Source organism: Cognatishimia sp. 1_MG-2023, from assembly GCF_030548175.1.
GTDB lineage: Bacteria > Pseudomonadota > Alphaproteobacteria > Rhodobacterales > Rhodobacteraceae > Cognatishimia.
On sequence record NZ_JAUORX010000003.1, the window covers coordinates 1 to 56,158 of the forward strand.

A 56,158-nucleotide genomic window follows, 5' to 3' on the forward strand; every position below is an offset into this window, starting at 1 on the left:
GCATCTTAAGGTGTGGGAGAGTAGGGCATCGCCAAACCTAATAAACGACTAAAGATCATATTCTCTCTACGATGATCTTTAAATTAATTCAAAAAAACCTATTAGAAGCCATTTCAAACAGCATGCTGTTTGCCCGGCGGGTTTAATAAGTGCATTTATGCACTCCATTCAAAATCCTTAACACACTGCACTAAACGATCTGGCTTTTATTGCCCAGTCAGCTAGATGTTACGTTGAGACTAGAAAGGGATTCCCCATGGCGGACGGTACATTTGCAGCACTGCTTTTGATTGGCGGGCTATTGGATATGAACGCAAACCACTGCGGAACAGCAGAGGGATGCTTGGGGCGGTCTGAAGTTGCGCCACGTATCGCCATTTCGGGTGGGGAAGTTCTTGAACGCCAAGCGTCAGTGGCTGGTGAACTTTATGTTCGCTACGACTTTGGTCACCACAACGGCCCATTTGGCCATGCGATCGGGTTTTCAGTTGGTGAGAACGGGGAGCTTTGGCTTGGGGCAGGGCAGACATGGAAAGTCGATTTCGGTCGCAGCCCGTTCTACACAGAGCTTCACGCTATGACGGGTCTGTATGAACCCAATGGCGGCTTTGATCTTGGCGGCCCCATCGAATTTCGCTCTGGTATCGAAGTTGGCTACGAGAACAAGGCAGGCTGGCGTTATTCGCTTAGCTATGATCATCGCTCGAACCTAGAAATCTACAGCCAGAACCCTGGTATTGAAACGGTTCAGGCGCGGGTCAGTATCCCGCTACGCTAAAGCTTTGCTTCCGCGTTTCAGTAGGTAAATATCCATCACCCAGCCATTTTGATCACGCGCCTTGGCGCGTGTTTCAATGATGTCGTCACAAACATCGGCCAAAGCACCTGCGCGCAAAATCTGCTGTGGCATGCCCACATAGGCGCCCCACCAAATCTGTGTGTCTTGATCCATCACATGTTGGAAGGAACATAAGCCATCCAACATGACGGCCACCGTATCAACGCCCACAGGCCAACCGTGGTCTCGTAATTGCCGCCCGGTTGTGATCATCACAGGCGCCCCCAGCGCATTCAATGGAATGGCATGGGCCGCAGTTAACATCTGTAGCGACGTGATCCCCGGAACCACCTCTACAGCGGCCTCTAGTCCATTCGCCAACAGACGATCCGCAATCCGCAACGTGCTGTCATATAGCGATGGATCGCCCCAGACCATTAGCGCCACATGCGCGTCAGGCCCTGCATGGTCTGCAATCAAGCGGCTCCAGATTTGGGCCAAAGCATCGTGCCAAACATTAACACCATCCAGATACTTCGGCGAATCTGCGTCTCGAATGGGGTAGTCAAACTCAACAACCTTGGGCGTGGTCTGTAAAACCTCGGCAACAATGCCGCGTCGCAAATCGGCCAATTCTGTTTTCTCATCGCCTTTACGCGGCAACAGGATCACATCAGCGGCTTCAAGTGTTTTGATCGCCTGCAATGTCAGATGATCTGGATTGCCAGAGCCAATACCCACGAGGGAAAGTTTGATCATGTCTAGCGCCTCCAGCGCAGGCAAAAGAAAAGGCGGCCCCCGTATGCACAGGGACCGCCTTTAATTCAAGGGACTGACAGCGATTAAGCCGCAGTTTTGTAAAGACGTTCAGTCACCAAACCAGAACCTTCGAGCTTACCCAATGTCTTGGCAATCGCCAACACGCCGAGATCAGCGATAGGTTCGATGATGATAACCAGCATGTAGGAGGCGCCGAAAGCAGCAACCGCTGCCAGTGTTTCAACACCAAAGCCTTGGCCGTAGAAAGCCCAGAAAGCCACCCATGCCACAACACCACCTTGATAGGCTGTCGAAAGCGCCAGCGCTTGACTGTACTTTAGGTCAACATACGCAGTGTTTGGCGCGATGATGCGCTTTGCCAACATGGAAACAGCATACAATGGAACCAGCAGTGTGGTTGTATTCATAAAGTATTGCGGCAGATCGGCTGGAGCAAAGAGCATACCTTGCAGTAGCAAACCAGCAGCCAAGCCCACAGCCGCAGGACCTGCGCCTAGGATCAAGAAAAGCGTTGAACCGAGGATGAAATGAACCTCAGACACGCCAACTGGGAATTTAGGAAAGACTTGAAAGAAAATGAAAGTAGCGATGGTTGCGACCAACGCGCGCGCGGCAAAGGCCATTACGCCGTTTTCACGAAAGCCGTCTGCAATAAGCTTGGTTGCATAAGTCGCTGCGCCTGCAGCAGTTACATAAGACAGCGCCAATTTTGCGCCAACAACGACACCAGGTTCGATGTGCATGGAATATCTCCTTGGTTGCTGCGCACTCCCGCACAGCATTATAAAAATACAGACCAAAATGGGTCCGCGCTCAACCTTTTGGCCGGTCTCCGGGCTTGCGCTTTCCCTGACATCACCTTCCCACATTTTCATGCAGTGGCTTGTCGATGTCAGGCATCGTCGCTTACCGTTGCGGGGGCAGCGTCGGACTTGCCTTAAAGATTAAGGCGTCACCGTCTTCCCGTTTCATTTTGACCCGACATAGGATCAAAACACCAAAAGCACCTGTATTTAGGGATACACATCGCGTGGGCGCAACGACAAAATCGCCGTTAGCCCTACCAATTGCGAACTCTTAGTCAGTCTCTGCCAACTCCCCGAACAAGATCAAACCAGGGGCCGATGAAATTTCGGTCTTTAGTTGATCTGCAAGGGCTTCCATGGTGGTCCGAGTCAGGGATTGATCCGGGTGGCTGACGTTCTCCGCCAGCAGAGCCGGGCAATCACGGCGCAGTCCGCTGGCAAACAATTTCTCGGCCAACTCGGGAAATGTCCGCTTTGGCATAAACAATACGGTCGTTGCGCCGGTGTCCGCTAAAGCCTTTAGGTTCAAATCACCGGGCAGGGCGCCCGCCACATCATGGCCGGTCACAAACTGCACACGGCGCGCCACCAAGCGCCGCGTCAACGGAATGCCCGCCGCAGCCGCGGCCGCACAGGCCGAAGTTACTCCAGGGATAATCTCGTATCCAATACCTGCGTCACGCAATGCGGTCAGTTCTTCTTCGAGCCGCCCGAAAATCCCGCTATCGCCGGATTTCAAGCGCACCACATGCGCGCCGCTTTTGGCATAATCGACCAACAGTTGGCTCACGTGATCCTGCTTGGGTGAGGGGCGGCCCGCGCGTTTTCCAACGCCCACTAAATCCGCATCTGCTTTCGCGTGCTCTAGGATCGGCCCCGCGCTCAGATCATCAAACAAAATCGCATCCGCTTTGCTCAAACGGTCAACGGCCTTAACGGTCAATAGCTCCGGATCACCCGGACCAGAGCTTACGAAACTGACGAACCCACTCATTTGGATGCCTCTGCGATCAGGTGAAAGAACGTCCCGGTGACGTTGCCGCGCACGGACCCAGTTTCAGGCACCGGATTACCGTCGGCATCGCCCACCTGCGCCAAAGGCGCATCAGGTTCTTCCAGAATTGTAGAATAGTGAAACTCATGGCCACGCAGGCGCTGGCCCGCGTCAAAGCCCAACATCGGCGCATTCAATGTCGCCTGACGATAGCCAAGGTGGAACTTGCGCTTTTCGTAGGATGTCACAAGCCCAAGCAACCCAAGCATTTCGTGTCGGTTACCCTCTTTGTCGATCAGCGCCTCGCCAAGAGCCATATAACCCCCGCATTCGCCATGCACCGGCTTAGTCTCTGCGTGTTTGCACACCGCCTCGCGGAACTTGCGCGCCGACGAAATAGCACCTGCGTGCAGCTCAGGGTATCCACCCGGCAACCAAACTAAATCTGCATCCGCTGCCGGAGCCTCATCCGCCAAGGGCGAAAACGGTGCAATCTCGGCACCAGCCGCGCGCCAGCCTTCAACCAAATGCGGATAGGTAAAGCTAAACGCTGCATCCTGCGCCATCGCGATCTTTTGTGCGGGTGGTTTTGGCAAATGACCCACATGCGCAGGCCCAGAACGCGCCGCAGCTTTGATGGCCTCTAAATCTACATTCTCGCGCAAAAACGCAGCATAACCGGTAATCGCAGCTTCCAGATCAGGATGCTCGCTGGCTTGGATCAAACCCAAATGCCGTTCAGGCAGAGCCAAATCACCACGACGTGGCAAGACACCCAGAACCTTAACACCGGCATGATCCATACCAAGCCTCGCCAAACGTTCATGGCGCGGGCTCGCGCAGCGATTCAAAATAACGCCCGCAAACGGCAGGTCCGGGTTATAGGCGCGAAAGCCCAACGCCGTCGCAGCCGCCGATTGCGCCTGACCACCCACATCGATCACCAAAACAACCGGCCAGCCCATTTTCAAAGCGGTCTCTGCCGATGATCCAAAACCGCTTTCGCCACGTGTCGCCACGCCGTCAAACAGGCCCATAGACCCTTCGGCCACAACAATATCGGCACCTTTGGCTTGTTCGGACACACCGCCAATCAAATTGCTTGGCATCGCCCAAGTATCTACGTTGAACGAGGGCCGCCCCGCAGCCGCACGGTGAAACGCTGGATCAATATAATCCGGCCCGGATTTAAACGGCTGAACCTTCAACCCATCTTCGGCCAGTGCACGCAGCAATCCCAACATTACGGTTGTCTTGCCAGTGCCCGAAGAGGGCGCGGAAATCAAAAGCCCCGGAGGCATCATATCAGTCATCTTTAGTCGTCTCCGTGCTGCCAGCTTGACCATTCGCTATCAGCAGATTGCGGACGGTAGCGGCGATCGTAATCGGTTGCATATAAACAGCTTTCCTCAAACCCTTCACCTGCCAAGGCTGGCCCAACAAGGATCAAAGCGGTGCGTGTCACGTGCTCTGGCACATCTGTTTTCAGTGTTGCCAATGTGGTGCGAATAATCTGCTGATCTGGCCAGCTCGCGCGATATACCACCGCGACTGGGCAATCCGCCCCATAATGCGGAGTCAGATCGGCTATCACCGCATCCACATTCCCAATCGACAAATGAATCGCCAAGGTCGCACCAGTTGCTGCGAAATTCGCGAGCGTTTCCCCCTCTGGCATCGTCGATGCGCGCCCAGGTGTTCGCGTCAAAACCACAGACTGCGCCAAACCGGGCAGGGTTAATTCCGTCCCCAAAGCTGCGGCTGCTGCCGCAAAGCTTGGAACACCCGGTGTCACAGACACGGGGATACCTTCGGCCTTTAACCGGCGAATTTGCTCGCCCATCGCGGACCAAACCGACAAGTCGCCGGAATGCAGCCGTGCCACGTCCTGTCCCGCTTCATGGGCGGTCATGCATTCGGTAATAATTGCGTCCAAATCCAACGCCGCCGTGTTCACCACTCGCGCACCTTCAGGGCAGTGCCCTAAAATCGCCTCTGGCACCAAAGACCCCGCGTATAAACACACAGGGCAGGCCGCGATCAGATCGCGTCCCCTTAGGGTAATCAAATCAGCCGCGCCCGGGCCTGCACCGATAAAGTGAACTGTCATCCGTCATTCCTTGCAAGCGCGCAGGTGGCCATCCGATCCTCAGAAATATGCCGCTTGGCCATCAAGCGCCCACTGGCACCCGCCGCCGCCAAAGCACAGGCCTCGGCCACGCTACCTGTGCCGCGTTTTTCCTGAACCTTCTCAGATTGCGTTGCCGTTTCAACGGCTTGCATGTCTTCTAAAGACACCACATGCACCGGCAATCCCAGCTTTCCGGCCAGTTGTTTAAAGCAAAGCGCACCGGCTTTGTCGTCTAGTACGGCAATCGCATCCGCATCGCCGCCCAAGCGAATGTAGGCATCCATTAGGCTTGCAACGGTGGCTTCTTCGCGAAATCCAAATCCGGCGATAATCATAGTGTGACGCTCCATTGCACAATTGGGTAGCTGGCTTTCCAGCCCCGTTTTCGCCCTAAGGGCTTGCTTTCGCTTAGTTCAACTCGCAGCAAATCTCCGCCCTTTTGGGCATGCCACTGCGCAAGCAATATCTCGGCTTCCAGCGTAACGCCATTGGCAATCAGTCGCGTGCCAATAGGTAATTTACGCCAGATCCAATCCAACATCTCTTGGCTGATCCCACCACCGATGAAAACCGCATCGGGCAGGGGCAATCCATCAAGTGCATCAGGCGCTGCACCGGTCACAACCTGTAAATCCACACCCAAAGACGCCGCATTCTGTGCAATTCGCGCGGCGCGTTCTGCGTTGATTTCAATCGCCGCGGCCTGCATCGTTGGATGCGCCAGTAGCCATTCCAAGCCAATCGACCCAGACCCGCCGCCAATATCCCACAGCAATTCACCCGCCTTTGGGGCCAAAGCCGAAAGCGTCAGCGCGCGCACAGGCCGCTTGGTGATCTGCCCATCATTGTCAAAAAACGCATCAGGCCGCCCGCTGGCCAAAGGCAACACAGCCCCATCGCCCGCAATTTCAAGGCCAACGCAAACCGGGTGCTGAATGTCACTCGGCACATCGCCCAAACCACAGGACCGAACCCGCTCACGCGGCCCACCCAGTGCCTCAAGCACATGCAAGTTTGATCCACCAAAGCCAGCGCCATCCAGCCACGCCGCCAATTCTCCAACCGCCGCACCATCGCGCACCGTTGCCAAAATCCGCGCACCTGGCGCCAAAACAGACCGCAATCGCGCAAAGGGTGCTGCGTGCAACCCAAAGCATGGCGTCTTTTCCAAGGCCCAGCCCAGCTTTGCCGCAGCCAGTGACATCGTGCCAACCGCAGGAAAGGCTCGCCATTCGCCAACATCCAAATCACGCACCAGAACCGACCCAGCCCCATGCCAAAACGGATCCCCAGAAGCCAACGCCACAACGCGCCGCCCACGGTAAGACATCAAAACCGGCAACCCATCAGCAAAAGGCACGGGCCATGTCACCAGCTCCGCATCCATATCGGGCAACAATTCCAAATGCCGCGCTGCGCCCATGATGATTTCTGCACCTTGCAATGCTTCTAGGCTTGCAGGCGATAGCCCATCCGGGCCATCTTCGCCCAATCCAACAATGGTTAACCACGGTAGCTCAGACATGGCGCAGCATCTCCTTATTCTTGGCGGCACAACCGAGGCCAGCGCCCTTGCGCAGACCGTGGCTGATCAAGGCATCCGTGCCACGTTTAGCTACGCAGGTCGCGTCGCCAATCCGCGCCAACAACCGGTGCCCACGCGAAATGGGGGCTTTGGCGGGGCAGAGGGCCTTGCGCGTTACATCCGCGACCATAACATCAGCCATGTCATTGATGCCACACACCCTTTTGCCGCACAGATGAGCTGGAACGCCTTTCATGCCTGCACCGAAACCGGCACGCCACTGACCGCCTTGACGCGTCCCGCGTGGCAAGCTGAACCGGGGGATAACTGGCAACACGTGCCCGACATAGACGCCGCTGTTGCTGCGTTGAACACACCGGCCGAACGTATCATGCTGGCCCTTGGCCGCATGCACCTCGAGGCTTTTGCTGCCCAACCACAACATCATTACGTTTTGCGTTTGGTCGATGCGCCCATCGAAACGCCGGGCTTGCCGCATCACACCGTGACCGTTGCGCGTGGCCCGTTCAAAACCGCCGACGACATCGCGCTGTTTAAAACCCATGCCATTGATCGGATCGTATGCAAAAACGCGGGTGGGCGAGGGGCCGAGGCCAAAATCCACGCCGCCCGCGCGCTTGGCCTGCCGATCTTGATGATCGACCGCCCAAACCTGCCGCAACGCACCGAATGCGCCACGCCGGATGCGGTTATGACGTGGCTCAACGCTCACCCAGCCACCGATCGTGGCGTATAAATCAACGGCGCACCGTCGCGTTCGATGATGCGTGTGGTCGAAGACCCCAGCAAAACAACCGTCCGCATATCAGCCATATCTTCCGTAACTTCGGTTAACGGCACGATCTTGATCGTCTGATCCGGGCGCGACACATTCCGCGCGAAAATCATCGGGCGATCATCGCCACAGGCCTCTTGCAAGGCCTTTACCGCTTTGCCAAATCCCTCGGGCCGCGATTTCGACCGCGGGTTATAAAACGCCATCGCGAAATCCGCCTCAGCCGCCAGTCGCAACCGCTTTTCGATCAAGTCCCAAGGTTTCATATTATCCGACAGGTTGATCGCACAGAAATCATGCCCCAGTGGCGCACCACAAGCCGCAGAGGCCGCAAGCATCGCTGTAATCCCCGGTAAAACCCGAATATCCAGATCGCGCCATGCCGCCTCGCCATGTTCAACCGCTTCTAAAACAGCCGCAGCCATCGCAAACACACCCGGATCGCCAGAGGATACAACGATCACCCGCTTGCCCTCGCTTGCCATCTGCAAGGCATGCTGGGAACGGTCAATCTCAACCCGGTTGTCTGATGGGTGCAGGGTCAAACCCTCACGCGCACCAACCCGTTCCACATAGGGGATATAGCCAACAATATCAGTTGCTTCTCCAATCGCGGCGGTCACCTCGGGCGTGATCAACGCCTCATCACCGGGACCAATGCCAACAATCGTCACCCATCCTGATCCAGCGGCCGTCATGGACGCCGCCCCTGACCATGCACCACGATGATAGAGAAATACGGCGTGACCTTTTCCGTCATCTCAGACAGCTTGCAGACCGTTTGCTTTTCCATCGTCGCAAATTGCACCAAATGCGCGGCATCATATTTGCCGCCAGCTTTCAGCGCCCGTACGACCTTATCGAAATTGGTTCCGATCTTCATGATCACCAAGGCGTCCGTGTCGCGGATATGTTTGGTCAACATCTCTTCGGAATGCGTGCCCATGACAACCGTCAGCACGTCATCACCCCAAGTGATCGGCGCGCCAGTCGCGGTCCAAGCCCCAGACATCCCAGTGATCGCAGGCACAACAACCGTCGGCACGTGGTCTTTCACACGGGTGTAGATATGCATGAATGAGCCGTAGAAAAACGGATCACCCTCACACAGCACAACCACATCTTCGCCCGATTGCGCGAGCGAGATCAGATGATCCGTCACCTCTGCATAAAAGGCCGATAGAATTTCATTGTAACGCGGGTCATCCAGCGGAATTTCCGTGGTCACCGGATATTCCATCGGGAATTCAATAACGCCCTCGGGCAACATCCCATTCACGATCTGCCGCGCTTGGCCCTTGCGACCTGCCTTGCGGAAAAACGCGACGTGTTTGGCGTTACGGATCAAACGATCCGATTTCACGCTCATCAAATCCTGATCGCCCGGGCCAAGGCCCACGCCATAAATCGTACCAGTCATGGTTATTCCTTCCGGCTGGCGATGGCGTTGATCGCCGCCACAGTCATAGCAGAGCCACCAAGGCGCCCCTCAACAATCATACAAGGCACCGGCTGATCCGCCCAAAGCGCATCTTTGCTTTCGCGCGCACCGATAAACCCAACAGGGCAGCCAATGATGGCTGCTGGGCGCGGGCAATCTGGGTCTTCAAGCATATTCAGCAGATGAAACAAGGCCGTTGGCGCATTGCCAATCGCAACAATCGCGCCACCCAAACGGTCGCGCCAATGTTCGAGCGCCGCAGCAGAACGGGTGTTGCCCATCTCTTTGGCCAGCTCGTAAATACCATCCGCGTGCAGGGTGCAGATCACCTCGTTATCCGCAGGCAGACGCGGGCGCGTCACACCTTCGGACACCATGCGTGCATCACAGAAAATCGGCGCACCGTTTTCCATCGCCGTCCGCGCAGCAGCCACCATGCCGGGCGAGAACTTAACGTGCTTCTCAAGCCCAATCATGCCTGCCGCATGGATCATGCGCACGGCGACTTGTTCTTCGTCTTTGTCAAACCGCGCCAGATCAGCTTCGCGCCGAATGGTGGCAAAGCTCTCATCATAGATGGCTTGGCCATTCTTTTCGTAGGTATATGGCATCAAAACTCTCCGATACGGTCGGTAATTTCTTTTGGGGTTAACCCCATTTCAACGGGCTCTTCCCACGGGGTGCCGTTACGAACAAGGTCAAATACCCCGTCACGGCCCACAAGGGTAATCTCTGCAGCGCGCGGTCTGGCGCATCCTTTGGAACAACCACTCAGATGAATGGACAATGGCGTTCTTCCGGCAAGCGATGCCGCAAGCGCGCGTGTTTCAACCGACGCGCTGCCACACAAAGGCGCACCCGGACAGGCATCAATGTTCAACAACGGATCATCAGCCCGCGTGACGAATGCGGTTTTGTTCACAGGCGCTGCGTCTTCGGTCAGGAATAGTCGCCAAGGCGTCACCCGCAGCGCATCGCACCCGCTGTTTTTGATCAGATCAGCCAGCTGTGCTGCCTCGATCTGCCCAAAGGCGGCACCGTAAACAGCGCCCAACGTATGAGCTCCGGCAGTCAATGGCTCACGTGCGGGCAGGGCGGCGTGTTGCCCCCATTCTGCTGGCAAAGGCGTTTCGGCAATATGCCGTTTCATCCGCTTCGTCGCTGCATCTTTGCTATCAGCAAACCACCGCGCCAAAGCAATCGCCTGATCCACAGCTGTATCAACAGATACCGCACGACCCAAAGCCGCTCCATCGGCGCGCACAATTAACCCATCCGCAGCGCGTTCGATCCGTATATCAGCAGAGCAGCCGCCCAATACTGGAGCCGCCCCGCAATCCACTGCAAAACCAAACTTTGCAGGCAAATCAGGCAATTCACCCAACTGCGCCAAAAGCTGTCGGGCCAACACATCCGTGTCATCCCCCGCAACCCAATCCGACGCGACCAAAACGTTCCGACGTGCTTCCAAATCAGGATCATCGGGCAGCAAACCCAACCCATTCAACGCCTCTAACAGCGCCTCGTGATCGCCCTCGGATACCCTGCGAATTTGCACATTCGCGCGGCTCGTTAGGTCCATCAACCCTGATCCAAACCGCATCGCCAAATCACACAGCCCAAGCGCCTGATCCCGCGAAAACCGTGCCATCACTGGCCGCACCCGCACAACCAGCCCATCGCCCGACATCATCGGTTGATAGGCCCCGGGGCACCATCCTTTGGCAGCAGGGCGCGTCACGTCAGCGTCTCCAGCTCTGCCATGATTGAATTGCGTCGCGTTTGCCACAGGCCAGCCGCATGCAATTCCGCAAACCGATCTCGCATCGCGGCCAAAGCCTGCGGGTTCGCTTCCTGCAAGAACGCAACCACAGCATCATCGCCCAAAGTCGCCTCGTGATAGGCATCAAACAACGCCGGATGCACCGCATCCGCCAAATGCGCAAAGGCAGCCATATGTTCCAAAGTGGCCGCAATCTCGGCCCCGCCACGGAACCCATGCCGCATCATGCCAGCCAGCCAATCTGCATTGGTCGCCCGCGCATGCACCACTCGCGCAACTTCTTCGTCCAATGCCCGCGCCCGTGGGCGCTCTGGGTTCGTGCTATCCAGATGATACAGCGCCGCCTGACCACCGGTCACGCCCTGCGCCGCCGCAAACCCAGCCTCATGCGCGGCGTAATCCTGCGCCAACAAAATGTCCGTCTCTGGCATGTCCTGCAAATGCACAAAGCTATCGGCTGCTTTCACCCGATCACGAATACCATCGCCATCCTGCCAAGGCTGATCCTTGTCCAATGCCCAAGATGATGCCGACAACCACGCCTCACCAGCCCGCGCACGACCTTCATCGCCGTAATCGGTCAAATGCCCCATACCCACGCCATAACTGCCCGGCGCTGGGCCATAGACGCGCGGTGCCGCAACAGCACCAACAAACGGGTTCCAATCAATCGCCTCATCGCGATCTGCTAAAGCCCGCACAGCCTGTGAAAACAGGGCCGACAGCGACGGGAATACATCGCGGAACAGACCAGACACCCGCAATGTCACATCAATCCGAGGCCGATCCAGCATCGCAATCGGTAGGATTTCCACCCCCGATACGCGCTCTGACCCTTCGTCCCACACCGGTTTCGCACCCAACAAATGCAGCGCCATGGCGAATTCCTCGCCAGCCGTCCGCATCGTGGCTGATCCCCATAGATCAACGATCAAGCCCTTGGGGTAATCGCCTTCGTCCTGCAAATGCCGCCGCACCAATTCCTCGGCCAGTTTCACACCCTGCGCATAGGCCGATCGTGTGGGAACAGACCGTGGGTCCGTGGTGAACAGGTTCCGCCCCGTCGGCAAAACATCCGTCCGCCCGCGATAGGGCGAGCCGGATGGCCCAGCCTCAATCCGTTGCCCAGCCAAGGCCCGCAGCAATCCTTTGCGTTCAGACACAGCCGAAGGTGCCGCGTCAAAGGCCTCTTGCCCAACAGGCGCACGCCCATAGACATGCAGCCCGTCGCCAAACTGGCTTTCTTTGATGTCACAGACAAAAGTATCAATCCGCGTGATCGCCTCGGCCAAAGACGTCGCAGCATCCATGCCCAATTGTTCTGACAATCCCAGCGCCTCGGCCTCGGATCGAATACCATCCTGCAGGCGATCCCGACGTTTCGGATCAAGCCCATCCGCATTAGAAAACTCATCCAGCAGGTTTTCCAAATACGCAAACTTCTGTGGCGCTTCGCTTTCCTTCAGCGGCGGCGGCACATGCCCCAAAGTCACCGCGCCAACACGGCGCTTTGCCTGTGCGGCCTCGCCGGGATCATTCACGATAAACGGATAGATCACCGGCAAATGCCCGGTCAAAACCTCGGGCCAACATTCGCCAGACAAAGCGACTGATTTCCCGGGCAACCATTCCAGCGTGCCATGTGCACCCACATGCACCAAAGCATGTGCGCCAAACTGCTGTCGTATCCATAGATAAAATGCCACATAAGAATGGCGCGGCGTGCGGGCGAGGTCGTGGTATTCGTCCTCGCGCACGTCTTCTGACCCACGTTCAGGCTGCAAGGCAACCACAACATTGCCACGTTCAATCGCAGAAAACTCAAACGCCCCATCAACGACCAAGCCATCCTGCAAAGGATCACCCCATACCGTCGCCAAATCATCGCGCAACGCTTGGGGCAGGGATGCCAATGCCGTCTGATAGTCCGCAACAGACCAACGCACACGCGCATTGCCCAAAACCTCGGCCAAAGGCGCGCCACCATCTACGGCAAACCCATCGCTGCGCAGGTCATCCAATATTGCCTCGGCACTCGCCAAAGCATCCAGCCCAACCGCATGGGCCATATTCCAATCGGCCCCCGGATAAGTCGACAGCACACAGGCCACGCGCTTTTCAGCCGCAGGCACCGCAGCCAGATCAACCCATTTGGAAACCTTATCGACCACTGCCGCAACACGGTCCGCAACCGCACGATGCCCAAACCGAGAATATTCAAGCTGGGCGTCTTTCTTGCCGGGTTCCTTAAAACTGGTCACACCCGCGAACAGTCGACCATCCACCTCTGGCAACACAACATGCATCGCCAAATCAGCAGGGGCCAAGCCACGCTCTGCCTCTTCCCACGCCTTCCGGCGCGAGGTCGCCAAAGCCACCTGAAACACAGGCGCATCCGTCGCATCCAATGGCGAAACACCATCCGCACCTTTGCCAGAAAACGCCGTAGCATTCACAACCGCGCTGGGCTGCAACTCGCGTAATGTCTGTGCAATCCACGCTGCCGCCTCGGGCTGTTTTAAGGTCGGGGCAAACATGCCCAACACTTGATAGCCTCGGCTTTCAAACTGCGCGGCCATCGCCTCTATCGGTGCTAAATCCGCAGAGCTTAGATAGGATCGGTAAAACGTCAGCACGACCAATGGCTTATCGCCTTGCCGCTCTGCTGCGCAAATTCCATCGGCTAACGACCACGCACCAAACATCGGCAACGCTTTATTGCCCACAACAGGCTTCGCATACAGCCCAGCCGCCAAAGCCAACTGCGCCAATGCCGCCTGCGCTGCTACAGCGCCGCCCGTGTCACACAAATGGGCCAACCGAGCCAAGGTTGATTTCGGCAGAGTCGAAACCTCATCCAACCGCGTGTCTGGTCGCCCATCCGCAGGCAGCACAGCCAAAGCCACGCCCTTGCGGCGCGCCAAATCCTGCAACTGTTGAATGCCATAAGACCAATAGGGAATACCGCCGATCAACCGCACAAGGATCGCCTTTGCGCCCTCTAGCGTTTGCTCCACATAGGTATCCACCGAAAGCGGGTGTTTCAAAGCGGCCAGGTTCGCCAGCCGCAAAGAGGGCAGATCCCCATCCGCCCGATGCCATCCCGCCGCAAAAGCCCCAAGGTCACTGTCGGAAAACGACAATACCACCAAATCCGCCGGGCTTTGACCCAGGTCCATTGGGGTATCAGATTCCTCTAACCCGTGGCTTTCACGAAAGACGACATGCATGGCTTAATCTACCAAGACCTTACGGATCGCATCTGCGTTAATATCGTCGTGTTCTGCAATCACAACGACACGCCCCTTGCGGCCTTCTTCGGCTGTCCAAGGACGATCAAACTGATGCCGCACCCGCGCGCCAACCGCCTGAACCAGCAAACGCATTGGTTTGCCTTCAACGGCCGCATAACCTTTGACCCGTAGAATGTTCTGCTCTTTCGCCAAACGCTCAATCCGTTCAGCGAAAGAGACCGCATCCACCTGTTCCGGCAGATCAATCACAACGCTTTCAAAATCGTCATGCTCGTGATCGTGGTGCCCATCGTGATGGCTAGGACGCGCATCCATGTCATCCTCAGCCGCAGCATTCAGACCCAGAATAACGCGCGGGTCCACAACACCTTCAGCCACTTCGACCACAGGGATCGGACGTGGAGATTCCGCCGCAATCACCTCTTTCGCCTTTGTAACACCTTCTGGCCCAGCCAAATCGGGTTTGGTCAGCAAAATAATGTCGGCACAAGAAATCTGATCCTCAAACACCTCAGACAAAGGCGTTTCGTGGTCAATGCTGTCATCCGCCTCGCGCTGGGCATCCACCCGCGCCACATCCGTCGCAAACCGTCCAGCCGCCACAGCCTCGGCATCCGCCAAAGCAATCACGCCATCCACAGTGATCTTGCTGCGAATATCCGGCCAATCAAACGCCTTCAGCAAGGGTTTCGGCAACGCCAAACCAGAGGTCTCAATGATGATATGCTCCGGGCGCGGCTCCAAAGCCATCAACGCCTCGATTGTCGGAATGAAATCATCCGCAACCGTGCAGCAAATGCAGCCGTTTGACAGCTCCATAATATTCTCAGCTGGGCAATCCGGGATCGCGCAAGATTTCAAAATCTCGCCATCCACACCCACATCACCAAATTCATTCACCACAACGGCCAAACGCTTGCCTTGCGGGTTCTGCATCAGATTGCGCACCAATGTCGTTTTCCCAGCCCCCAGAAAGCCGGTAATCACAGTGACGGGAAGTTTTTCAAGAGTACTCATTCGGGGATCTCCAGCGGCGGAATGCGCGCGATACAGTTTTTACGGAAATGGGTGGAGCGCTCACGCCAAGGCACAAGCCCATCTGACGTGGTCGCATATTTGACGATACCGTCATGCACAAGTTCGGCGTCATCCGCGCCGGTGAAATTGCCATAGACATAGGTCCAACGTGCGCCACCACCACGCACCGCCACAGAACAACCACTGTCGCAATTGCTCAGGCACTCAACCGATTTCACGGTCACATGCGCGGGCCAATCGCGCTCTAACAACGCGGCGGCCAATTGCGCACCTGGGCGCGGCCCCTCAACATCGGTGGGCTGTCCCGCGCGGCAGGTCGCACAAACCAACAGCTCAACAGGGGCCAAGTCTGGCGAAAAATCTTCAGGCAAATTGTCTCTCCAAATCGTAGGAGGACAAGGGCGATAGGGCGGGGACGTTCAATACGTTTTCCCGACACCGGAACACCCCGTCCGGTTTCATGTCATCTACGCTGGCAGGTCTCCCGGCTTGCGGATGTCAGAACGGCGTTCTGTCGGTCACCCTACCTTCCCGGCACATGGGCCAGTGGCGTATCGGATGACCTCTCCGGTCACGGTCGCGGGGGCGGCTGCGCTTAGGATTTTCATCAAATCCTGTCGCATTCCCTTTTCACCTGTATTACCAACAGGAACCAACTCGTTGGGAATGCGCGATAGGGCGTAGTGAGTCAAGAACAGAGGAACACACTGTGAGCGATAACACCGATCAAAACGCCCGCCACGCTGAGAAAATGAAGAAAATCAAAGCTGCGCGTGATCGCCTGATGGCCACCAAGACCGAAGAAAAAGGTCTGATCATGGTCCACACCGGTCCGGGCAAAGGCAAAAGCTCTTCTGGATTCGGCATGATCATGCGCTCTATCTCACACGGCATGCCCTGCGCTGTGGTCCAATTCATCAAAGGGGCGATGGCCACTGGCGAACGTGATTTTCTAGAAACGCACTTCCCAGAGGAATGCAAATTCTTCGTCTCTGGCGAAGGCTTCACCTGGGAAACCCAAGACCGCGAACGCGACATCGCCAAAGCCGAAGCAGGCTGGGAAAAAGCCAAAGAACTGATCCGCGACGAGGCAAACCGCTTTGTGCTGCTCGACGAAATCAACATCGCCCTGCGCAATGATTACCTAAATATCGACGATGTGGTGGAGTTCCTATTGGAAGAAAAACCCGCCATGACCCACGTGTGTCTGACTGGCCGAAATGCCAAACCCGAGCTGATCGAAGCCGCCGATTTGGTCACAGAAATGACGCTGGTGAAACATCCGTTCCGCGATGGTATTAAGGCTCAAAAGGGTGTGGAGTATTAGCGTGATAGAACTTCAAGCATAGGTAAACTTCGAACGAATTTATTCAATGCAGGGCCGTTAACATAGTCGCCCTCGTCGTCAGCATTTAATAGACCATCCATATGCATAGCATACAGAACTGCGGCCAAATCAGTGTCCCTGAAGTTGGTCTTATCGGCCAATTCAGTGATCATTGAAGTATTTAAATAGTCGTAGTCGACGAAGAAAATAGAGAGCTCGTTTGTAAGTTTGACCAAGTCTAAGTCGGTATCTGTTGCTTCTAACTTGTCAAAAACCTTTGATGTCATTGTAAGGCCAGCTTGAAGTAATGTCCTTGATGTCGAGCTGTCGTTCTGAGCGCCGTTGGTAGATGAAAGTAATTCTTTTAACTTGTAATTTTCGAGTTCGATTTCACTGTCCGCTCGATTGGCTTGCACCCATCCTACAGTTGGTCTGGTTTTTATCAAATTCCGAAGCCCATGATCGACGGCATTACCGAGTTCCAGCTCGTTCTGCCAGAACTTAACCATTCTTCGGTCGCTGAGCTTTGCTCTGAATTTATCTAAAGCAGTTCTCCCTGCATCTGTCTTCTCAATAAACTCCCCTTTCAGCTCATTGAACGGATCCTTATGCAGCAACCGAATGATCGGCTTCCCAATTTCCACCGCATAATCATATTCCATCTCGGTATAGCTTAACCCGGTTTCAGGATGGATCGACCCATAGCGCCCCGCCGAAATAAGGATGTAATAATCTGACTGATCAATGATCGTCTTGATGAATTCAAACTGCTCCTCATCTGCTGCCGGAAACAATTCCATCCCTGCCGGAAAACAATCTGCTCGCAGTAGCGCCTGTGAAACTTCTTGCCGTGCATTTTGCAAATCCTGAAACGTGGACGAAATGAAAACCTGATATCGCTTTTCCATGAACAGCCTAAAATTGAATTCCTAAAATCAGGTTAAGGGTGCGGGGAATGTTGGGGAACGTCAACCAACCACATCCCAAAATCTTGCCAAGTTTCCTTTTGGAAAATTTAAGTATCTAAAATTTTTCAATTGTACGTTTCGGCCCGTGAACCTTACAAAACGTACGACTCATAGGAACGCAACACATGACCAAAGCCATCATGATCCAGGGCACCGGCAGTAACGTCGGGAAATCCATGTTGGTGGCTGGTCTGTGCCGCGCAGCACTGCGTCGGGGCCTGTCCGTTGCCCCCTTCAAACCGCAAAATATGTCGAATAATGCGGCGGTTACGGCGGATGGCGGCGAAATCGGACGGGCGCAGGCCTTGCAAGCAATGGCCTGCAAAGTGCCGCTTACGGTCCATATGAATCCCGTGTTGCTAAAGCCCGAATCCGATGTCGGATCGCAGGTCGTGGTACAGGGTAAACGTTTCGCAACCGTAAAGGCCCGCGAATACGCAACGCTCAAACCGCAGCTGATGGAGCGTGTCCTCGAAAGCTTCAACCTTCTGAAATCAAACCATGATTTGGTGATTGTTGAAGGCGCGGGCAGCCCAGCAGAGGTCAACCTCCGCCCCGGCGACATCGCCAACATGGGCTTTGCACAGGCGGCGGATGTTCCCGTTATCCTCGCCGGCGACATCGACCGCGGCGGCGTCATTGCGCAAATCGTCGGCACCCAAAACGTAATAGATCAAGCTGACGCAGATCAAATCAAAGGCTTTCTAATCAATAAATTCCGTGGCGATCCATCGCTCTTTGACGACGGTTACGCCTTCATCGAACAACGAACAAATTGGCAAGGTTTCGGCGTTTTACCTTATTTCCCAGAGGCTTGGCGCTTGCCCGCCGAAGACGCACTAGACCTTGGCGGCTCAATTTCCAAGGGCGACATCCACATCGTATGTCTCGGCCTGTCCCGCATCGCCAACTTCGACGACCTCGATCCGCTCACCCAAGAACCCAACGTCCGCGTCACCATGCTCCGCGCCGGTCAACCCATCCCCGGCGACGCAACTCTTGTCATCATCCCCGGCAGCAAATCCACACGCGGAGACCTCGCATTTTTGCGCGACCAAGGTTGGGAAATTGACCTTGCAGCGCACGTACGTAGGGGAGGGCATGTTCTTGGAATTTGTGGGGGTTATCAAATGCTTGGGGGAAGTATCATTGACCCTGAAGGCATAGAAGGTCCTGCCGGAAATACCGTAGGATTGGCACTGTTAAACGTCACGACAGAAATGACACCCGTCAAGAAATTGACTGAAACACAAGCCGTTCACACCGCCTCTGACCTGCCATTCAATGGTTACGAAATTCACATCGGCCGCACCCAAGGCCCCGATTGCGATCGCCCCTTTGCCCAGATCGAAACTCGCCCCGAAGGCGCAACCAGCGCCGATGGACGCATCCAAGGCAGCTACCTGCACGGCATGTTCCAAGACGACACATTCCGCACGGCTTTCCTTGCCTCCCTTGGCGGAAATGGACAATCGACAAACTACAACGAGTCCGTCGAAGCCACGCTTGATGCCTTGGCTGACCATATGGAAATCCATCTAGACATCGACGCGATATTAGCAGCGGCAAACTAACCAACGGATTTCACAAGTACGTCAATGGCTTGCCTTACATGTGCCCTTAGACAATAGTGCAAACGCACCAATCGGAGCCACGTCGGAATGCGCGCCATCTATCGTATTTGGGTTTCAGTCTGCCTTATCTGTGCTGCGGTTTCTGCCCAAGCCGAGCTAACGGTCTTTGCCGCCGCAAGCCTACGTGGCGCGTTGGATGAGGTGCATCAATCCTATGAAGGCCGGGTTGTGACCTCCTACGCCAGCAGCGCTGCATTGGCCCGTCAGATCGCCCAAGGCGCGCCCGCGGATGTGTTTATTTCGGCCAATGCGCAATGGATGGGCTACTTAGAAGACTTGGGCGAAGTTCAACCATCTACCAAGGTCACAGTACTTGGAAATCGCCTTGCGCTTGTTGGTCATCAAGCGAATTCTGCCTTTGAAGTAAAAGACTTACCGAAAGTGTTGTCTGACACCCATCTCGCCATGGGCTTTGTAAACGCTGTGCCGGCAGGGATTTATGGCAAGCAATCACTAACGTCTTTGGGCCTTTGGTCAGCGGTGCAGCCACATGTCGTGCAAACAGATCATGTCCGCGCGGCCCTAAACCTTGTTGTGCTTAAGGAGGTTGATTTCGCCTTGGTCTATGCCACTGATGCACTGGCTGAGCCTGCCGTATCCACCCTCGCGCAGCTTCCCGAAGAAACCCACGATCCCATTCGCTATCCGGCCGCCCAAGTCACAGAAAAACCAGAAGCCGCCGCCTATCTCGCCTATCTACAAGGCCCGGATGCACAGGCCATATTCGCGCGGCATGGGTTCTTAACCGAGGGTCTGGAATGAACGCCTTTGTTGATTTCCTCGGCCCAGACGGCTGGCAAGCTGTTGGCCTGTCCTTACGGGTTTCAATTTGGGCAACGGTGCTGAGCCTTCCACTGGCCCTTTACGTAGCCTATGTCCTTGCCCGCAAAGAGTTTTGGGGCAAACAGTTGCTTAATGGGATTGTGCACCTGCCGCTCATCCTCCCCCCAGTTGTCACCGGATACCTATTGCTCATGACGTTTGGCCGCCGTGCCCCAATAGGGGCGTGGCTCGAGCAGACCTTTGGCATCGTCTTAGCCTTTCGTTGGACGGGGGCCGCTTTGGCCGCAGCCATCATGGCCTTTCCCCTGATGGTTCGCGCAATGCGCCTCGCGATAGAGGCGGTGGACCCAAAACTCGAACAGGCCGCACGCACATTGGGTGCAAGTTCTGCGCAGGTATTCTTGTCGGTGACATTCCCCTTAATATTACCTGGTATGATCGCTGGGGCGGTTCTAGGCTTTGCTAAAGCCATGGGCGAATTCGGAGCAACGATCACCTTTGTTTCGAACATCCCCGGCCAAACACAAACGGTGCCGTCTGCCATCTACGGCTTCCTGCAAATCCCGGGTGGGGAGAGCGATGCGCTGAAACTTGTTGGCTTGTCTGTGGTCCTTTCCCTTGGTGCGGTGTTGATCGCTGAGGTTTTGGCACGCCGCGTTGCAAATCGGATCAGCGGGCAATGAGTTTATCCATCGACATACGCCACCAACTGGCTGACTTCGAGCTTGATGTTGCCTTTGACGCGCCTGCGGGAGTTACCGCGCTGTTTGGTGCCTCTGGGGCTGGAAAAACGACTGTGATCAACGCTTTGTCTGGATTGCTGCGCCCGGATCATGGGCGTATTTCCTTGGATGATCAGGTATTTCTAGACACAGCAAAGGGCATCGACCTACGCGTGCAGCAGCGGCGTTTGGGCTATGTCTTTCAGGATCATCGCCTGTTCCCGCATATGCGTGTCGCGCGCAACCTAAGCTATGGTCAACGCATGCAAGGCCTGCCCAAAGACGCGGCCCACGAACAGCGCGTGATCGAAATGCTGGGCCTGTCCGCACTATTGCAACGCTTTCCAGCGGCTTTGTCAGGTGGTGAAAAACAACGTGTCGCAATCGGCAGGGCGCTTTTGTCAAAGCCGCGTATCTTATTGCTGGATGAGCCGCTGGCGTCCTTGGATCAAGCGCGACGGCAAGAGATATTGCCCTATCTTGAACGCCTGCGGGACGAAGCGGATCTGCCAATTCTCTATGTCAGTCATTCTGTTTCCGAAGTAGCGCGGTTAGCGACCACCGTCGTGATACTAGAGCGGGGCAAGATGCGCCGCATGGGGCCGGTCAGCGAAATCTTTGCTGATCCCGAGGCCGTAGGTGCAATAGGCGTTTCAGCCCTTGGCGCAATCCTGAAAGCGCGCGTCGCGCATCACCATGATGATGGTCTAAGTGAACTTTCCACATCCTGTAGCAAGCTTTTCCTACCGATGGTCCAAACGGATGTTGGTTCCAACGTGCGCATACGTATTCGGGCGCAGGATGTGATGCTTAGCCTCACTGAACCCAAAGACATTTCAGCGCTCAATATCCTCAAGGGAACAATTACCGCACTGCAACAGGGCGAAGGGCCGGGCGTTTTGGTTCAAGTCAAATGTGGCGACGACTTGCTATTAGCGCGCGTCACACAGCGGTCAGCCAAGGCAATGGCATTGTCATTAGGGCAAGAGCTATTTGCCGTAATCAAATCCGTCTCTGTGGCCCAAGACGACATCAGCGCGGCCACTCTGTAACGCATTGATGGCCTTCTGATTTGCATTCTGCCAGGCAATATATGTGCATGATCATGCTCTACCTTCTGGCTATCCCTTAGATTGGCAGACATAAGGTCAATATGGATTTATGGATTCTCCTCGCCTTAGCGGCCGCTTTCTTTCAGACATTACGCTTTATGCTGCAAAAGCAATTGAGCGCTGTGAAACTTACGGCCTCTGGCGCGACATTCGCGCGGTTTGTCTATTCCGCGCCCATCGCCGCAACGATTGCTTTGACCTACTTTTGGCAGGCTGGTGTGCCCGTTCCTGACATGGGGCAGGGGTTTTGGCCCTTCGCCATCGCGGGTGGTTTTTCGCAAATTACAGCCACGGTCTGTACCGTTCTCTTGTTCGGGCGCCGCAACTTTGCCGTTGGTCTGACATTTACCAAGATTGCGGTGTTGTTCTCTGTCTTATTTGGCTGGGTTCTGATCGGAGATGCCATTTCGCCATGGAGCTTTATGGCAATCTGCATTGGTTTTGCTGGTGTACTGGTCCTGTCCGGCCCGATGGAGGGTGTAGGCGTGTGGTGGAAACGATTGATTAGCCCCTCAGCGGCGCTAGGCCTATTAGGCGGCGCGTTGTTTGGAGTTTCGGGTGTCGCGTATCGCGGCGCGACACTGGCCATCGAAAGCAGCGATCCGTTTGAACGGGCCATTGTGACCTTGGCCATTGTCACATCGTTGCAATTGGCCAGCATGACCGTGTGGCTATATCTGCGAGACCGTGCAGAGATTGGCAAAGTTTTAGGCGCATGGCGCACAGCCGGTTTTGTGGGGCTAACCAGCCTTGCGGGATCGTTTTGCTGGTTCACGGCCTATACGCTGCAAAACGCAGCCTATGTGAACGCAGTCGGGCAGATCGAGCTGATCTTTGGCATCATCGCAACCGTTTTGTTTTTCAACGAAACGATTTCAAAGCGCGAGTATCTCGGAATTGTACTGATCGCCAGCAGCGTCCTTGGCCTTGTAATCTGGTCCTAAGCTTAACCGCCTAAATCATCTGCCAAAGCGTCGCGCCCATGCAGGCGCTTGAAATAGCCTGCTTCATCATCGTTTTTGAAGAACGGAACAGACTCTGGCGCACCTATGGTCCCAAGGTTGCCCTCAATCTCAGCCAAAACAACTTCGGTGATGAACGGCAAATCAAAGCTGCGCGCTTTGGATAAAGGCACCCATTGAAGATGCGATAGCTCATCACAAGCGGCTGAAAAATCATCAATGTCGCCCGAAAGCTGATCTGCCTCTAGCATAAAGAACCGCGCGTCAAACCGGCGTGGCCTGCCGGGAGGGGTAATAGCACGGAACACAAAATGCATGTCTTTTGGATCGGGGATATGACCTGTTGCAGCATAAGTCAGCCAATCCTCTGGCGGTGTTCCCGGCCAAGCCCCGGCACGCCCAAGGATCAACCCAGTTTCCTCCCAAAGCTCGCGGATGGCGGCAACGGCTGCGGCGTGGGTGATCTGCTCTGGGGTTTCAGGACGCAAATCATCCAAAACACGCTGTGCACTGGGCGGGGTTAATGGCTGTGCAAGCGGAGCATCATAGTCGGCCGCATCAACCGCACCACCGGGGAACACAAATTTGTTCGGCATAAAGGCGGCTTTAGACCCGCGTTGGCCCATCAAGATTTTAGGATCATTCGCTCGATCACGAAGAACAATAACTGTCGCTGCATCACGAATGGCGGTTTTGTCGATGGTCATCTGATCTTGCTACCCCTTTGAACCAAGTCAAAGCGTAGAACGATGCGGCCATGTCGCCAACCAACAATACGACGAAATGCCCGGAGTTGAACAAGCCGTACCCAACGTCATTTGAGGACGATAACATATTGATCAAATGTTTTGCATTTTCTAGTTCAGCTTAATGCTTGATTTAATTCCATAAAATTACATTTTATCTACCCTGCAGTAAATAAATTTCAAAAAAATCGCACTGCAGGCGACGGAAATTATCAGGCCGCGCGTTTTACCTTCTGAAAACGGGCAGCAAGCCGGTTTTGAAGAAACGCAAAAAAGGAACCTGACTATGAAACGTGCAGTATTGATCTCTGGTGTAACCGCTCTGGCATTGGCTCTTGGCGCGGGTGTTGCCTCCGCAAAGGGCTTTGGCGGCAAAGGCGGCCACCACGGCCCACGCATGAACTTTGAACAAGTGGATGCAAATGGCGACGGCATGATCACCAAAGAAGAACTCGCAGCCCACGCACAAGCGCGCTTTAACGAAACAGATACCAATGGCGACGGTAACCTATCCGCCGAAGAACTGGCCGCTGCATCTGAACGTGCCAAGGAAGAGCGTGTGCAAAAGATGATCGAGCGTCGCGATACAAACAATGATGGCGTTCTCAGCTTTGACGAGATGAAACCATCTGAGGATCGCACCGCCAAAATGTTCGAACGTCTGGATACAGACGGCGACGGCTCTATCAGCCAAGCTGAGCTTGACGAAATGAAAGACAAGCGCAAAGGCAAACGCGGTAACAAAGACAAAGACACCGAAGCCAACTAATCGCTGACAGACTTGTGGTCACGCCCGCAATAGGGGCGTGACCAAGATGATTGCCTTAAGGCTATGAAAACGTTACTCCGACAGGACATGGAGATGCCGCGAGACACCTTTCAAGATGCCAGTGACGACGCCTTACTTGTGCTCTATGCCAACGGCGATCCCTTGGCTGCGCGCGCTCTTACGTTGCGATTGACGCCAAAAGTCTTTGGGCACGCCTTCCGCCTTTTGGGGGATCGTGCCGAGGCAGAAGATGTTGTTCAAGACGCATTAGTTCGGCTCTGGAAACTGGCGCCCGATTGGCGTCAGGGCGAAGCAAAGGTCACCACCTGGCTCTACCGCGTTGTGGCAAACCTGTGCACAGACCGCCTGCGCAAAACCCGCGGGGTGGCGCTGGATTCAGTGCCAGAACCCGAGGACGACACAGCCAGCGCTGCAGATGCCATGCAGCAACGATCACGTGTAGACGCATTGCAAGAGGCGCTGAACACTTTGCCAGATCGCCAAAAACAAGCGGTGATCCTGCGCCACATCGAAGGGTTAAATAACCCCGAGATTGCAGAGATCATGGAAATTGGCGTCGAAGCGGTCGAAAGTTTGACCGCAAGAGGAAAACGCGCATTGGCCAAGGCATTGGCTGGTCGCAAAGATGAATTGGGGTATTCGGATGACTGATAAACAATCCATGGATGACCTATTAGACAACATGTTCGCCGAGGCGCGCACCGGTGATGCCGCGCAGCCCAGCGACGACTTCATGGCACGCATGCTGGCAGAGGCCGAGGCGCACCAACCGCCAGCGGCCACCTTAGCACCTGAGCCTGCGCGCCGCGGTCTTTGGCAGCTGATCTATGATACAGTCGGCGGCTGGCAGGGGGCATCCGGCCTCGTTGCGGCTACCATGGCCAGCGTCTGGATTGGGTTCAGCGGTGCAGAAACGCTGACCGTCGAAGGTCTGCAAGCTGTGATCAGCGGTGACACCGAATATTACCTCTCCGATCTTGGTGGGGATTTTAGCTTTGATTTCGAGGAAGGATAACCTCATGGCCGAAGACAAAAAGACAACACGCGCCCCAATGCGCCGTGGCCTGAGGGCGCTCTTGATCGGTTCGCTCGCCGTCAATCTGATCGTAGCAGGCTTGGCGCTGGGCGCTGTTCTGGGGAATTCCAAAGGGGGCAATCGCCCTCCGCGTGATGCCGATTTCATGGGGGCCTATACGCGCGCATTGCCGGACGAAGACCGCCGCGCCATCGGTCGTGCCATTCGTGATCATCACCGCAAATCTGGCATCAGCCGCGAGGCCGCCCGCGCTGAATTTGAAGCCATGCTAAACCTGCTGCGCGCCACTCCCTTTGACGCGTCAAAGGTGAAAGCTGGTCTAGAACAACAAGCCAAAGCTGGTTTCGAACGCCGCGCCTCTGCGCAGACGATGTGGCTAGAGCGTGTAACTGTCATGACGGACGCCGAGCGCCAAGACTACGCCGATCGTATTCAATCACTCTTGGCTCGAAAGCCGAAAGGACCAGAAGGCCGAAAGTAATTTCGGCCAAAGTCCTTGTTAGATAGGGTCTCCAAGGCCGTCAGGCATGGATTTGATTAAACAAAACCTGGTCGCGCCCATGAATCTTTGCATCATACAGCGCTTGATCGGCTTCCTGTAAAAGCGTCTCGACGGATTTCTTGACATAGTTGCCGCCACCAATCGTCGCCCCAATACTCATAGTTACGGGGATCGATTTATTGAGGTTCGAAATTTTCATCGGCGTATCGCGGATCAATGCGCAAAGGCGTTCCGCAAATAGATCCGCATCTTCGCGGCTGACATCGGGCAGGGCGATCAGGAACTCTTCCCCACCAATCCGCGCCACAAGATCAACTGAACGTAGGTTCTCTCGCAAACGACGCGCGGTTTCGGCCAGAACTGCATCACCAGCCGCATGACCGTAGTCGTCATTCACGCTTTTAAAGTGATCCAAATCCGCCAATAGCACCACGAAATTTCTTTTTAAATGAACAGCTTGCTCTGAGATCCGATTAAGATAGGGCAGCGCATACCGACGATTGAACAAACCAGTCAAAGGGTCCGTCACTGCCGCCTGCAATCCATTCTGTAAATTGTCACGCAACCGATCAGACAATCGTTTTTGTTGCACCAATGATGAAATGCGTAACGACATCTCTTCGGGATCAAAGCCCCCTGTCATCACGTCGTGCGCGCCCAAATCCAACGCGTCGACCAGAAGACTGCGATTTTCAGTTGGTAGGATCACCAAAATCCCAGAATGCCGCGTTGTCGCCCGCGCTCGGATTTCTGCCAGCAATCGCAGGGCGATCTCAGGGCGGGCTTCATCCACAGCAATAACAAACACATCCGGTACAGGCTCTTGCGCCATAGCGCGCAGGGTGTCGCCCAGCGGTTGGGCGGCTATCTGATAGGGCATCATCGCCCGCAAATGCGCTTTCCAACGCACACCGGTTTGCGAGTCTGGCGTTGCCAACAACACCTTGGCTGGTTTCTGAAACGGTGCCGTCGCCTCGGCAAACCCAAGCGCTTGATTGGTACGTTCGCGGAGTTTATATTCCTCCGCCGTTTCATGAGACCGCAGCAAACTGCGCAATCGCGCCAATAGCACCAGATCATCCAACGGCCGCGCCATCACATCATTCGCGCCTGCTTTCAGCGCCTCAACCCGATGCGCGCGATCTGCCTTTGCAGACAGGATTACAATCGGCAAATGCGCTGTAGAAGGATTGCTTCGCAGACCAGAACAAAACTTTAATGGATCACAATCGCTCAGCTGACCATTCAGCAAAACCAGATCAGGCATCGTATCTGCCATAACTTTTCGCGCCTCCAAAGCGTTAGAGGCTTGGTAGACTTCGTAAAAAGCCGTGCTCAGCCGGACTTTTAAAACGATCCGGTTCGTGGCAATGCTGTCAACGATAAGCAATTTGCCGGGCATAATTCTTGTCCTTGCGATAAGTTGCTCTCACTTTGTTTTAAATTGGTTAAGAAACCCTTTCGAAGGCTACGCAACATGTCACTTTCCCCTGAATCTGCTGAAACAATTGCTTTGCAAGCTTTGGGCTGGCTCGCCGCCAACGAAGAGCTGATGCCCGTATTTTTAGGGGCCAGCGGCGCGTCAATTGACGACCTAAAAGCGCAGGCTGCCAATCCAGAGTTTTTAGGCTCTGTTCTGGATTTCTTAACGATGGACGATGCTTGGGTGATCCAGTTCTGCGATAGCGTCAATCTGGACTACACAACACCAATGATGGCCCGACAGGCTTTGCCCGGTGGCGCGCAGGTCAGTTGGACATAGGTTTATCCACTTTGACGCTCGCAATAACCCATGACACATATAAACGAAGACAAAGCACTTTGGGGCACATGATGCAGGTAAACGGTCTCCTTTTTGATAAGGACGGAACGCTTTTTGATTTTAACGCGACATGGAACAATTGGACGATCAGCGTCATTGACCATTTCTCTGAAGGAAACGCGACAACCTCGCAACGTATCGCCGATGCCATCGACTTTGATCTCATAGAGCGCGCGTTTCGCCCAACAAGCCCAGTCATCGCAGGCACCAACCGTCAAGCAGCAGAGCTGGTCGCATCCGCTTTGCCCGGCAGTGATGTCGATGCCGTCGAGGACTACTTAGCCAAAAGCGCAACAGAAGCCCCCGTTGCGCCCGTCGTTCCGCTGACACCCTACTTAACGGATCTACAAGCGCGCGGGCTCAAGTTGGGCGTTGTGACAAATGACACCGAAATGGGCGCTAGGGCGCATCTGGAAACGGCCTCTGTCACGCGTTTCTTTGATTTCATCGCTGGGTTTGACAGCGGCTTTGGCGCCAAGCCTGATCCAGACCCATTGCTCGCATTCGCCAAGGCGATGGCGCTTGATCCCTCAACCATCGCAATGGTTGGCGACAGCACCCACGATCTGATCGCGGGGCGCCGCGCCGGGATGACCACAATTGGCGTTCTAACCGGCCTCGCACAATCACACGAACTCGCACCCTATGCCGACATCGTGCTTCCGCACATCGGGCATATTCCCGAGCTCTTAGAGACAGCATAGCGACGATCTGTGCAAAGCCTGCGCAATTCGGTAGACTTACTGACAGAATTCTAATCGGCGGAGCAGCCATGCACGAACAAACAGAACCTCCAATGTCGCCTCGCGTTTGGATGAGCTTGATTGGCGGCATCGCCGGTCTTGCTGCGTGGATCTTATTCGAAGTCTTGCCGGACACGCTTGATAACCAACGTCTTTTTCTTTGGATTGCCAGCGCAACAGGAGGGTTTTTCACGGTTCTTCTCGCGCTACTAGGGCCGCTCAAGGCACGTCCCGCCGTTGCTGTTGCCGGGGTGCTGTCCCTAACAGCCGCCGCGTTGCTGTTCTGGAACAACGGCCGATACCTGCAATTTGACGATCAATTCGAACACGGCTTAGCCCCCCTCGCATGGAGCCTGTTACTCTTAATCGGTGCGCCCTTTGGCGCTGCCTTGGTCGAACGTAAGGTGCGTGACTATGCCTACCTCTTTGACACCGCTTGGGGCATCGTTGTGCGCTATGCGGCGGCTTGGGTTTTTGTCGGCCTATTCTGGGCGCTTTTGTTCCTGTCAGACGCATTGCTTAGCATCGTTGGTATCACGTTGATTGAACAACTGATCGACGAAGAGCCGGTGCCATATGTGCTTACCGGCCTTGTCCTTGGTCTCGCGCTGTCTGTTGCCCAAGAGCTGCGCTCCTACGTTTCCCCATACCTCCTTTTGCGTCTTCTTCGGCTTCTGCTGCCAATGGTGCTGCTTGTCGTCACGGTCTTTATCGCCGCATTGCCAACCCGCGGCCTCTCCCAACTGTTCGGAGACTTCTCTGCCGCCGCCATACTGATGGGGGTGGCGATAGCAGGGGTGACATTAATCACCTCAGCGCTTGATCGCGACGAAGAGGACGCCATCGCCTCGCGCTACATGCGCCTCGCCACAAAGGCACTCGCACTCTTGCTACCAATCCTAGGCGGCCTTGCCATCTGGGCAATCTGGTTGCGCGTCTCTGAATATGGCTGGACTCCCGAACGCCTCGCCGCCGCCATCGCATCTGGCTTTGTCATGTCCTACGCCGTCCTCTACGCGCTGGCCTTATTGCGTGGCACCGAATGGACAGCTCATATCCGGCAGGCCAACATCTTTATGGCCATCAGCGCACTTGTTGTCGCGGGTCTGTGGTTATCGCCTGTGTTCAACGCGGAAAAAATATCGGCTGAGACGCAGCTCACTCGCTATTTAGATGGCAAGATCAAAGCCGATACATTCCCCGTTTGGGAGCTGCAAAACACATGGGGTAAGCCTGGCCAAGCGGTCATCGAAAAACTCAACGCGCTTCCCAAAGAAGACCACATAAAAATACTTGCGAGTCTTGAGCGCGCTAAAAGCCAAAGCCGTTGGCAATTCACTGAAAACCAAACGGCTGAAACAACTAGAAATCTATCATCGCGCATCACGCCCCATGTGAAAATCTGGCCCGACGGAACCACCCTCGCGCCCATGGCATTTGCGGGCACCTACAGTTTCTATTTGGAAAAATGGGCAGAGATTTGCCCGCAACAAACCACCACACCATGTACCTTGGTGCATGGCCCATTCGGCGCGCAGGGCGAAGACAAAGCGCTGTTTATCGTTCCCGGACAAGACACCCATGCCGGCATCTTCTTGATGCATCTTACCGATGGCAAATATGGCGCTGCAAACAGCATTTCCATTCCCGGCCAAGGGCGACATTTGTCAGCAGAGCAAATCGAACAAATCGCAACTGGCGGCTTTCGGATTGGCCCGTCAAGCCGACAGGCGCTTTGGGTGGGGGACTTGGAAATAAGTCCTGAAAATTGAAACTATTGCGGAATTCTTAAGCGATAGGGCGGATACTCTTTCACAGGTTTGAAAGGGGGGCGCCATGCACGGGCTGATCAACAGGGCTGTTCAGTGTTTTGTTCGCGATACCTATGGTCGGGATCGCTGGCACGAAGTTGCGCGCAAAGCCGGGCTCGGCTTCACCGAGTTTGAGGCGATGCTGCATTATGACGACGTTCTGACGGAACAGGTCTTGGATGCGATTGCCGCCGCCGTGCACATACCGCGCGACGTGGTGCTCGAAGACATCGGAACCTATCTAGTCACCCACCCGAATGTCGAGGCGCTGCGCCGCTTGCTGCGCTTTAGTGGTGTAAGCTTTCTAGAGTTCCTTCATTCGCTTGACGACTTGCCAGCCCGCGCGCGCCTAGCCGTCGCTGACCTTGATCTGCCAGAGCTAGAGCTGCGTGATCGCGGCAACAACACCTTCAGCCTCATTTGCCGCCATCCACATACGGGATTTGGCCATGTTCTAATCGGCATCTTGCGCACCATGGCGGATGACTACGGCGCGTTGGTCTTGCTGGAACACACGGGCAATTCTGACACTGTAGAAACCATCCATATCCAATTGATCGAGGCCGCTTTTGGCCCCGGTCGCAGCTTTGACCTTGGGGCGCGCAGCGCATGACTCATAGCCACGTATGCCAACGTCTCAGCGGCGCGTTAGATATTCTATGCCCCATGCATCTTTGCGTGTCGCCCACAGGCCATATTCGCCATGTCGGCCCAACCTTACAGAAACTGCGCCCGGACTTAACATGGAGCAATATGCGCTTTCTCGAGGTGTTCGATCTACAGCGCCCGCGCAATATCACCACGATGCAGCAGGTTCTGGCCATCAATGCGCTGAAACTCCACATGAAATTCCGTGACCGACCGCGCACAACGCTCCAAGGCATCGTTGTCGATATGCCTCAAGGGGATGGGGCTATTATCAACCTTAGCTTTGGCATCAGCATCTTGGATGCGGTCGGGGATTACAAACTCACCAGTTCCGATTTCGCGGCAACAGATATGGCAATTGAAATGCTCTATTTGGTCGAGGCAAAGTCAGCCGCGATGGAAGCATCGCGCACCCTAAATCACCGCCTGCAAACCGCCAAAATCGCCGCCGAGGAACAAGCCTTTACCGACACATTGACCGGCTTGAAAAACCGCCGCGCTGTCGATCACGTCTTGCCACGCGTGATAGAAGCCGGCCGCGGATTTGCCCTCATGCAGTTGGATTTAGATTTTTTCAAACCCGTAAATGACAGCATGGGCCATGCGGCTGGGGATTACGTTCTGCAACAAGTCGCGAAAATTCTAACAGAAGAAACCCGCCAAGATGATGATGTGGTGCGCATCGGTGGCGATGAATTCGTTCTTATATTTCAGGGGGATATTCCTAAGGAAAAACTAATCACCCTCGCTGAACGTATCATTACCCGCATCAAAGAACCGATCACCTTTCAGGGCAAAGCCATCCAAGTGTCCGCCAGTATCGGAATCACCACCGGCCGCGGCCGCGGGGCTGCACCTGAACATATCTTAAACGAGGCGGATTTGGCGCTTTATGCATGCAAGGACAATGGCCGTGGGCAATTCGCGTTTTTCACGCCATCCATGAAACGCACCGCACCCCATCAGGTTCTAGGGTAATTTCTAAAACATGGGAGAAGTGGCAGCCCGTAGGGGAATCGAACCCCTCTTTCCAGGTTGAAAACCTGGCGTCCTAACCGATAGACGAACGGGCCAGACTGCGCTGTGCAGGGCGAATAAAACCGAAACGAATTCCGGTAAACTCTAGCTTCGGTGGCAGCCCGTAGGGGAATCGAACCCCTCTTTCCAGGTTGAAAACCTGGCGTCCTAACCGATAGACGAACGGGCCGTGCCGAAGCGTGAGGCGGTATTTATGCAAAGCGCTTGAATGGCGCAAGGGCAAAAATGAGGGCAAATTCATTTTTTGTGATCAAAGTGAAATCGACGTGCCGCTGTCTTCTAGAAATCAAAAGGCGTGAAAGCGACCCGATGGCGCAAGCCGCTTTAAAAATCAGGCCAATGCCGCATCTTCTAAACGCAACTGCACAGTCTGGCGCCCACCCCAGGTGTTAATATCCAACCGTCCCGCTAGATGAAAACGCTTGCCCGCATGGTTTTCCAATGCGGGGCCAAGGGCCGTATCAAACGCACCAAAGCAGATCGCTTCTAGCCGGGCAGACAAACCATCGCCAAACGTCACCTTCAAATGGCTGTCACCGATCCGTTTGGCGAATCGAATCTCAACCTCGGGAAAGGCAAACCGTGGGGCAGGGGCACCAGCACCAAAGGGACCAGCCGCATCAATCTGATTCACCAAATCAATCGACGCAGCCCCGGGCATCAACATGCCATCCAATTTCAAATCCGCACGGCCCATATCACCGGCACCCTGTTTGGCCAAAAGCTCAGACAAACGTGCCATCGCAGGCTCCAGCTTGTCCCGTTCAACGGTCAAACCCGCTGCCATCTTGTGACCGCCGCCTTTAACCAACAGCCCCTCGGTTGCCAATTTCTGAATGCTCGCTCCCAAATCAACGCCAGACACAGATCGGCCAGAGCCTTTGCCAATGTCCCCGTCAAAGCCAATCACGATCGACGGGCGGTTGTTGGCTTCTTTGATGCGGCTCGCAACAATACCCACCACACCCGGATGCCAGCCTTCGCCAGCCGCCCAAACCAAGGGCGCATCCAATCCGCGCTCTTCGGCCTGATCCATCGCGGCCGCACGCACGCTTGCCTCAATTTCCCGCCGTTCGGTGTTCAGCTCGTCCAGCCGATCCGCCATCGCGCGCGCTTCGTTCACGTTATCAGTCGATAGCAACCGCGCGCCCAAATCCGCCTGACCAATCCGGCCCCCCGCATTCACACGTGGTCCTAACAAAAAGCCCAGATGATACGTATTCGGCGCAGTATCCATCCGGCTAACGTCAGACAACGCAACAATCCCCGCGCGTTCACGACGGCCCATAACCTTTAGACCTTGGCGCACCAAGGCACGGTTCACCCCGATCAACGGCGCAACATCTGCCACAGTCGCCAAGGCAACCAAATCTAACATGGCCATCAAATCTGGCCCCTGCGCGCCGTCAAGACGCATTTGCCGGTTGGCCTCAACCAACATCAAAAACACAACCGCCGCCGCACAAAGATGCGCCAGCGCGCCATCTTCGTCCTGCCGGTTTGGGTTCACGACTGCATGGCAATCGGGCAGGGTCTCGCCACCCAAATGGTGATCCAAAACAATGACATCCGCGCCTTTGGCCGCTGCAATTGGCCCATGCGAAAGGGTTCCGCAATCCACGCAGATGATCAGATCATGATTGCGGGCCAGTTCCGCCATCGCCTCGTCATTCGGGCCATAGCCTTCGTCGATCCGGTCGGGCACATACAGCGTACAGGCCAATCCCATCGCCCGCAGCCAAACCACGATCAACGCGCCAGAGCTGCCGCCATCCACATCATAATCCGCAAAGATCGCAATCTTTTGCCGCGTCTTTACCGCCTGTAAAAACCGTTCCGCCGCGCGTTCCATATCTTTCAAAGATCGCGGGTCAGGCAGTAAATCCCGCAATGATGGCGCCAGAAAACTTTCGGCTTCCTGAGCCGACACACCGCGCCGCGCCAATACTTGACATAGCGGCCTTGGCAGCGTCGTATCCTGCTCCAATGCTTCAGCAGATCGGTCCACTTCGATGGACGGTCCGACCCAGCGGCGTCCCGTCAACGAATTGGAAACATTTAGGAAATCACCCATCGCGGCTTAGACGTTATCCGCAGGCGTGCGATAGGTCATGCGCCGCACAGAGCCAGATTTTGACCGCATCAACAGTGTCGTTGTTTCTAGCCAATTCGGGTTGCGTTTGATGCCCGGCAATAGCGAACCGCCAGTCACACCTGACGCTGCAAAGATTACGTCCGCGGTCACCATTTCGTCGCGCGAATAGACTTTATCCAAATCCGTAATCCCCGCCTTGCGGGCACGGTTGCGTTCATCATCATTGCGGAAGGTCAGGCGTCCAAACATCTGCCCGCCCATGCATTTCAAAGCCGCAGCAGCCAACACACCCTCTGGTGCGCCACCACTGCCCATATACATATCAATGCCCGTCGTATCGCTTTCCGCACAGTGCATAACGCCCGCAACGTCACCATCAGTGATCAGACGAATAGACGCGCCAGTGCTGCGCACCTCTGCAATCATATCCTCATGGCGCGGACGCTCTAGAATACAAACGGTGATGTCCTTTGGCAGGCAGCCCTTGGCTGTGGCTAAAGCAGACACACGCGTCGCAGGCGGCATATCCAGCGTGACAATCCCCTCGGGGAAACCCGGGCCAACTGCCAGTTTTTCCATATAAACATCAGGCGCATGCAACATTGAACCGCGCGGCCCCATTGCAATTACGGTCAATGCGTTTGGCATATCTTTGGCGGTCAACGTGGTACCTTCGAGCGGGTCCAACGCAATATCCACACCTGGGCCGCTTCCGGTCCCGACTTCTTCGCCAATGAACAGCATCGGCGCTTCGTCGCGTTCGCCCTCGCCAATCACAACCACACCAGCGATTTCCAAAAGGTTCAGCTGTTCTCGCATCGCATTGACGGCAGCTTGATCCGCCGCCTTTTCGTCACCGCGACCAATCCAATTGGCAGAGGCAAGGGCCGCTTGTTCCGCAACGCGGGCAAGGCCCAAAGACAACATACGGTCGTGAAATTCGGGCAGGGTGCTCATGAATGCGGTCCTTGTTTTATATCTTTACAAGAATGTGTACCGGGCCAAACCGATGCAAACAAGCATTTGGCCCGGATAAGACGCAGATCAGACGGATTCGATGCGCAATGCAACCGGATCTTGTGCCAGAACGCCTGTGGCTTTCATCGCATCAATCGCAGTGTCCAAAGCGTCACGTTGGGTTTTATGGGTTACAATCAACACAGGCGCTTCGCTGCCCTCGTGCTGACTTTGGCGCATACGATCAATGCTGATCCCAGACTCGCCCAATGCTGTTGCCACTTTGGCCAAAGCCCCCGGACGGTCCAGCAATTCCATACGCAGATAATAAGGCGCTGGCGAAATCGAATGCGCAGATTTCGCCACTTCTAGCGTTTCCGCAGGCACACCAAACGTCGAAATACGCAAACCACGCGCAATGTCACAGATGTCGCCCATCACGGCACTAGCAGTTGGGCCTTCGCCCGCACCGGGGCCGCGCAGAACAACTTGTTCCACCGCATCGCCCTCGATGACAACCATATTTGTGCCGCCCTTCAGCTGCCCCAAAGGGCTGTCCGCAGGCACAAGGCACGGCGACATACGTTGCTCAAGACCACGGCCGGTCAATTGCGCAACACCCAACAGCTTAATGCGGAACCCAAGTTCTGCCGCCTGATGAATATCTTCGATAGAAATGCGCTGAATGCCTTCCAGCTCTACGCCGTCAAATGCAACCTTGGTGCCAAACGCGATAGAGGACAGCAAGGCCAGCTTGTGACCGGCATCAATTCCGCCCACATCCAAATTCGGATCAGCTTCAAGGTACCCAAGCGCATCAGCTTCGGCAAAAACCTCTTCGTAAGGCAGGCCCGCATCCTGCATCCGTGTCAGGATGTAGTTACACGTGCCGTTCATCACGCCCATGACGCGCTGAATTTCGTTGCCAGCCAAACCTTCGGTCAGCGATTTGATCACCGGGATGCCGCCAGCAACAGCAGCCTCAAACCGGATCACGCGATCATTCGCTTCTGCAGCTTCCGCCAGCTCTTGGCCGTGCAGTGCCAAAAGCGCTTTGTTGGCTGTGACCACATCTTTGCCAGCAGCAATCGCCGCTTCGGTAGCGTCTTTGGCTGCACCATCATGGCCGCCCATCAACTCTACGAAAACGTCCACATCATCACGCTTTGCCAGCGCAACGGGATCATCTTCCCACGCATAATCGTTTAAATTCACACCACGGTCTTTGTCCTTGGATCGTGCGGAAACCGCCGTGATCACCACCGGACGTCCTGTGCGCGCGGCCAAAAGATTTGCTTTCTGGCGAACAATTTTGACAACGCCAACTCCGACGGTGCCAAGCCCAGCAATACCTAGGCGCAAGGGGGTAGTCATCACAATCTCCTTTGACTCGACTGCTGTTCAGCCATGTAGCGCTTTCCGCTCGGGCCTGCAATCACGTGATCCCCTCTGTTTTCGACGTAAGAGCTGTTTTGACCTCGACCTGTGGATCGCCTAAAGAATAGAACAACTGTTCACCAATTTGGGCTAAGTGGGAAAGTCATGGCGCGTACATCTGGATCACATTCAGGCATCACAGGGCCAAAAATCCTGCAAGAAGCGCTGCGTTTGTTTGCCCAAGATGGCTATGCCGCTGTTTCAATGCGCAAAATCGCGGCCGAGGTTGGTGTCCAAGCGGGCGCGCTTTACAACTACACCCCAGACAAACAAACGCTGTTGTTTGGTCTGATGCGCAATCACATGCAGCAACTAACAGAGGCATGGGCAGAACAACCGACGGATGGTGGCCCTAAGGCACAGCTTGAACGATTTGTTCGGTTTCACATCCGGTTCCACCACGCCCGACGCGACGAGGTTTTCATAGCCTACATGGAGCTTCGCAACCTCACGCCAGAGAACTTCGAAATCATCGAAGCTCTGCGTCGCGGATATGAAAACGAATTAGAGTCGATTTTAAAAGCAGGCGTCGCATCCGGCGACTTTAGCGTGCCAGACACAAAGATCGCGGCAATGGCACTGATTGCCATGATCACCGGCGTGAACACATGGTTCCGCGAAACAGGGCGGCTAAGCCTCGAAGACGTTGAAACCATATATTGGGATATGGCCCGTAAATCCGTCACCGGATAACGCCTCGCGCCGCATAGGGTGCAGCGCAAGGCGCGTGTCTTAATGGGCGGGCTTGATGAACGTGCCATTACGCAATTCCGCAAAGGCCGTTTGCAATTCTTGCTTTGTGTTCATCACAATTGGCCCATGCCACGCCACGGGCTCTTGGATCGGCGCGCCAGAGATCAGCAGAAACCGCAATCCGTCTGGCCCAGCTTGCACCGTCACCTCGTCACCGGTGCCAAAACGAACCAACGTCCGGTTGCCCGACATATCGCGGATATTCACCTCTTGGCCCGCGACTTCTTTCTCCAACAACACCCCTGATGGCGCGCTGGCGTCGGCAAAGGCGCCAGCCCCTTCAAAGATATAGGCAAAGGCACGGCGGTAGGTATCCACCGGAAACGTCTTTTTAACACCCGGCGGCACGTAAATATCCAGATACTGCGGATCAGCGGCAATACCATCAACCGGCCCGGATTTCCCCCAGAACGATCCAATAATAACCTTCACGCGAGTGCCATCGTCGTCGATGATCTCTGGAATTTCCGTGCCCGACACATCTTGATAGCGCGGCGTTGTCATCTTTAGCGACGACGGCAAATTCGCCCACAGCTGAAACCCATGCATCTGCCCCTGCGCGTTACCCTTTGGCATCTCTTGGTGCATTATCCCCGAGCCAGCGGTCATCCACTGAATGTCACCAGCCCCCAAAGAGCCGCTGTTCCCGATACTATCGGTGTGATCCACGGTGCCCGACAACACATAGGTAATGGTTTCAATGCCCCGGTGCGGATGCCACGGAAACCCCTGCGCAAAATCTTCTGGGCGCTCATTGCGGAAATCATCAAACAGCAGGAAGGGGTCCAATTCGGACGGATCCTGAAACCCAAAAGCACGGTGCAAATGAACACCCGCGCCTTCGATAGTGGGGGCAGCCTGACGGCTTTCCAATGTAGGTCTGAGAGACATGATGTTCTCCTTTCAGGATTGAACGTAAAGGTCGTAAAGCGTATGGCCAAGGGGCGAGGCTGTGCGACGGTGAACGACACTTGTGCGGATGACAAAGTGTGAGCAATCTTAGGTGGAGCAATTCAAATGACAAAGCTAACCCTTGATCCGGCTCTGATCGAAACGAACTCAGCTTTACAAGATCATTTTGGCTATCGTCTAACAGGGTGGGAAGCGGGGCGTGCAAGCCTGGAGCTACCTCTTATCCCCCAATTGATGAACCGTTCGGGCATCCCGCACGGCGGCGTCTACGCTACTCTATTGGATACGGCGATGGGATATGCGGGCTGCTATACCGGAGATCCAGATCGCAAAGCCTTGGCGCTAACGCTCTCCATGACGGTCAATTTTCTGTCTCGCCCCAAAGGCCAGCTATTGATTGCCCATGCTGAACGCACAGGCGGCGGCGCAAAAACATTCTTTGCCGAAGCTCATATCGTCGATGAAACCGGAGAGATGATCGCCCGTGCAACGGGTGCATTCAAACTGCGCGAGACCCGCTAGAATGCACGTTAGCAGGTGTGTTTGGGTGAGAGAGAATTGTTAATTTCGAACCTAATGTCGAAGTAAGTGGAGTCATATTGTATTTATCTATCACATAAGTGACTTTTTATCGTTATCCTGCTATTCGCTACTACGATGCCCGTGCCCAACCGTTGGGCTCTGAATCCCTTCTGGTAAATTAAATACATACTTTTCAATAGCTTATGTTTCTTTTATCTATTTTGAAAAGCCACAATACGCCACACCAATTTGCGACAGCATTTTCCCGAGCAACAGCCCGCCTACTAACTGTTCACGGGTTATCCACAAGTCTTTGTTCGGAATAATTGTTTTTTTTCATACTGTTACGAAGCATAATAAACTTGCCAATCGCGAATAATCCCCAGGTTATACACAGCCACCCTAGACCTCTTCCTTCGCCATTTGGTCCAAAAGTACCGGAATGCTGTCCAGAATGTAATCCACAGTCTCGTCACTCATCAGGTAGCTCAGGTTCAATCGCACAAATCCCGGCTTGTTCTCTTCGTTGCCCGCCAGAATATCACCACGCAGCTGCGCTGAGGTGGAGCCATCAATCGACAGCAAGTCATGCACATAGGGGCCTGCACAGCTACATCCACCACGCGCCTGAATTCCAAAGTGATCCGATAGCGCGGTCGTAAAGGCCTTGTAGCAAATCCGCTGCCCATCAACGCGCAGCGGTACAAAGGAAAAGATCGGCAAACGCGCACGGCGGGCAGGGGCGAGAACATGCAAGTTATCCAAGCCAGCCCATGCCTCAAACGCACGTGCGGACAATCTATGATTGATTTCGTCAATCCGCGCCTGGCCCACAACATCCTTCACAATCATCGCCAGTGCGGCCCGAATATCGCCAATCACATTCGGCGTGCCGCCTTCTTCGCGCTGCTCTAGTCGCGTCACGTAGTCGTGCAGATGTGAATTCACAAAGGCCACCGTGCCGCCACCGGGACGGCTGGGTTTATGCGCCGTAACGGCATCCCGCCGTACAATCAAAACACCCGATGATCCCGGACCGCCCACAAACTTATGCAGGCTAACAACGATCGCATCCACCGGATGCCCGTCAGGCGACATCGTCATCTGCAGATAGGGACCAGCACCGGCATAGTCCCAAACAATCTTGCCACCGTATTCCTTGATCAACGCCGTTATCGGCCCCGGTTCGGTGCAAACCCCCGTAACATTCGATGCCGCCGAAAACGCCCCAATCACTGCGCCCCGATGCGATACGGCTTTTAGAACCGCCCGCATATGCCCCATGTCTGGCCCGCCTTCTTCCGCCTCTCCAATCTGCACAACGGTCGCCCCGCTTTCGCGCCACGGCAGTAGGTTCGAGTGATGCTCATACGGCCCAACCAGCACAAAGACCTCTTTGTCCGCCGCAACATCGTCTTTGATGCCAAACAGATGGACCAATTGGTTCAACCCAGTCGTCGCCCCTGATCCACCAAAGATCACCGCATGATCCTGCATGTTTGCACCGCATTTCTCGGCAATCACCTGCCGCGCTTCTTCGCGCATCTGCGTCATGCGCGCCCCGCAAAAACTCTGCTCAGTATGCGAATTCGCATAATACGGCAGCACCTCGGCCATCACAAAATCTTCGATGTGCCGCAGCGCCCGGCCAGAGGCCACATAATCCGCATAGACCAATTTCTTGGCGCCAAACGGCGTCACAATTGTGGTGTCGGCACCAATCACCCCCTCGCGAAATGACGCGACCGGATCGCGCAATTGCCGCAGGTCATTTTCAAACAACGAAAGAGGGGTCGAAGGGCGCAACATGATCTGATCTCCAAAAGCTATGCCCTTATTTTGCCACGCAAATATTCTATAATGTTTGTCAAAATAACCGTTGTGAAAGCAATCTGTGTGTCATATGATAGAGAAAATGGAAAAAACAGACGACATTGATCGCCGCATTCTGGATGTCATCCAACGCGACGCTGCGCTGTCCCAACGGGACATTGCAGAGCGGGTAGGCTTGAGTCAGAACGCGCTATGGCGACGATTGAAACGTTTGGAAGAGGCGGGTTACATGCAGGGCGCGCGCATGCGTTTAGACGCGGCGCGGCTGGGTCTGGATCTGACGGTTTTCGTCATGGTCCGGACCCGCAACCACTCTGTCGAGTGGGCGGAAGGTTTCAAAAAACATGTTGCACGGATCCCAGAGGTCGCCGAAATGCATCGCATCGGCGGCGATTGGGATTACATGCTAAAAGTCGTGACGCGCGGAATGGCGGGTTACGATTTGGCCTATCGGCGGATCACGACGGGGTTTGAATTGGACACGGTCACGGGCCTCTTCAGCATGGAAACCATGCTCGAAGATCGCCCGCTTGATGTCTTTAGCTAGCGGTCTCGTCCCACTTGGTCAGCGCCTCTGGTGTCAGATGCCCGGTTTTCACAAAAATCAAACAACCTTCATCTGACCACGGTTTGTGCTCTGATAAATGCGGGCTACGGATCCAAGTGCCCGCAGGGTAGGTGCCATGCTCGTCCTGAAATGTGCCCTCAACCACGAAAACCTCTTCGCCACCCCAATGCCGATGTGGGTTAAAAACGGTCCCCGGTACCCAGCGCACCAGTGCCACGTTTTCGGATGCTCCGGAATGCAGCGGCAAGACCTCTAGCCCATCCACCAATCCGGGCCGAAACGCGGACCCCTTTGTATCAACAGAGAAATGCGCCGTATCCTCTGCATCAAACTGATGCAGTTTGACCAAGATCGTGCAGCCATCCTTTGTGTGGGGTTTATGCGCCGTTCCAATCGGATTGCGCACATAGCTGCCCGCCGGATAATCGCCGCTTTCATCTGAAAACACGCCCTCCAGCACCAAAAACTCTTCGCCGCCACCGTGGGTATGGGCATCAAAATACGAATTGGGGGCAAATCGAACAATCGTTGTCGCGCGTGCCACTTCGTCGCCAACGCGATCCAACATCATGCGTTCAACGCCCGCAGCGGGCGAGGTCACCCAGCTATAATCTTCCGGCCGCACCACCACCCGTTCCGAGAAATCAGCATTCACGCGCATGTCTTGCCCTTTGTTTATCTATCTACTAGTAGGTAGAATATTTGCACTCCCTGTCAAGCGGCATGTTACCAAAACTTCACAGAAACCGCGTTGAAACATGATTGACCCGACTCATTCATATCAATAAATCCCGATATATGGATAAATCAAATGCTCTCGACGCCTTCGCGGCTCTAAGCCAAGTCTCCCGCCTTGATGCCTTCCGCCTGCTCGTTCACGCGGGCGAGGCCGGCATGCTGGCTGGCGAAGTATCGGCCGCCCTCGACGTGCGCCAAAACACAATGTCCGCCAATCTCGCCATCTTGCTCAACGCGGGCCTTCTGCGCAACGAACGCGAGGGCAGGGCAATCCGCTACTTCGCAAACATGGACGGGCTAAGTGGCCTGCTCGGCTTTCTTCTCCAAGATTGCTGCGGCGGTCGCCCCGAACTTTGTGAACCTTTGATCCAAGACATCGCCTGCGGCTGTGGGCCATCCTCCAAGGAAAACACAACATGACTGACGTCACCCAAGCAGAGGCTGGCCTCGGCACCTTTGAACGCCTTTTATCCCTCTGGGTCGCGATCGCGATCCTAGCAGGCCTGACTTTGGGCAGCCTTGCGCCAAACCTGTTTGCCAGCCTCGCCGCCCTGGAAATCGCCAAAGTGAACTTGCCCGTCGCCGTCCTAATCTGGGCGATGGTCTTTCCAATGATGGTTGGCGTCGATTTCGGCGCGCTCAAACAAATAGGCGACCGTCCCAAAGGCATCGTAATTACGCTGATCGTAAATTGGCTGATCAAACCCTTCACCATGGCGGCCCTCGGCGTGTTCTTTTTCAATACCGTTTTCGCAGGGCTCATCCCGCCAGACGACGCCCAAGCCTATATCGCTGGCGTCATCCTGCTGGGCGCAGCACCTTGCACAGCGATGGTGTTTGTTTGGTCCAACCTCACGAAAGGCGACCCAACCTACACGCTTGTGCAGGTCAGTGTGAACGACGTCGTCATGGTCTTTGCCTTTGCACCCATCGTCGCTTTTCTGTTGGGCGTCACAGACATCACCGTCCCATGGGATACGTTGCTACTGTCCGTCCTGCTGTATGTGGCATTGCCTCTGATCGCGGGGCTTATCACCCGCAATATCCTTTTAAAGCAAGGTGGTGAACCGGCCGTAGATACGTTTAAAGACAAGGTAAAGCCCGCAGGTATTCTTGGCTTGCTGCTGACCGTTGTCCTGCTTTTCGGTTTCCAAGCCCAAGTCATCATTGACCGCCCACTGGTCATCCTGCTTATCGCCATCCCGCTGCTTATCCAAAGCTACGGCATCTTCTTTGTGGCTTATGGCGCAGCCCGCGCGTGGGGCGTGCCCTTTAACGTCGCCGCACCCTGCGCCCTCATTGGGACATCCAACTTCTTTGAACTCGCCGTTGCCGTCGCCATCAGCCTATTCGGGCTCGGCTCAGGCGCTGCTCTGGCCACAGTCGTCGGCGTGCTTGTCGAAGTACCCGTGATGCTGTCGCTCGTTGCATTCGCCAACCGCACACGCGGTTGGTTCCCATCTTGATCTGCTCCTAAGGACTGAAAACATGACAAAAATCGCAATCAATGGCCTTGGCCGCATGGGTAAACTGGTGCTGCGCCGTCTCTTTGACATAGGCCTTGGCAACCAAATCACCCTGATCAACGATCCCTTTGGCGACATCGACACCCACGCGCTGCTCATCGAATTCGATACAGTCCACGGCACGTGGAAAGCTGACGTGAGCCATGATGACAAATCCATCACCATCAACGGCCACACCATCACATTCACTCAGGAAATGACCCCAGCGGCTCTGCCGCTTGGCGACATCGACCTGGTCGTCGAATGCTCTGGCAAGTTCAAAACCCAAGACACCCTGCAGCCATACTTTGATGCTGGCGTCAAAAAGGTTGTCGTCTCAGCCCCTGTTAAAATCGAAGGCGCAGCCAACATTGTCTATGGCGTGAACCACGACACATATGTTGACCAAAACATCGTCACCGCCGCCAGCTGCACCACCAACTGCATCGCCCCCGTGGTTAAAGTCATGCACGAGACGTTTGGCATCGACCAAGCCTCTTTCACCACCATCCACGATGTGACCAACACGCAAACCATCGTCGACAAAGCCCACAATGACCCGCGCCGCGCACGTTCGGCCCTCAATTCGCTGATCCCAACCACCACCGGGTCCGCCAAGGCTGTCATCCAAATCTTCCCGGAGCTCGAGGGCAAGATCAACGGCCACGCCGTCCGTGTCCCACTGCTGAACGCTTCACTCACCGACATCGTGTTCGATGTGTCCCGCGATGTTACCGAAGACGACGTCAACGCCGCCCTAAAAGAAGCCAGCGAAACCACACTGCAAAACATCCTTGGCTTTGAAACCCGCCCATTGGTCAGCTGCGACTACACAAACGACGACCGTTCCACCATCGTCGACGCGCTCTCCACAATGGTCGTGAACAAACGCCAAGTGAAAATCTATGCGTGGTACGACAACGAATGGGGCTACGTCAGCCGCTTGGCCGACATCACCAATATGGTTGCCAAATCCATCTAACCTGCGGAAAGTCAAAGATATGTCAGCCATGACAGACGAAAAACCAAACGGCCTCGCCGCCTATATCACCGTCACTGCTGCCTATTGGGCGTTCATGCTGACGGATGGCGCGCTGCGTATGTTGGTGCTCTTGCACTTTCACACCCTCGGCTTTTCCGCTGTCCAGCTGGCATATCTCTTTCTGCTCTATGAACTCATGGGCGTCGTCACCAACCTCTCTGCAGGTTGGATCGCCGCCCGGTTCGGCCTGACAACCACACTCTACGCGGGCCTCGCGATCCAAATCGCAGCCCTCGTGGCCCTCGCGCAACTCAATCCCGAATGGTCACTGACCGCCTCGGTCATATTTGTGATGTGTGTCCAAGGCCTCTCTGGCATTGCCAAAGACCTTTCCAAAATGTCCGCCAAATCCGCCGTCAAACTACTGGCACCCAAAGGGCAGGGCGGCCTCTTTCGCTGGGTCGCCATCCTGACCGGCTCCAAAAACGCGGTCAAAGGCTTCGGCTTTCTGCTGGGCGCAGCACTCCTCGCCACCGCAGGTTTCCTCACCGCGATCTGGGCCATGGCCGCCGTCCTAACCGTCATCCTAATCGGCACCATGATCTTCATGCCCGCCGGTCTGCCCCAAGGCAAAAAATCCGCCAAATTCAGCCAAGTCTGGTCCAAAGATCGCAACATCAACCGCCTCAGCCTTGCGCGCATGTTCCTCTTTGGCGCGCGCGACGTCTGGTTCGTTGTTGGCATCCCGATCTATTTCTACGCCGTGCTGTCGGATGGCAGCCACGAGGGCAACCGCGCCGCCTTCTTCACTATCGGCACCTTCATGGCCGTCTGGATCATCCTCTATGGCTTTGTCCAAGGCCTCGCGCCGAAAATCCTAAAAGCCGCAGATAAATCCACCACCGAAATCGCCCAATCCGCCACTCTCTGGGTCGCGATCCTCACGCTGATCCCCGCAACCCTCGCCGCCGCTGTCGCCCTAAACCTACCGCAGCTCACCCCGATCCTGATCGCGGGCCTGCTGATCTTCGGCTTTGTCTTCGCAATCAACAGCTCCGTTCACAGCTACCTCATCCTCGCCTTCACCAGCGACGAGCGCGTCACGATGGACGTCGGTTTCTACTACATGTCCAACGCAGCAGGCCGCCTAATCGGCACGCTGCTATCAGGCCTCAGCTACCAAATCGGAGGTCTGCCACTATGCCTAGCAACCGCAGCCCTCATGGCCGGCGCATCCACCTTGGCAGCGAGAGAGCTAACGCGATAGGTGATCAAACGGGGCGCGTGGTGTCCCGAAAGGCTTCAAAGAATCCCGTAACAATCTTGTCTGACGCGACGGATGTCGGATTCTCGGGGTCGAAAACCGCCCGCAAATCTTTGAACGCTTGGTTCTGCGGCGGCGTCTGATCCGCAGCAGGAACAAATGCCATCGAATACTTCTCAAAGCATCGTTCTAAGGCCTCTCCCCTCCAGGCTAAAGTTACATTCCGGTGCAAGGTGTTTCCGCTGATCCGATCAAAACACGCTTGGACAGCACTTCGCGGTCCTTCCAATACCTGAATGAACGTAAAATCGTGATAGGCGACAAGGCCGGTAATCCCAACGCGCTGGTTGTTCGCACGTGCCAATTGCATCAAAGCTTCCAGGTCTTCCGAGGCCATGGCATGCGCGGCTGTGCTAAAATAAATGATGCGATAAATCATGGTGGATCCAATTTCTGAAATACACGCAGGATGTATCATTCAGAGACTTGCTCAATCTTTGAGGTACATCAACATGAACAGAAAACTGGGCCAGTTTTTCGACAATTTCTTCAATTCCCTGTCGCCCGCTTTTTCTTGATCTAAATACCTTCGCCGAAGGCATCCAATCCTAACCACCCACGCAATGGCATATGTTGCAGAACCGCTTGACCAACAGCCGTTTCCCAGCCATATCCGCCTTATGACAAAGCTTTCGAAAATCCGCAATTTCTCCATCGTCGCGCATATTGACCATGGTAAATCCACCCTCGCTGACCGCCTCATCCAAGAGACGGGCACGGTGGAAGATCGTGACATGAAGGAACAGCTGCTCGACAGCATGGATATCGAACGCGAGCGTGGCATCACCATCAAAGCCAACACCGTGCGTATCGAATTCAAAGCCGCGGATGGCGAGACCTATATTCTCAACCTGATCGACACCCCGGGCCACGTCGATTTCGCCTACGAAGTCTCCCGCTCCATGCGCGCGGTCGAAGGCTCTTTGCTGGTTGTCGACTCCACCCAAGGCGTCGAAGCACAGACGCTGGCCAACGTCTATCACGCCATCGAAGCAGACCACGAAATCGTACCGGTCCTGAACAAGATCGACCTGCCAGCCTCTGACTGTGATCGCGTCGCCGAACAGATCGAAGACGTCATCGGCATCGACGCCACAGGCGCGCTGCAAGTCTCCGCCAAAACAGGGCAGGGCATCCGCGAAACCCTGCAATCCGTTGTCGACGATCTGCCCGCCCCCGAAGGCGACATCGACGCGCCGCTCAAAGCGATGCTGGTCGACAGTTGGTACGATGCCTACCTTGGCGTTATCGTTCTGGTCCGCATCATGGACGGCACCTTGAAAAAGGGCCAGCGCGTCAAATTCATGTCCAACAACACGTTGCATTCCGTTGACCGCGTTGGCGTCTTCCGTCCAGAAATGGAAATGGTCGACAGCCTCGGCCCCGGCGAAATCGGCTTCCTGACCGCTTCGATCAAACAGGTCCGCGACACCCGGGTTGGTGACACCATCACCAATGACCGCAACGGCACGACAGAGGCTTTGCCAGGCTTTAAGCCCGCGCAGCCAGTGGTCTTCTGTGGCCTGTTCCCAGTTGATAGCTCTGAATTCGAAGATCTGCGCGATGCGATTGATAAGCTGGCTCTAAACGACGCCTCCTTTAGCTTTGAAATGGAAACCTCTGCCGCGCTTGGCTTTGGCTTCCGCTGTGGTTTCCTTGGCCTCTTGCACCTCGAAGTGATCCGCGACCGGATCGAACGCGAATATAACATCGAACTCATCACCACGGCCCCATCGGTGATCTATCACATCTACATGAAGGCCAAAGAGGGCGAAGAGCCCGAGATGATCGAGCTGCACAACCCTGCCGACATGCCCGACATGTCCAAGGTGGATCACCTAGAAGAGCCGCGTATCAAAGCCACCATTCTGGTGCCCGACGAATACCTGGGCGACGTCCTAAAGCTTTGCCAAGACCGCCGCGGTATCCAAGAAGACCTCACCTATGCCGGCACCCGCGCGATGGTCGTCTATGACCTGCCGCTGAACGAAGTCGTCTTTGATTTCTATGATCGCCTGAAATCGGTAACAAAAGGTTACGCGTCGTTCGATTATCAAATGATCGGCTACCGCGAGGATCAGCTGGTGAAAATGTCCGTGCTGGTCAACGACGAACCAGTCGATGCGCTCTCCACCATGGTTCACCGCGACCGTGCTGAACAACGTGGCCGCGCCATGTGTGAAAAGCTCAAGGATCTGATCCCGCGTCACATGTTCAAAATCCCGATCCAAGCAGCCATCGGCGGCAAAGTCATCGCCCGTGAAACGCTGTCTGCCCTACGCAAAGACGTAACCGCCAAATGCTACGGCGGCGACGCAACACGTAAAAAGAAACTGCTCGAAAAGCAGAAGGCCGGTAAGAAAAAGATGCGCCAATTCGGCCGCGTCGACATCCCCCAAGAAGCGTTCATTTCTGCGCTTAAGATGGACGACTGATTTTCCAAAATTATGACAAAAGGGCCTCCTATCTTAGAGGGCCTTTTGGTTTTCATACGCCGCCCAATTTGGGCAAGTATGTCGTGCAATCGTAAAGAGTATGTAAACGCTAAAATTCCATATTCTCGAATCGTACGTTTCAGCCTTCGAAACGTACGAATTTCCAGATTAACGATTTACCCAAGCACGGACCGTTGCGATAAACTCTGCCGGCTTTTCGGCGTGTAACCAGTGGCCCGCGCCCGAAATCTTAACGAATGCGGATTTTGGGAACATATCGCGGATTTGGGGGCGGTGTTCGGCCAAAACGTAATCGGAATTTGCACCGGATAAAAACAGAGTAGGGGCCTCAAATGCCCCGGTTACATCCTCTGGAAATCCCATAATCTTGGGCATCTCGGCCTCAAGCACGTCCAAATTCAACCGCCATCGTTTCTCTTTTAAATCAAGGGATTGCGTAAAGAATGACCGCAACGTCGCATCCTCAACCCCGGCGTTGGCGAGCATATCTAAAGCGTCTGAACGCTTCTCTACTCGGTCCAAATCCACCGCGCGCATGGCATGGATAAACGGCAGCTGTGTGTGCGTGTAAGCCACCGGTGCGATGTCTGCGACGATCAGGCGATCCACCAAGTCTGGGCGCTGTATCGCCAGCACCATTGCGGCCTTGCCACCCATGGAATGGCCCAACACAATCGCTGGTCCGATGTCTTCCAGTACCTCGGCCAAATCACCTGCAAGGTCATGATAAGAATGCGAATTTTCGCGCGGGCTTTCCCCGTGGTTGCGATGATCTACCGCAAAAACCTGCCGCTCGTTTGACAGTTTTTTCGCCACCACGCCCCAATTTCGCGCAGAGCCATAAAGCCCATGCACAATTAACAAAGGTAAACGTTCAGTAGCGGTGCCGTGCGCGATCATATTCAACATGGGCAAGTCGTATCATACTCCCTCTTTTGAGCAAGCCCAAGCCGTGTTAGGTTACTCTTAGAGGTTGAATAAGTGATTGATCCGAAACACTTTAACGATGAAATCGCCAAGCTGCTAAAGCTCGTGGATGCCAAATTTGGTATCCAATCGGATGAGCTATCGGAAGCGATGCGTAAAATTGGACGCAGATTACCACAAGCCGCCCACCGCAACGCCGCCCGTTTGGTCGAGGCGCAACAGCAGCTGAAGAACCCAAAAATCGCCCTGCAATTGGACGAGAAATCGCTTGTAAAACCCTATGCGTCGTTACGATCTGACCTGGAAACCTACGATCCCGCTGACCGTCGCAAAGGCGCAATTCTTGGTGCGCTTGGGGTGACGGTGTTCAACCTGATCATCGTTGTGATCCTGCTGATCTGCGTTTTGATTTGGCGCGGGTTCCTTTGATTTAAGCCACTGAAACGCAAAGAAAAACGCCGCCCAAATGGACGGCGTTTTCTACAGATTTAAATGACCTTACAGGTTCGGATACAGCGGGAAACGCGCGCAAAGCTCAGCCACTTGTGCCTTCACTTTTGCTTCTACCTCTGCATTCCCTTCTTCGCCATTTGCCGCCAAACCTTCGACAACTTCGATGATCATGTCAGCAATTTCACGGAACTCAGCTTCGCCGAACCCACGTGTCGTGCCCGCAGGCGTACCCAAGCGAATACCAGATGTAACAAATGGTTTTTCCGGATCAAACGGAATGCCGTTTTTGTTGGTTGTGATATGCGCGCGACCCAATGCTTTCTCTGTCGCGTTGCCTTTCACACCCTTCGGGCGCAGGTCGACCAGCATTACGTGTGTGTCTGTGCCACCAGTTACGATGTCCAATCCACCCTTCATCAGCTGATCAGCCAAGGCAACCGCATTGGCTCGAACTTGCTTTTGGTAGGTTTTGAATTCCGGGCGCAGCGCTTCGCCAAAGGCAACAGCTTTTGCCGCGATAACGTGCATCAACGGACCACCTTGAATACCCGGGAAGATCGCGGAATTCACTTTCTTTGCAATGGCTTCGTCGTTGGTCAGGATCATGCCGCCACGTGGGCCGCGCAGTGTTTTGTGCGTGGTTGTGGTCGCGACATCTGCGTATGGGAACGGGGATGGGTGCTCGCCTGCGGCGACCAGACCGGCAAAATGCGCCATGTCGACCATCAGCAACGCGCCAACGCTGTCAGCGATTTCGCGGAACTTCGCAAAGTCGATCTGACGTGGAATCGCGGAACCACCAGCGATGATCAGCTTTGGCTTATGTTCGTTCGCTAGTTCTTGAACTTGATCATAGTCGATACGGTTGTCCTGCTTGCGCACACCGTACTGAATGGCGTTGAACCACTTACCAGATTGGTTTGGCGCGGCACCATGGGTCAAGTGACCGCCAGACGCCAAGTTCATACCCAGAATGGTATCACCTGGCTGAATCAATGCTTGGAACGCACCTTGGTTCGCTTGCGAGCCAGAGTTTGGTTGAACGTTGGCAAACTCACAGCCAAACAGCTCTTTGGCGCGGTCGATTGCTAGGTTCTCTGCAACGTCTACATACTGGCAACCACCATAGTAACGGCGACCTGGATAGCCTTCGGCATATTTGTTGGTCATGACGGAACCTTGGGCTTCCATCACTGCCGCGGAAACGATGTTCTCGGATGCGATCAACTCGATTTCATCGCGCTGGCGACCCAGCTCATCTGTGATAGAGCCGAAAAGCTCTGGGTCACGAGAAGACAGGGACTCGGTAAAGAAACCAGTGTCACGGGTAGGGGCGTTCATTTGCTGTGCTCCGACTAGAGAAATTTGAAAAGTTTCCTAAAGGAAACATTCTGAAATGGAAAGATAAGAAACGCCCTTGGAGCGTAAATCTTAGCTAGAACACTGGCGTGTCAGGTAAACTTGTGTTTCTTTCGGAACCACATGACGGCCTTTGGAAACAGGATACAGCCAAAACCATGCCAAAGAGAATCGCATTCCTCGCCTCAGAGGCGCATACGGCACAAACGGCGCGTGCCACTTTGATCGGTCGCTATGGCAATCGCCCAGCGGATGATGCGGATGTCATCGTGGCATTGGGTGGGGATGGCTTTATGTTGCAAACCCTGCATGGCACCCAAGAGCTTGATGTGCCGGTCTACGGGATGAACCGCGGGACCGTTGGTTTTTTGATGAATGAGTATGTTGAATCTGATCTGCTAGAGCGCTTGGATAGCGCCGAAGAAGAGATGATCAACCCGCTGACCATGACAGCGACTTGCCAAAACGGCAAAACCCACCACGCGCTTGCCATCAATGAGGTGTCTATGCTGCGCCAAGGGCCACAGGCGGCAAAGCTGCGTATTTGGATCGACGGTCGCCTACGCATGGACGAGTTGGTCTGTGATGGCGCCCTGTTGTCCACGCCGGCGGGGTCCACGGCCTATAACTATTCCGCGCATGGTCCTATCTTGCCAATTGGTTCTGACGTTCTTGCCTTAACGGCCATTGCACCGTTTCGCCCACGCCGTTGGCGGGGGGCTTTGGTGCGCAAAGAGTCACTTGTGCGGATCGAAGTTGTGAACCCGGAAAAACGCCCCGTTATGGCGGACGCTGATAGTCGGTCGGTACGCGATGTCATCTCGGTTGAAATTCGGTCCGAGCCATCTGTTGGTCACCGCATACTGTTTGATCCGGGGCATGGCCTCGAGGAACGTTTGATCCGCGAACAATTTGTATAAGGACGCTCGCATGCAGATCGAAGGAGTGCATCACGCGGCCATCATCTGCTCGGACATTCATGTATCCAAAGCGTTTTATTCCGATGTTCTGGGATTGAAGATTATTGCCGAAACCTATCGCGAGGTGCGCGATAGCTGGAAGGTTGATTTCGCTTTGCCGGACGGGTCGCAGATAGAGCTGTTTAGTATGCCGAACGCACCTACACGCCCGTCTTATCCAGAGGCGCAAGGGCTACGGCATTTGGCGTTCAAGGTCTTGGACGTTGCGCAAGCTAAGCACGACTTAGAAGAGCAGGGCGTCGCCGTCGAACCCATCCGCATAGATGCGTTTACTGGAAAGGCGTTTACATTCTTTGCTGACCCAGATGGGCTACCGCTGGAGCTCTATCAAGTCTAAGGCTAAAAATGCAAAATGGGCCCCCGAAGGCGCCCATTTCAAAACCGGTTCTCAATGCTGATTACAGCAGAGAAATGCCGCCTGCGCTTTCGCGGCCGTCACGGCCAGCTTCCAGCTCGTACTCAACCTTTTGGTTGTCAGCCAAGCCGTCTAGGCCAGCTTGTTGTACTGCGCGGATATGAACGAAAACGTCCTTGCCGCCATCTTCAGGTGCAATAAAGCCGTAGCCTTTGTCGGTGTTAAACCATTTTACGGTGCCTGTAGGCATAACCGTTCTCCTTAAAAAAGCCTGACCGCAGAATGCGTCAAGTCCTAGGCGTCTGTGCAGAATCGAATGCGTAATCGCCGTAGGCAAAGACAGGTAAACGATAGAAGGCACGTCGTGCCGGAGTCATGTGCCATGGTGATTTGTGTTTGTAAAGACTTATGCGCCCGCCAGTCCGATCCCTTTTAGGGCAACCGTAATCTCGTCCAAAATGGCCGGATCATCAATGGTTGCAGGCATTTTCCACGCGGTCTCATCGGCGATGGCCGCCATTGTTCCACGTAAAATTTTACCTGATCGGGTCTTGGGCAATCGGTCAACAACCGTCGCCATTTTGAACGCTGCAACGGGCCCAATTTGTTGCCTGACAAGCTGCACAACTTCGCGCACAACGTCGTCTTGCGGGCGGTCCACACCGGCATTCAGGCATAAGAAGCCAACCGGCATCTGCCCCTTCAACGCATCAGAAACACCGATCACCGCGCATTCGGCCACGTCTGGGTGGTTTGCCAGAACCTCTTCCATCGCACCGGTGGACAATCTATGGCCCGCCACGTTGATCACGTCATCCGTGCGCGCCATGATATAGAGGTAACCCTCTTCATCCTTCATGCCCGCATCCCCAGTTTCGTAGTAGCCGGGAAAGGTGTTTAGGTAAGAGCTCTTGAACCGCTCTTCTGCATTCCAAAGCGTCGGCAACGTGCCAGGGGGCAGGGGCAGCTTGATTGCAATCGCTCCTAACTCTCCTGCCGCAACTGGGTGACCAGCATCGTCCAAAATCTCGACATCGTAACCGGGCATTGGAACAGCTGGTGAGCCAAGTTTGATCGGCAATTCTTCGATGCCCAATGGGTTTGCCGCAATGGCCCAACCGGTTTCCGTTTGCCACCAATGGTCGATCACCGGCACGCCCAATTGCGTTTGCGCCCATTCAATGGTGTCAGGGTCAGCCCGTTCACCCGCCAAATAGACCTGTTTCAAAGAACTTAGGTCATAATCTTTTACCAAGGCACCTGTCGGATCTTCGCGTTTCACCGCACGAAATGCCGTTGGAGCGGTAAAGAACGACGTCACTTTATGCTCTGAAATCACGCGCCAGAACGTACCGGCATCTGGCGTGCCAACGGGCTTACCTTCGAAGACAACGGTCGTGTTCCCGTGGATCAGCGGACCATAGCAGATGTAGGAATGCCCAACGACCCAACCCACATCAGACGCTGCCCAGAACACATCGTCTGGTGCCACGTTGTAGATGGCTTTCATCGTCCAATTCAACGCAACAAGCTGCCCCGCAGTGTGGCGGATCACACCCTTGGGCTGCCCCGTCGTGCCAGAGGTATACAGGATGTAAGACGGATGGTTACCCTCAACAGGCAGGCATTCTGCCGGGGTAACGCCCTGTTGAAACTCAGCCCAATCCAAATCACGCCCTTCGATCAAGTCCGCTGTTTTCTGTTCCCTTTGCAAAATCGCACAGAACGTGGGCTTATGAGTGGCCGCCTCAATCGCGCCATCCAACAAGGGTTTGTATTCCACAACCCGCCCCGGCTCGATCCCGCAAGAGGCCGCAAGGATGGCTTTGGGTTTCGCATCGTCAATCCGCACAGCGAGCTCGTTCGCGGCAAAGCCACCAAAAACAACGGAATGGATCGCCCCAATACGTCCGCAGGCCAGCATCGCTTGTAGCGCTTCTGGGACCATTGGCATATAGATCAAAACCCTGTCGCCTTTTTCGACACCCTGCGCCCGCAGCGCTCCGGCCAATCGGGCAACCTTGTCCTGTAGCTCTGCAAAGGTGATGTTTCGTTTGGAATTGGTGACGGGGCTGTCATAGATGATTGCCACGCGATCCCCATGCCCAGCCTCAACATGGCGGTCCACAGCATTCCAGCACGTGTTCACCTTGCTGTCAGCAAACCATTCAAACAGACCTTCGCCTTTTTGCGTCAGCGCCTGCGTTGGTTTTTGATCCCAATCAATCGCCTCGGCGGCCTGCATCCAGAACCCTTCGGGGTCTGATTTCCAATTGGCGTAGACCTCTTTGTAAGACATGGCTGATCCTCCCTCTCTTATACAAGGTGTAAGGAAACCGTCCGTGATCTGTAAAGGGACGCCATGTCGCGCGCCAAAATTCCTGTTAAGTTATTTGCAATGCTGCAAGGTTTTGCAGTGCAAACTCCTGCAAACTCTTAAAGAAACGCAAGAAATAAAGGTGGTTTGCAAAATTTACAGCCAATTAACACAAGTCGCTGAAAATTCGTAAATCTTGTAAAATGTGCCCCAGCTGCAAAAGCGCTGGGGCACGGGATCATTAGCTGTAGTGGCTGACAGGTGTACCAGCAATCGCTGCCATATTCAAAAGCCCTCGGGCGGTGACAGATGGCGTCACAATATGCGCGCGGTTGCCCATGCCCATCAGGATGGGGCCAACGGCCAAGGCTTCCGCTTTCATCTTTAGGATATTGCGCGCGGTTGAAGCCGCATCAGCATGTCCAAAGATCAAGACATTTGCTGGTCCACTCAGGCGGCTATCCGCAAGCAGACGTTTGCACAATTCCGGGTCCAAGGCTGCGTCTACATTCATTTCGCCTTCGTATTCAAAGTCGGTTTCCATTCCGTCCAGAATGGCAATCGCCTCGCGCAGGCGTTTGCCTGACCCTTCTTTCTGGTTGCCGAACTGCGACTGTGAACAGAACGCCACGCGCGGCTCTACCCCAAACCGCCGCGCATGCCGTGCGGCACCTTGCGCCGTCAGCGCGAGCTGTTCTGGTGAGGGCAGGGACCAAACATGTGTATCCGCGATAAACAACGGGCCGTCTTCCATAATCATCAAAGACAACGCACCATGGGGTGCAAATTCTGGTGTTCCTAAAATTTGGTTCACGTAGTCCAAATGCCAACGGAACTCACCAAACGAGCCACAGATCAGGCTGTCTGCCTCTCCACGATGTACCATCACAGCGCCAATCGCTGTTGTATTGGTCCGCATGATCGCTCGTGCAATGTCTGGTGTCGCACCTTTGCGGGCCATCAGGCTGTAATAGGTTTCCCAATAATCCCGGTAACGTGGATCATTCTCTGGGTTCACTAAGGCAAAGTCGCGTTCAGGTCGGATTGTCAGCCCCAAGCGCTCACAGCGACGTTCGACAACCTCGGGACGCCCGATTAGAATTGGTTTTTCAGTGGTCTCTTCCAAAATGACCTGCGCCGCCCGCAGTACACGTTCATCTTCGCCCTCTGCAAAGACGATCTTACGAGACGCAGCTGATGCCGCTTCAAAGACCGGGCGCATGAGCATTGCGGATTTGAACACAGATTGGTTCAACTGCTCTTTATAGGCATCCATATCCTCGATGGGGCGCGTCGCCACGCCTGTATCCATCGCGGCCTGTGCCACGGCCGCAGACACAATCGCCACCAAACGTGGGTCAAAGGGTTTCGGGATCAGATAATCCGCACCAAATGTCAGTTGCTCACCTTTATACGCCGCCGCAGCTTCGGCCGATGTTGTGATGCGCGCAAGTTCTGCAATACCTTCAACACAGGCGATTTTCATCTCGTCGTTGATCTCTGTCGCGCCAACGTCCAAGGCGCCGCGGAAAATGAACGGGAAACACAATACGTTGTTCACCTGATTGGGGAAGTCACTGCGACCCGTCGCGATAATCGCATCTGCTGCAACATCACGCGCAGCTGTCGGCATGATTTCCGGCGTTGGGTTCGCAAGGGCAAAGATGATTGGTCGCGTGGTCATCTTGGCAACCATCTCAGGCTTTAGAACACCC

General features: G+C 55.0%; 57 protein-coding genes, 2 tRNA genes and 2 riboswitches (1 of these 61 cut by a window edge). Of the genes, 28 read left to right on the forward strand and 31 right to left on the reverse strand.

The genetic code is table 11. The annotated features are described in order from the left end of the window. The first annotated feature begins 256 nt into the window (after positions 1-256). Positions 257-778: an acyloxyacyl hydrolase gene (locus tag Q4544_RS05240; RefSeq protein WP_303504446.1), complete on the forward strand. Its 522-nt coding sequence runs from the start codon at positions 257-259 to the stop codon at positions 776-778. On the opposite strand, the gene cobF is transcribed toward Q4544_RS05240, so the two are convergent. From cobF to cbiE, 7 genes are all read right to left on the reverse strand, one after another. After that, on the reverse strand, positions 770-1,537 hold the full coding sequence (gene cobF, locus Q4544_RS05245; RefSeq protein WP_303504447.1) for a precorrin-6A synthase (deacetylating): 768 nt from the start codon (positions 1,535-1,537) through the stop codon (positions 770-772). The genes Q4544_RS05240 and cobF overlap by 9 nt on opposite strands. 83 nt (positions 1,538-1,620) lie before the next feature. After that, entirely contained in the window at positions 1,621-2,301 is a 681-nt protein-coding gene (locus Q4544_RS05250) for an energy-coupling factor ABC transporter permease (protein ID WP_303504448.1), read from the reverse strand. Between the two features lie 62 nt (positions 2,302-2,363). Further along, positions 2,364-2,575, reverse strand: a riboswitch (cobalamin riboswitch). A gap of 60 nt (positions 2,576-2,635) precedes the next feature. After that, complete coding sequence (gene cobA / locus Q4544_RS05255; protein ID WP_303504449.1) at positions 2,636-3,358, reverse strand: uroporphyrinogen-III C-methyltransferase; 723 nt, start codon at positions 3,356-3,358, stop codon at positions 2,636-2,638. Next, on the reverse strand, positions 3,355-4,671 hold the full coding sequence (locus tag Q4544_RS05260) for a cobyrinate a,c-diamide synthase (RefSeq protein ID WP_303504450.1): 1,317 nt from the start codon (positions 4,669-4,671) through the stop codon (positions 3,355-3,357). The genes cobA and Q4544_RS05260 overlap by 4 nt, the downstream gene beginning before the upstream one ends. A 2-nt stretch (positions 4,672-4,673) precedes the next feature. Further along, positions 4,674-5,468 carry a precorrin-4 C(11)-methyltransferase gene (gene cobM / locus Q4544_RS05265; protein WP_303504451.1) on the reverse strand — a complete coding sequence of 265 codons (795 nt, stop codon included), beginning with the start codon at positions 5,466-5,468 and terminating at the stop codon, positions 4,674-4,676. Further along, positions 5,465-5,824: a cobalamin biosynthesis protein gene (locus Q4544_RS05270; RefSeq protein WP_303504452.1), complete on the reverse strand. Its 360-nt coding sequence runs from the start codon at positions 5,822-5,824 to the stop codon at positions 5,465-5,467. The genes cobM and Q4544_RS05270 overlap by 4 nt, the downstream gene beginning before the upstream one ends. Next, a complete protein-coding gene (gene cbiE / locus Q4544_RS05275) occupies positions 5,821-7,014 on the reverse strand; it encodes a precorrin-6y C5,15-methyltransferase (decarboxylating) subunit CbiE (protein WP_303504453.1) in 1,194 nt (397 codons plus the stop codon). Before cbiE ends, Q4544_RS05270 begins: the two co-directional genes overlap by 4 nt. On the opposite strand from cbiE, the gene Q4544_RS05280 reads away from it, so the two are divergent. Beyond that, positions 7,013-7,771 carry a cobalt-precorrin-6A reductase gene (locus tag Q4544_RS05280; protein WP_303504454.1) on the forward strand — a complete coding sequence of 253 codons (759 nt, stop codon included), beginning with the start codon at positions 7,013-7,015 and terminating at the stop codon, positions 7,769-7,771. The two genes, cbiE and Q4544_RS05280, sit on opposite strands and share 2 nt — an antisense overlap. Here Q4544_RS05280 and cobJ read toward each other — a convergent pair. The 7 genes from cobJ to Q4544_RS05315 are packed head-to-tail and all read right to left on the reverse strand — an operon-like array spanning position 7,744 to position 15,697. After that, positions 7,744-8,508 carry a precorrin-3B C(17)-methyltransferase gene (cobJ, locus tag Q4544_RS05285; RefSeq protein WP_303504455.1) on the reverse strand — a complete coding sequence of 255 codons (765 nt, stop codon included), beginning with the start codon at positions 8,506-8,508 and terminating at the stop codon, positions 7,744-7,746. The genes Q4544_RS05280 and cobJ overlap by 28 nt on opposite strands. Then, on the reverse strand, positions 8,505-9,230 hold the full coding sequence (gene cobI / locus Q4544_RS05290) for a precorrin-2 C(20)-methyltransferase (protein WP_303504456.1): 726 nt from the start codon (positions 9,228-9,230) through the stop codon (positions 8,505-8,507). The genes cobJ and cobI overlap by 4 nt, the downstream gene beginning before the upstream one ends. 2 nt (positions 9,231-9,232) lie before the next feature. Continuing rightward, entirely contained in the window at positions 9,233-9,862 is a 630-nt protein-coding gene (locus Q4544_RS05295) for a precorrin-8X methylmutase (RefSeq protein ID WP_303504457.1), read from the reverse strand. Beyond that, on the reverse strand, positions 9,862-10,992 hold the full coding sequence (locus tag Q4544_RS05300) for a cobalamin biosynthesis protein CobG (protein WP_303504458.1): 1,131 nt from the start codon (positions 10,990-10,992) through the stop codon (positions 9,862-9,864). The genes Q4544_RS05295 and Q4544_RS05300 overlap by 1 nt, the downstream gene beginning before the upstream one ends. Further along, entirely contained in the window at positions 10,989-14,264 is a 3,276-nt protein-coding gene (cobN, locus tag Q4544_RS05305; RefSeq protein WP_303504459.1) for a cobaltochelatase subunit CobN, read from the reverse strand. The genes Q4544_RS05300 and cobN overlap by 4 nt, the downstream gene beginning before the upstream one ends. Positions 14,265-14,267: 3 nt before the next feature. Beyond that, the gene (gene cobW / locus Q4544_RS05310; RefSeq protein ID WP_303504460.1) at positions 14,268-15,305 is read right to left on the reverse strand and encodes a cobalamin biosynthesis protein CobW; all 1,038 of its coding nucleotides are present in this window, start codon (positions 15,303-15,305) and stop codon (positions 14,268-14,270) included. Continuing rightward, a complete protein-coding gene (locus Q4544_RS05315; RefSeq protein WP_303504461.1) occupies positions 15,302-15,697 on the reverse strand; it encodes a DUF1636 domain-containing protein in 396 nt (131 codons plus the stop codon). Before Q4544_RS05315 ends, cobW begins: the two co-directional genes overlap by 4 nt. 85 nt (positions 15,698-15,782) lie before the next feature. Beyond that, a riboswitch (cobalamin riboswitch) is annotated at positions 15,783-15,998 on the reverse strand. A 37-nt stretch (positions 15,999-16,035) separates the two neighbouring features. Here Q4544_RS05315 and cobO point away from each other — a divergent pair. Next, positions 16,036-16,653: a cob(I)yrinic acid a,c-diamide adenosyltransferase gene (gene cobO, locus Q4544_RS05320; RefSeq protein ID WP_303504462.1), complete on the forward strand. Its 618-nt coding sequence runs from the start codon at positions 16,036-16,038 to the stop codon at positions 16,651-16,653. On the opposite strand, the gene Q4544_RS05325 is transcribed toward cobO, so the two are convergent. Next, on the reverse strand, positions 16,650-17,561 hold the full coding sequence (locus tag Q4544_RS05325; protein WP_303504463.1) for a DUF4062 domain-containing protein: 912 nt from the start codon (positions 17,559-17,561) through the stop codon (positions 16,650-16,652). The two genes, cobO and Q4544_RS05325, sit on opposite strands and share 4 nt — an antisense overlap. Before the next feature lie 185 nt (positions 17,562-17,746). On the opposite strand from Q4544_RS05325, the gene Q4544_RS05330 reads away from it, so the two are divergent. From Q4544_RS05330 to Q4544_RS05350, 5 genes are all read left to right on the forward strand, one after another. After that, the gene (locus Q4544_RS05330) at positions 17,747-19,195 is read left to right on the forward strand and encodes a cobyric acid synthase (protein ID WP_303504464.1); all 1,449 of its coding nucleotides are present in this window, start codon (positions 17,747-17,749) and stop codon (positions 19,193-19,195) included. A gap of 87 nt (positions 19,196-19,282) precedes the next feature. Continuing rightward, positions 19,283-20,017: a molybdate ABC transporter substrate-binding protein gene (gene modA / locus Q4544_RS05335; protein WP_303504465.1), complete on the forward strand. Its 735-nt coding sequence runs from the start codon at positions 19,283-19,285 to the stop codon at positions 20,015-20,017. Continuing rightward, positions 20,014-20,721, forward strand: a complete 708-nt coding sequence (modB, locus tag Q4544_RS05340; protein ID WP_303504466.1) for a molybdate ABC transporter permease subunit — start codon at positions 20,014-20,016, stop codon at positions 20,719-20,721. The genes modA and modB overlap by 4 nt, the downstream gene beginning before the upstream one ends. Then, entirely contained in the window at positions 20,718-21,812 is a 1,095-nt protein-coding gene (gene modC / locus Q4544_RS05345) for a molybdenum ABC transporter ATP-binding protein (protein WP_303504467.1), read from the forward strand. The genes modB and modC overlap by 4 nt, the downstream gene beginning before the upstream one ends. 101 nt (positions 21,813-21,913) lie before the next feature. Then, complete coding sequence (locus Q4544_RS05350; protein ID WP_303504468.1) at positions 21,914-22,816, forward strand: DMT family transporter; 903 nt, start codon at positions 21,914-21,916, stop codon at positions 22,814-22,816. A gap of 2 nt (positions 22,817-22,818) precedes the next feature. On the opposite strand, the gene Q4544_RS05355 is transcribed toward Q4544_RS05350, so the two are convergent. Next, a complete protein-coding gene (locus Q4544_RS05355; protein ID WP_303504469.1) occupies positions 22,819-23,541 on the reverse strand; it encodes an NUDIX hydrolase in 723 nt (240 codons plus the stop codon). 325 nt (positions 23,542-23,866) lie between these two features. Between Q4544_RS05355 and Q4544_RS05360 the strand changes: the two genes are divergently transcribed. The 4 genes from Q4544_RS05360 to Q4544_RS05375 all read left to right on the forward strand — a co-directional run bounded on the left by Q4544_RS05360 (position 23,867) and on the right by Q4544_RS05375 (position 25,887). Further along, a complete protein-coding gene (locus Q4544_RS05360; RefSeq protein WP_303504470.1) occupies positions 23,867-24,349 on the forward strand; it encodes an EF-hand domain-containing protein in 483 nt (160 codons plus the stop codon). 87 nt (positions 24,350-24,436) lie between these two features. Beyond that, positions 24,437-25,021 (forward strand): RNA polymerase sigma factor, encoded by a 585-nt coding sequence (locus Q4544_RS05365; protein WP_303504962.1) that lies wholly within the window; start codon positions 24,437-24,439, stop codon positions 25,019-25,021. Continuing rightward, on the forward strand, positions 25,014-25,385 hold the full coding sequence (locus Q4544_RS05370) for a hypothetical protein (protein WP_303504472.1): 372 nt from the start codon (positions 25,014-25,016) through the stop codon (positions 25,383-25,385). The genes Q4544_RS05365 and Q4544_RS05370 overlap by 8 nt, the downstream gene beginning before the upstream one ends. A gap of 4 nt (positions 25,386-25,389) precedes the next feature. Then, positions 25,390-25,887, forward strand: coding sequence for a periplasmic heavy metal sensor (locus tag Q4544_RS05375; RefSeq protein WP_303504473.1), 498 nt, complete (start codon positions 25,390-25,392; stop codon positions 25,885-25,887). A gap of 40 nt (positions 25,888-25,927) precedes the next feature. Here the strand turns inward: Q4544_RS05375 and Q4544_RS05380 are convergent, their stop codons facing one another. Next, positions 25,928-27,310, reverse strand: a complete 1,383-nt coding sequence (locus tag Q4544_RS05380; RefSeq protein WP_303504474.1) for a diguanylate cyclase — start codon at positions 27,308-27,310, stop codon at positions 25,928-25,930. A 75-nt stretch (positions 27,311-27,385) separates the two neighbouring features. Here Q4544_RS05380 and Q4544_RS05385 point away from each other — a divergent pair, with 75 nt between their 5' ends. The 5 genes from Q4544_RS05385 to Q4544_RS05405 all read left to right on the forward strand — a co-directional run bounded on the left by Q4544_RS05385 (position 27,386) and on the right by Q4544_RS05405 (position 31,910). Further along, the gene (locus Q4544_RS05385) at positions 27,386-27,670 is read left to right on the forward strand and encodes a DUF3572 domain-containing protein (RefSeq protein ID WP_303504475.1); all 285 of its coding nucleotides are present in this window, start codon (positions 27,386-27,388) and stop codon (positions 27,668-27,670) included. A gap of 71 nt (positions 27,671-27,741) precedes the next feature. Beyond that, complete coding sequence (locus tag Q4544_RS05390; protein ID WP_368411230.1) at positions 27,742-28,434, forward strand: HAD family hydrolase; 693 nt, start codon at positions 27,742-27,744, stop codon at positions 28,432-28,434. 68 nt (positions 28,435-28,502) lie between these two features. Next, complete coding sequence (locus Q4544_RS05395; protein WP_303504476.1) at positions 28,503-30,245, forward strand: DUF4153 domain-containing protein; 1,743 nt, start codon at positions 28,503-28,505, stop codon at positions 30,243-30,245. Between the two features lie 64 nt (positions 30,246-30,309). Then, a complete protein-coding gene (locus Q4544_RS05400) occupies positions 30,310-30,897 on the forward strand; it encodes a heme NO-binding domain-containing protein (RefSeq protein ID WP_303504477.1) in 588 nt (195 codons plus the stop codon). A 140-nt stretch (positions 30,898-31,037) separates the two neighbouring features. Continuing rightward, entirely contained in the window at positions 31,038-31,910 is an 873-nt protein-coding gene (locus Q4544_RS05405; protein WP_303504478.1) for a GGDEF domain-containing protein, read from the forward strand. A 20-nt stretch (positions 31,911-31,930) separates the two neighbouring features. Here the strand turns inward: Q4544_RS05405 and Q4544_RS05410 are convergent. The 5 genes from Q4544_RS05410 to Q4544_RS05430 all read right to left on the reverse strand — a co-directional run bounded on the left by Q4544_RS05410 (position 31,931) and on the right by Q4544_RS05430 (position 36,396). Next, positions 31,931-32,005: transfer RNA gene (locus tag Q4544_RS05410), tRNA-Glu, on the reverse strand. A gap of 59 nt (positions 32,006-32,064) precedes the next feature. Beyond that, positions 32,065-32,139: transfer RNA gene (locus tag Q4544_RS05415), tRNA-Glu, on the reverse strand. Between the two features lie 162 nt (positions 32,140-32,301). Then, on the reverse strand, positions 32,302-34,044 hold the full coding sequence (recJ, locus tag Q4544_RS05420) for a single-stranded-DNA-specific exonuclease RecJ (protein WP_303504479.1): 1,743 nt from the start codon (positions 34,042-34,044) through the stop codon (positions 32,302-32,304). A gap of 6 nt (positions 34,045-34,050) precedes the next feature. Next, a complete protein-coding gene (gene glpX, locus Q4544_RS05425; protein WP_303504480.1) occupies positions 34,051-35,022 on the reverse strand; it encodes a class II fructose-bisphosphatase in 972 nt (323 codons plus the stop codon). An 87-nt stretch (positions 35,023-35,109) separates the two neighbouring features. Then, positions 35,110-36,396 (reverse strand): homoserine dehydrogenase, encoded by a 1,287-nt coding sequence (locus Q4544_RS05430; RefSeq protein ID WP_303504481.1) that lies wholly within the window; start codon positions 36,394-36,396, stop codon positions 35,110-35,112. 168 nt (positions 36,397-36,564) lie between these two features. Between Q4544_RS05430 and Q4544_RS05435 the strand changes: the two genes are divergently transcribed. Then, on the forward strand, positions 36,565-37,152 hold the full coding sequence (locus tag Q4544_RS05435; RefSeq protein WP_303504482.1) for a TetR/AcrR family transcriptional regulator: 588 nt from the start codon (positions 36,565-36,567) through the stop codon (positions 37,150-37,152). Positions 37,153-37,191: 39 nt separating this feature from the next. On the opposite strand, the gene Q4544_RS05440 is transcribed toward Q4544_RS05435, so the two are convergent. Then, entirely contained in the window at positions 37,192-38,103 is a 912-nt protein-coding gene (locus Q4544_RS05440; protein ID WP_303504483.1) for a pirin family protein, read from the reverse strand. A 126-nt stretch (positions 38,104-38,229) separates the two neighbouring features. Between Q4544_RS05440 and Q4544_RS05445 the strand changes: the two genes are divergently transcribed. Beyond that, positions 38,230-38,646 (forward strand): PaaI family thioesterase, encoded by a 417-nt coding sequence (locus Q4544_RS05445; protein ID WP_303504484.1) that lies wholly within the window; start codon positions 38,230-38,232, stop codon positions 38,644-38,646. A 402-nt stretch (positions 38,647-39,048) separates the two neighbouring features. On the opposite strand, the gene Q4544_RS05450 is transcribed toward Q4544_RS05445, so the two are convergent. After that, a complete protein-coding gene (locus tag Q4544_RS05450) occupies positions 39,049-40,455 on the reverse strand; it encodes an aminotransferase class V-fold PLP-dependent enzyme (protein WP_303504485.1) in 1,407 nt (468 codons plus the stop codon). 106 nt (positions 40,456-40,561) lie between these two features. On the opposite strand from Q4544_RS05450, the gene Q4544_RS05455 reads away from it, so the two are divergent. After that, positions 40,562-41,026 (forward strand): Lrp/AsnC family transcriptional regulator, encoded by a 465-nt coding sequence (locus Q4544_RS05455; protein WP_303504486.1) that lies wholly within the window; start codon positions 40,562-40,564, stop codon positions 41,024-41,026. Here Q4544_RS05455 and Q4544_RS05460 read toward each other — a convergent pair. Next, the gene (locus Q4544_RS05460; RefSeq protein WP_303504487.1) at positions 41,019-41,708 is read right to left on the reverse strand and encodes a cupin domain-containing protein; all 690 of its coding nucleotides are present in this window, start codon (positions 41,706-41,708) and stop codon (positions 41,019-41,021) included. The genes Q4544_RS05455 and Q4544_RS05460 overlap by 8 nt on opposite strands. Positions 41,709-41,845: 137 nt before the next feature. Here Q4544_RS05460 and Q4544_RS05465 point away from each other — a divergent pair, with 137 nt between their 5' ends. Genes Q4544_RS05465 through arsJ form a run of 4 tightly spaced genes read left to right on the forward strand, consistent with a single transcriptional unit; the run spans position 41,846 to position 45,539 of the window. Continuing rightward, on the forward strand, positions 41,846-42,205 hold the full coding sequence (locus Q4544_RS05465) for a helix-turn-helix transcriptional regulator (protein ID WP_303504966.1): 360 nt from the start codon (positions 41,846-41,848) through the stop codon (positions 42,203-42,205). Beyond that, entirely contained in the window at positions 42,202-43,251 is a 1,050-nt protein-coding gene (gene arsB / locus Q4544_RS05470) for an ACR3 family arsenite efflux transporter (RefSeq protein WP_303504489.1), read from the forward strand. The genes Q4544_RS05465 and arsB overlap by 4 nt, the downstream gene beginning before the upstream one ends. A gap of 22 nt (positions 43,252-43,273) precedes the next feature. Then, on the forward strand, positions 43,274-44,272 hold the full coding sequence (locus tag Q4544_RS05475) for an ArsJ-associated glyceraldehyde-3-phosphate dehydrogenase (protein WP_303504490.1): 999 nt from the start codon (positions 43,274-43,276) through the stop codon (positions 44,270-44,272). 28 nt (positions 44,273-44,300) lie between these two features. Beyond that, complete coding sequence (gene arsJ, locus Q4544_RS05480) at positions 44,301-45,539, forward strand: organoarsenical effux MFS transporter ArsJ (RefSeq protein ID WP_303504491.1); 1,239 nt, start codon at positions 44,301-44,303, stop codon at positions 45,537-45,539. A 4-nt stretch (positions 45,540-45,543) separates the two neighbouring features. On the opposite strand, the gene Q4544_RS05485 is transcribed toward arsJ, so the two are convergent. After that, complete coding sequence (locus Q4544_RS05485; protein ID WP_303504492.1) at positions 45,544-45,975, reverse strand: BLUF domain-containing protein; 432 nt, start codon at positions 45,973-45,975, stop codon at positions 45,544-45,546. A 241-nt stretch (positions 45,976-46,216) separates the two neighbouring features. Here Q4544_RS05485 and lepA point away from each other — a divergent pair, with 241 nt between their 5' ends. Continuing rightward, on the forward strand, positions 46,217-48,031 hold the full coding sequence (gene lepA / locus Q4544_RS05490; protein WP_303504967.1) for a translation elongation factor 4: 1,815 nt from the start codon (positions 46,217-46,219) through the stop codon (positions 48,029-48,031). A gap of 168 nt (positions 48,032-48,199) precedes the next feature. On the opposite strand, the gene Q4544_RS05495 is transcribed toward lepA, so the two are convergent. After that, positions 48,200-48,961 (reverse strand): alpha/beta fold hydrolase, encoded by a 762-nt coding sequence (locus Q4544_RS05495; RefSeq protein WP_303504493.1) that lies wholly within the window; start codon positions 48,959-48,961, stop codon positions 48,200-48,202. 72 nt (positions 48,962-49,033) lie between these two features. Here Q4544_RS05495 and Q4544_RS05500 point away from each other — a divergent pair, with 72 nt between their 5' ends. After that, the gene (locus Q4544_RS05500; protein ID WP_303504494.1) at positions 49,034-49,408 is read left to right on the forward strand and encodes a hypothetical protein; all 375 of its coding nucleotides are present in this window, start codon (positions 49,034-49,036) and stop codon (positions 49,406-49,408) included. A gap of 69 nt (positions 49,409-49,477) precedes the next feature. Here the strand turns inward: Q4544_RS05500 and glyA are convergent, their stop codons facing one another. Then, positions 49,478-50,773, reverse strand: coding sequence for a serine hydroxymethyltransferase (gene glyA, locus Q4544_RS05505; RefSeq protein WP_303504495.1), 1,296 nt, complete (start codon positions 50,771-50,773; stop codon positions 49,478-49,480). Between the two features lie 176 nt (positions 50,774-50,949). On the opposite strand from glyA, the gene Q4544_RS05510 reads away from it, so the two are divergent. Next, a complete protein-coding gene (locus Q4544_RS05510) occupies positions 50,950-51,711 on the forward strand; it encodes an NAD kinase (RefSeq protein ID WP_303504968.1) in 762 nt (253 codons plus the stop codon). 10 nt (positions 51,712-51,721) lie between these two features. After that, complete coding sequence (locus tag Q4544_RS05515; protein WP_303504496.1) at positions 51,722-52,108, forward strand: VOC family protein; 387 nt, start codon at positions 51,722-51,724, stop codon at positions 52,106-52,108. Between the two features lie 61 nt (positions 52,109-52,169). Here Q4544_RS05515 and Q4544_RS05520 read toward each other — a convergent pair whose 3' ends face one another. The 3 genes from Q4544_RS05520 to Q4544_RS05530 all read right to left on the reverse strand — a co-directional run. Then, the gene (locus tag Q4544_RS05520) at positions 52,170-52,376 is read right to left on the reverse strand and encodes a cold-shock protein (protein WP_303504497.1); all 207 of its coding nucleotides are present in this window, start codon (positions 52,374-52,376) and stop codon (positions 52,170-52,172) included. Between the two features lie 156 nt (positions 52,377-52,532). Next, positions 52,533-54,425, reverse strand: coding sequence for a propionyl-CoA synthetase (locus Q4544_RS05525; protein ID WP_303504498.1), 1,893 nt, complete (start codon positions 54,423-54,425; stop codon positions 52,533-52,535). A gap of 259 nt (positions 54,426-54,684) precedes the next feature. Continuing rightward, positions 54,685-56,158, reverse strand: the 3' portion of a protein-coding gene (locus tag Q4544_RS05530) for an NADP-dependent malic enzyme (RefSeq protein WP_303504499.1). The gene runs 806 nt beyond the window's last position; the window shows 1,474 of its 2,280 coding nt (coding positions 807-2,280); the start codon falls outside the window, past its right edge; its stop codon occupies positions 54,685-54,687.

Bases quoted from the DNA above. Each gene is read 5' to 3' on its own strand.
- cobI (WP_303504456.1), bottom strand. From the start codon at position 9,230: ATGACTGGTACGATTTATGGCGTGGGCCTTGGCCCGGGCGATCAGGAT.
- cobW (WP_303504460.1), bottom strand. From the start codon at position 15,305: ATGAGTACTCTTGAAAAACTTCCCGTCACTGTGATTACCGGCTTTCTG.
- Q4544_RS05355 (WP_303504469.1), bottom strand. From the start codon at position 23,541: ATGACCATCGACAAAACCGCCATTCGTGATGCAGCGACAGTTATTGTT.
- Q4544_RS05465 (WP_303504966.1), top strand. From the start codon at position 41,846: ATGGATAAATCAAATGCTCTCGACGCCTTCGCGGCTCTAAGCCAAGTC.
- cobA (WP_303504449.1), bottom strand. From the start codon at position 3,358: ATGAGTGGGTTCGTCAGTTTCGTAAGCTCTGGTCCGGGTGATCCGGAG.
- Q4544_RS05295 (WP_303504457.1), bottom strand. From the start codon at position 9,862: ATGCCATATACCTACGAAAAGAATGGCCAAGCCATCTATGATGAGAGC.
- Q4544_RS05485 (WP_303504492.1), bottom strand. From the start codon at position 45,975: ATGATTTATCGCATCATTTATTTTAGCACAGCCGCGCATGCCATGGCC.
- Q4544_RS05270 (WP_303504452.1), bottom strand. From the start codon at position 5,824: ATGATTATCGCCGGATTTGGATTTCGCGAAGAAGCCACCGTTGCAAGC.
- Q4544_RS05455 (WP_303504486.1), top strand. From the start codon at position 40,562: ATGGAAAAAACAGACGACATTGATCGCCGCATTCTGGATGTCATCCAA.
- Q4544_RS05250 (WP_303504448.1), bottom strand. From the start codon at position 2,301: ATGCACATCGAACCTGGTGTCGTTGTTGGCGCAAAATTGGCGCTGTCT.
- Q4544_RS05405 (WP_303504478.1), top strand. From the start codon at position 31,038: ATGCGCTTTCTCGAGGTGTTCGATCTACAGCGCCCGCGCAATATCACC.
- Q4544_RS05435 (WP_303504482.1), top strand. From the start codon at position 36,565: ATGGCGCGTACATCTGGATCACATTCAGGCATCACAGGGCCAAAAATC.
- Q4544_RS05450 (WP_303504485.1), bottom strand. From the start codon at position 40,455: ATGTTGCGCCCTTCGACCCCTCTTTCGTTGTTTGAAAATGACCTGCGG.
- recJ (WP_303504479.1), bottom strand. From the start codon at position 34,044: ATGGGTGATTTCCTAAATGTTTCCAATTCGTTGACGGGACGCCGCTGG.
- Q4544_RS05260 (WP_303504450.1), bottom strand. From the start codon at position 4,671: ATGACTGATATGATGCCTCCGGGGCTTTTGATTTCCGCGCCCTCTTCG.
- Q4544_RS05350 (WP_303504468.1), top strand. From the start codon at position 21,914: ATGGATTTATGGATTCTCCTCGCCTTAGCGGCCGCTTTCTTTCAGACA.
- cobF (WP_303504447.1), bottom strand. From the start codon at position 1,537: ATGATCAAACTTTCCCTCGTGGGTATTGGCTCTGGCAATCCAGATCAT.
- Q4544_RS05510 (WP_303504968.1), top strand. From the start codon at position 50,950: ATGCCAAAGAGAATCGCATTCCTCGCCTCAGAGGCGCATACGGCACAA.
- Q4544_RS05375 (WP_303504473.1), top strand. From the start codon at position 25,390: ATGGCCGAAGACAAAAAGACAACACGCGCCCCAATGCGCCGTGGCCTG.
- Q4544_RS05365 (WP_303504962.1), top strand. From the start codon at position 24,437: ATGGAGATGCCGCGAGACACCTTTCAAGATGCCAGTGACGACGCCTTA.
- Q4544_RS05370 (WP_303504472.1), top strand. From the start codon at position 25,014: ATGACTGATAAACAATCCATGGATGACCTATTAGACAACATGTTCGCC.
- Q4544_RS05385 (WP_303504475.1), top strand. From the start codon at position 27,386: ATGTCACTTTCCCCTGAATCTGCTGAAACAATTGCTTTGCAAGCTTTG.
- Q4544_RS05360 (WP_303504470.1), top strand. From the start codon at position 23,867: ATGAAACGTGCAGTATTGATCTCTGGTGTAACCGCTCTGGCATTGGCT.
- Q4544_RS05495 (WP_303504493.1), bottom strand. From the start codon at position 48,961: ATGTTGAATATGATCGCGCACGGCACCGCTACTGAACGTTTACCTTTG.
- arsJ (WP_303504491.1), top strand. From the start codon at position 44,301: ATGACAGACGAAAAACCAAACGGCCTCGCCGCCTATATCACCGTCACT.
- Q4544_RS05445 (WP_303504484.1), top strand. From the start codon at position 38,230: ATGACAAAGCTAACCCTTGATCCGGCTCTGATCGAAACGAACTCAGCT.
- Q4544_RS05440 (WP_303504483.1), bottom strand. From the start codon at position 38,103: ATGTCTCTCAGACCTACATTGGAAAGCCGTCAGGCTGCCCCCACTATC.
- Q4544_RS05390 (WP_368411230.1), top strand. From the start codon at position 27,742: ATGCAGGTAAACGGTCTCCTTTTTGATAAGGACGGAACGCTTTTTGAT.
- cobJ (WP_303504455.1), bottom strand. From the start codon at position 8,508: ATGACGGCCGCTGGATCAGGATGGGTGACGATTGTTGGCATTGGTCCC.
- cbiE (WP_303504453.1), bottom strand. From the start codon at position 7,014: ATGTCTGAGCTACCGTGGTTAACCATTGTTGGATTGGGCGAAGATGGC.
- Q4544_RS05525 (WP_303504498.1), bottom strand. From the start codon at position 54,425: ATGTCTTACAAAGAGGTCTACGCCAATTGGAAATCAGACCCCGAAGGG.
- glyA (WP_303504495.1), bottom strand. From the start codon at position 50,773: ATGAACGCCCCTACCCGTGACACTGGTTTCTTTACCGAGTCCCTGTCT.
- Q4544_RS05400 (WP_303504477.1), top strand. From the start codon at position 30,310: ATGCACGGGCTGATCAACAGGGCTGTTCAGTGTTTTGTTCGCGATACC.
- arsB (WP_303504489.1), top strand. From the start codon at position 42,202: ATGACTGACGTCACCCAAGCAGAGGCTGGCCTCGGCACCTTTGAACGC.
- Q4544_RS05325 (WP_303504463.1), bottom strand. From the start codon at position 17,561: ATGGAAAAGCGATATCAGGTTTTCATTTCGTCCACGTTTCAGGATTTG.
- Q4544_RS05430 (WP_303504481.1), bottom strand. From the start codon at position 36,396: ATGACTACCCCCTTGCGCCTAGGTATTGCTGGGCTTGGCACCGTCGGA.
- Q4544_RS05395 (WP_303504476.1), top strand. From the start codon at position 28,503: ATGCACGAACAAACAGAACCTCCAATGTCGCCTCGCGTTTGGATGAGC.
- Q4544_RS05475 (WP_303504490.1), top strand. From the start codon at position 43,274: ATGACAAAAATCGCAATCAATGGCCTTGGCCGCATGGGTAAACTGGTG.
- Q4544_RS05515 (WP_303504496.1), top strand. From the start codon at position 51,722: ATGCAGATCGAAGGAGTGCATCACGCGGCCATCATCTGCTCGGACATT.
- lepA (WP_303504967.1), top strand. From the start codon at position 46,217: ATGACAAAGCTTTCGAAAATCCGCAATTTCTCCATCGTCGCGCATATT.
- cobN (WP_303504459.1), bottom strand. From the start codon at position 14,264: ATGCATGTCGTCTTTCGTGAAAGCCACGGGTTAGAGGAATCTGATACC.
- modA (WP_303504465.1), top strand. From the start codon at position 19,283: ATGCGCGCCATCTATCGTATTTGGGTTTCAGTCTGCCTTATCTGTGCT.
- Q4544_RS05380 (WP_303504474.1), bottom strand. From the start codon at position 27,310: ATGCCCGGCAAATTGCTTATCGTTGACAGCATTGCCACGAACCGGATC.
- Q4544_RS05330 (WP_303504464.1), top strand. From the start codon at position 17,747: ATGACCAAAGCCATCATGATCCAGGGCACCGGCAGTAACGTCGGGAAA.
- modB (WP_303504466.1), top strand. From the start codon at position 20,014: ATGAACGCCTTTGTTGATTTCCTCGGCCCAGACGGCTGGCAAGCTGTT.
- Q4544_RS05460 (WP_303504487.1), bottom strand. From the start codon at position 41,708: ATGCGCGTGAATGCTGATTTCTCGGAACGGGTGGTGGTGCGGCCGGAA.
- glpX (WP_303504480.1), bottom strand. From the start codon at position 35,022: ATGAGCACCCTGCCCGAATTTCACGACCGTATGTTGTCTTTGGGCCTT.
- Q4544_RS05280 (WP_303504454.1), top strand. From the start codon at position 7,013: ATGGCGCAGCATCTCCTTATTCTTGGCGGCACAACCGAGGCCAGCGCC.
- modC (WP_303504467.1), top strand. From the start codon at position 20,718: ATGAGTTTATCCATCGACATACGCCACCAACTGGCTGACTTCGAGCTT.
- Q4544_RS05520 (WP_303504497.1), bottom strand. From the start codon at position 52,376: ATGCCTACAGGCACCGTAAAATGGTTTAACACCGACAAAGGCTACGGC.
- Q4544_RS05240 (WP_303504446.1), top strand. From the start codon at position 257: ATGGCGGACGGTACATTTGCAGCACTGCTTTTGATTGGCGGGCTATTG.
- cobM (WP_303504451.1), bottom strand. From the start codon at position 5,468: ATGACAGTTCACTTTATCGGTGCAGGCCCGGGCGCGGCTGATTTGATT.